Consider the following 55,763-nt stretch of genomic DNA (forward strand, 5'->3'; position numbering starts at 1 on the left):
TCCGCCGCCCGCGGCACTGGGGCGGTGACTGGCGTCGTCGTCGGCCGCACGTCCTGCTGCAGGGGCTGCGCCGGCGGAGGGCTCGTGGCCGCCAGGTTCTCCAGGTGTAGGCGTGCGGTTGCCAGGTTTCCCGGGGCCGGGTGTGTAGTCGCCAGGTTCCTGAGGTGTGGGTGTGTGGTCGCCGAATTCGCTGGGAGCGGGCGTGTGGTCATCAGGTTCCCTGAGGACGGGCGCGTGGTCGCCGGCTTCGGCCGCTCCGTGCGTGTCCGCCGCCCCATGACCGCCGTCACGGACTTCGTGGGTCCGCGGTGGCGGTGGGGAGGAGGTGCGGGAGTCGCGCCGGCGGTGGATCACGTGGTCAAGGCTACGGACATCGCCGTCCGTCCCGCGTCCCCCCGAGGTCTGATCCTGCCTCAACCCCAGGTACCGCTTACATGATTACGATCGCCCTGAGCGAACATCACCAAGAAAGGGAACATTAGGCGGCTCCAATGGATTGAGTCGGTATAACTCAACCCTTTGGAGTTCGCATGAGTGAGAGCTTGACCCTCCCGGTCCTGCCGCTGGACGACGAGGTGGTCCTGCCGGGCATGGTGGTCCCGCTGGACCTGTCCGACTCCGAGGTGCGCGCGGCGATCGACGCGGCCCGTGCATCCGGTGGCAACAAGCCGCGGGTGCTCCTCGTTCCCCGCATCGACGGCCGCTACGGCGCCACCGGTGTCCGCGCCGTGGTGGAGCAGGTCGGGCGGCTTCCCGGAGGCGAGCCCGCGGCGGTCGTCCGCGGCGTGGACCGCGTCCGCGTGGGCGCCGGCACGACCGGCCCCGGCGCCGCACTGTGGGTGGAGGCGCACACGATCGACGCCGTCCCGGCGAGCGAGCGCGCGCACGAGCTGGCCAAGGAGTACAAGGCCCTGGCCACCACGATCTTGCAGAAGCGCGGCGCCTGGCAGGTGGTCGACCAGGTCAACCAGATCGACGACCCGTCGGTGCTCGCCGACAGCTCCGGCTACACCCCTTGGCTGTCCACGGCGCAGAAGGTCGAGCTGCTGGAGGCGGCCGACCCCGCCGACCGGCTGGCCCGGCTGATCGAGTGGTCCCGCGACCACCTCGCCGAGCTGGACGTCGCCGAGACGATCCGCAAGGACGTCCAGGAGGGCATGGAGAAGCAGCAGCGGGAGTTCCTGCTGCGCCAGCAGCTCGCCGCCGTACGCAAGGAGCTCAAGGAGCTCAACGGCGACGCCGAGACCGAGGAGGAGGACTACCGCTCCCGCGTCGAGGCCGCCGACCTGCCCGACAAGGTACGCGAGGCCGCGCTCAAGGAGGTCGACAAGCTTGAGCGCACGCCCGACCAGTCGCCCGAGACCGGCTGGATCCGCACCTGGCTCGACACCGTCCTCGACATGCCGTGGAACGTCCGCACCGAGGACAACTACGACATCACCGGTGCGCGGGCCGTGCTCGACGCCGACCACACGGGGCTGAAGGAGGTCAAGGACCGCATCATCGAGCACCTGGCCGTGCGCAAGCGCCGCCAGGAGCGCGGCCTCGGCGTCGTCGGCGGCCGGCGCAGCGGCGCGGTGCTCGCGCTCGCGGGCCCTCCCGGGGTCGGCAAGACCTCGCTGGGCGAGTCCGTGGCCCGCGCGATGGGCCGCAAGTTCGTCCGGGTGGCGCTCGGCGGCGTCCGCGACGAGGCCGAGATTCGCGGCCACCGCCGCACGTACGTCGGCGCGCTGCCCGGCCGCGTGGTCCGTGCCATCCGCGAGGCCGGCTCGATGAACCCGGTCGTCCTGCTCGACGAGGTCGACAAGGTCGGCGCCGACTACCGCGGCGACCCGACGGCCGCGCTGCTGGAGGTGCTCGACCCGGCGCAGAACCACACCTTCCGCGACCACTACCTCGAGGTCGAGCTCGACCTGTCCGACGTGCTCTTCCTGGCGACGGCGAACGTCCTGGAGGCCATCCCGGGCCCGCTGCTCGACCGCATGGAGGTCGTCACGCTCGACGGCTACACCGAGGACGAGAAGGTCGCCATCGCCCGCGACCACCTGCTGCCCAGGCAGCGGGAGCTGGCCGGGCTGAGCGCCGAGGAGGTCGTCGTCGAGGAGGCCGCGCTGCGCAGGCTGGCCGCCGAGTACACCCGCGAGGCGGGCGTGCGCTCGCTGGAGCGGGCGGTCGGCCGGGTGCTGCGCAAGGTGGCCGCCAAGGACGAGCTGCCGGTCACCGTCGGCGAGTCCGACCTGGTCGAATACCTCGGCCGGCCGCGGTTCGTGCCGGAGTCCTCGCTGCCGGAGACCGCCCAGCGCACCTCGGTGCCGGGCGTCGCCACCGGCCTGGCCGTCACCGGGGCCGGGGGAGACGTCCTCTACGTGGAGGCGTCGCTGGCCGACCCGGAGACCGGCGAGACCGGGCTCACGCTCACCGGCCAGCTCGGTGACGTGATGAAGGAGTCGGCCAGGATCGCGCTGTCCTACCTGCGCTCGCACGGCGCGGAGCTGGAGCTGCCGGTCACCGCGCTGAAGGACCGGTCGGTGCACGTGCACTTCCCCGCGGGCGCCGTCCCTAAGGACGGTCCCTCGGCGGGCGTGACGCTGACGACCGCGCTGGCCTCGCTCCTGTCCGGCCGGCTGGTCCGCAGCGACGTGGCCATGACCGGTGAGATCTCGCTGACCGGGCGGGTCCTGCCGATCGGCGGCGTCAAGCAGAAGCTGCTGGCCGCGCACCGGGCGGGCATCACCACCGTCCTGATCCCGGCCCGTAACGAGCCGGACCTGGACGACGTGCCCGAGGAGGTCCGGAGCGAGCTGACCATTCACCCGGTCAGCGACGTGCGCGAGGTGCTGGAGCTCGCGCTGACGCCGGCCCAGGTCGGGACCACCGTCGCGGCCTGACCGGTCCCGCGTGGCCGCGCCTTGCGGGGCCACGCGTTGCGGGACCACGTCTTGCGGGACCACGCCCGCCGTCCCTCGCCGAGGGACGGCGGGCGTTCCTGTTTCAGCCCGCGCCGTGCGACTCGTCGGTGATCAGCAACGACTCCAGCTCGGACAGCAGTGCGACCACCCGCGCCGTGTCGGCGGGGTCGCGCAGGGCGGCCCCGACCACCTCGTCCACCGGGCTGGTCGCCCGCCGGAACAGCGCGTGCACGGTCCGGTCGGCCACCCGCACCTGCGTACGCCGGCCGTCGCCCGGGTCCGGCCTGGTCTCCAGGACGCCGCGCTCGCGCATGCGCGCCACGGACGCCGACACGTGGCTCTGCGCGAAGCCGGTGCGGGCCTGGATCTCGCGCACCGCGCTGTCCGGATGGCGGAGCACGTCCACGAAGACGGCCTCCTCGCCGGGGGTGAGCACCGGCTCGCCCGCCTCGCTCTCCGTGGCCTTGGCGAGCTCCACCAGCCGCCGTCCGAGTCTGCGCATCCTCGCGATGTTCATGGCCCGCATGTTACATCGCTACCGATGCATCTCCACCGATACGACCGACGTGACATGAATCACGCGAGTGGTCCGGAATATGCGCTTCTCGCCAGCCGTTTGCACGGGCGTGAACGAGGCATACGCGAACCACCAAGGCGCCCCCGGGGCGGCCCTGTGTTGTCGCATGCGCTTGGGACGAATGCCGGCCCGCTGACCCCGACCGCCCCCGCCCGCCCGTTCTCCTCCCGAAGGTCCTGATGATCGCCCCCGTGTTCGTGCTGCGCAGGCTGAGCCACCTGCCGTTCCCTCCGGGCACCCGCTGACGCCGGCCGGTTCCTCCGCCCGTTGTCGTCCATCTCCGCGGCCCCGGCCGCCCTCAGTCGTGGGGTAGTTCTTCCGTGATCCAGGCTTCCGGCCTGCGCAAGCAGTACGGCGACGTCGTCGCGCTCGACGGCGTCGACCTCACCGTGCGCGAAGGCGAGATCTTCGGCGTGCTCGGCCAGAGCGGCGCGGGCAAGAGCACGCTGCTGCGCTGCGTCAACCTGCTCGAACGCCCCGACGCGGGCACCGTCACCGTCACCGGTCAGGACCTGACCGCGCTGCGCGAGGCCGAGCTCAACCGGGCCCGCCGCCGCATCGGCATGATCCATCAGCACTTCGCGCTGCTGTCCTCGCGTACGGTCGCCGGCAACGTGGCGTTCCCCCTGGAGATCATGGGCGTGTCCAGGGCCGAGCGCGAGCGCCGCGTCGGCGAGCTGCTGGAGCTGGTCGGGCTGGAGGGCCGCGGCGGGCACCGCCCGCACCAGCTCTCCGGCGGGCAGAAGCAGCGCGTCGGCATCGCCCGCGCGCTCGCCGGCAACCCGTCGGTGCTGCTGTCGGACGAGGCCACCTCCGCGCTCGACCCGGCCACCACGCAGCAGATCCTCGCCCTGCTCAAGCGGCTCAACGCCGAGCTGGGCCTGACGATCCTGCTCATCACCCACGAGATGAACGTGGTCAAGAGCGTCTGCGACTCCGTCGCCATCATGTCCGGCGGGCGCGTCGAGGAGTCGGGGACCATCGCCGACCTCGTCCGCACCCCCGGATCCCGCCTGACCAGGGAGATCTTCCCGCTGCCCGAGCCGGCGCCCGCCGGTTCCGTGACGCTGACGTTCGCCGGCCAGGCGGGCCGGCCGGTGGTGTCGGAGGTCGTGCGCAAGTTCGACGTGGACCTCAACATCCTGGGCGGCTCGATCGAGGAGCTGGCCGGCGACTCGGTCGGGCGGCTGCGCGTCGCGCTGGACGGCCCGGAGGCCGGGGCCGCGCTCGCGTACCTGCGTGAGTCCGGACTGATCGTGGAGGAGGCCGCGTGACCTGGGAAGAGATGCTGCCGCTGCTGTGGCCGGCGACGGTGGAGACGGCCCAGATGGTGGGCTGGTCCACGCTGTTCACCGTGCTGTTCGGGCTGCCGATCGGCGTGGCGCTCGTCGTGCTCGACCGGGGCGGGCTGCGGCCGGCGCCCGCGCTGCGGGCGGTGCTCGGGTTCGTGGTCAACATCGGGCGGTCGCTGCCGTTCATCGTGCTGATGATCGCGATCATCCCGTTCACCCGGCTGGTCGTCGGCACCACCATCGGGACCGCCGCGTTCGTCGTGCCGCTCACCGTCGGGGCGGTGCCGTTCTTCGCCCGGCTGGTGGAGACCGCGCTGCGCGAGGTCGGGACGGACGTCGTCCAGGCCGCCCAGGCCATGGGCGCGAGCCGGGCCACCGTCGTGCGCAAGGTCCTGCTGCCCGAGGCCCTGCCCGGCCTGGTCGCCGGGCTGACGGTGACCGTCGTCGCGCTCATCGGCTACTCCGCCATGGCCGGCACGCTCGGCGGCGGCGGGCTCGGCGACCTCGCCGTCCGCTACGGCTACCAGCGCTTCGAGACGCTGCTGATGATCGTCACCGTCGTGCTGCTCATCGTCATCGTGCAACTCCTGCAGAGCCTGGGCGACTGGGTCGCCCGGCGTCTATCGCACAAGTAAGGAAGAAATCATGAACATCCGTCGTGTCCTGGGCGTCGTCGCCCTGTCGTTGTCGCTCGCCGCATGCGGTACGTCGCAGTCCGCGACGGACACCGCCTCGGAGGCCGGCGGCAAGACCGCCGAGTCCGCCGACACCGTGATCAAGGTGGGCGCGAGCCCCGTGCCGCACGCGGAGATCCTGAACTTCGTCAAGGAGAACCTGGCCCCCGCCGCCGGGCTCAAGCTGGAGATCGTGGAGTTCACGGACTACGTGCAGCCGAACGTGCAGCTCGACGAGGGGCAGCTCACCGCCAACTTCTTCCAGCACAAGCCGTACCTGGACGACTTCAACGCCTCCAAGGGCACCAAGCTGGCCTTCGCCACCCCCGTGCACCTGGAGCCGCTGGGCCTCTACTCCAAGAAGGTCACCGAGCTGTCCGCGCTGCCGAGCGGCGCCACGGTGGCCCTGCCCAACGACGCCACCAACCTCGGCCGCGCGCTCAAGCTGCTCGCCGACAACGGCGTGGTCACGCTGAAGGAGGGTGTCGGCACCGCGGCCACCGAGCGCGACGTCGCCGCCAACCCGAAGAACCTGACGTTCAAGGCGCTGGAGGCGGCGCAGCTCCCGCGTTCGCTGGACGACGTGGACGCCGCCGTGATCAACGGCAACTACGCCCTTGAGGCCGGGCTCAAGCCCGCCTCGCAGGCGCTCGCGCTGGAGAAGACCGAGGGCAACCCGTACGTCAACGGCCTCGTCGTGCAGGCCGGCCACGAGAAGGACGCCGGCATCGTCACCCTCGGCAAGCTGCTGCAGGACCCGAAGACCAAGGAGTTCATCCAGCAGAAGTACGAGGGCTCGGTCATCCCGGCCGAGTAGGTCCCCCCGGCTTGACCGGGAAGGATGACGGGCGGGCGGCGTCCGCGTGCTGGCGCGCCCGCCCGCCTACCGAATACTGTTCTAGTCATGCATCCGGGAGCCATCGCAGCAGTCACCCCCGACAAGCCCGCTGTGGTCATGGCGGGCTCCGGGCGGATCGTCACCTACCGCGAGCTGGACGAGGAGTCGAACCGGCTGGCGCACCTGTTCCGCGCCGCCGGGCTACGGCCGGGCGACCACATCGCGTTCATGCTCACCAACCACCCGCTCTTCCTGTCCGTCGCCTGGGCGGCGCACCGGTCGGGTCTGTACTACACGCCCATCAGCTCCCGGCTGCAGACCGACGAGCTCGCGTACATCGTGGACAACTGCGGCGCGCGGGTCTTCATCTCCAGCGCGGACCTGGCCGACGTGGCCGCCTCGATCGCCGACGCCACGCCCAAGGTCGAGCTGCGCCTGATGATCGACGGCGTCGCCGAGGGCTTTGAGTCGTACGAGGAGGCCGTCGCCGGGCAGCCGACGACGCCGGTCGAGGACGAGTGCACCGGCGCCGACATGCTCTACTCCTCCGGCACCACCGGCCGGCCCAAGGGCGTCAAGGTGCCCGCGCCGCACGGCCCCCTGGAGGAGCCCGGGATGCTGCTCCAGCTCATCTCGGCGCTGTTCGCGCCCTCCACCGACAGCGTCTACCTCTCGCCCGCGCCCCTCTACCACGCGGCCCCGCTGCGTTACTGCATGACGTTTCAGCGCCTCGGCGCGACGGTCGTGGTCATGGAACGCTTCGACCCCGAGCAGTACCTGGCGCTGGTGGAGCGCCACAAGGTCACGCACTCGCAGCTCGTGCCGACCATGTTCATCAAGATGCTGAAGCTGCCCGAGGAGACCCGGGCCAGGTACGACCTGTCCTCGCTCAAGTACGCCATCCACGCCGCCGCGCCCTGCCCCGTGCCCGTCAAGGAGCAGATGATGGACTGGTGGGGGCCGATCATCCACGAGTACTACGCGGGCACCGAGGGCAACGGCTTCCTCTACGTCGGCCCCGAGGACTGGCTCAAGCACAAGGGCACCGTCGGCCGCTCCCTGCTCGGCGTCGTGCACATCTGCGACGAGGACGGCGAGGACGTGCCCGCGGGCACGCACGGCACCATCTTCTTCGAGAACGGCGGCCGTTTCGAGTATCACGGCGACCCGGACAAGACCCGCTCCGCGCAGGACCCGAAGGGCCGCGGCTGGACCACGCTCGGCGACATCGGCTACCTCGACGAGGACGGCTTCCTCTACCTCACCGACCGCCGCTCGTACATGATCATCTCCGGCGGCGTGAACATCTACCCGCAGGAGGCCGAGAACGTGCTGTCGGTGCACCCCAAGGTCGCCGACGTGGCCGTCTTCGGCGTGCCGGACGAGGAGATGGGCGAGCAGGTCAAGGCCGTGGTCGAGCCGGTCTCCATGGACGAGGCGGGGCCGGAGCTGGAGGCTGAGCTGATCGCGTACTGCCGCGAGCGCCTGGCCCACTACAAGTGCCCGAAGTCGATCGACTTCCGCCAGGAGCTGCCGCGCCACCCCACGGGCAAGCTCTACAAGCGCCTGCTGCGCGACGAGTACTGGCCCGCCCGCTCCTGAACCCGCGCGGGGCGGCCCGTTTCCCCGGCCGCCCCGTCCTGTCAGGATGGGATCATGCCGGTACAGCAGATCGACCGCAGCAGACTGAAGGTCACGAGCCGCGCCCACATCGCCCGCTTACGCGCCGCACGCGCCCGCGAGCGCGAATGGCGTGAGGCACGACGGATGGTCCGCCTCTACCGGCAGGTATGGATCTGGGTGCTCTTCACCAGCATCGCCGTCACCCTGCTCGTGGGGGTTCTGCGCGGGATCGGCGTCCTGTCCCCCTGACGCCTGCACGCGCACCTCGCTCCATCGGCCTTCTCATGGAGTTCTGATCAGAGGCTTAACCAGGTCTTACGCGCGCCTTGGCACCCTTGAGTCAGAGAACCCTCGAGGAGATGACAGATGGACGCGAACGAGCCTCGCGAGCAGGGCACCGGCTGGAGCCAGTTCGGCGCCACCCCGCCGGCCGCCGGGGGCTTTCCCCGGCGGGACACGATCATCATGGAGCAGCCGCCCCCGCCGCCCCCCGCGCCCCCGAAGAAGCCCTTCTACGGCGGCAAGGCCGTCGCCGGGCTCGCGCTGGCGGCAGCCGCCATCGGCGGCGGGATCGTCGGCGGTGTCGTCGTCAACGCGTTCCAGCCCGACCCCGTCTCCGTCACCACCACCTCCAACCCCAGCGCGCCGAGCCCCGTCTTCAAGACCGCCTCGAGCGATCTGACCGTCGCCGAGGTGGCGGCCAAGGTGCAGCCCAGCGTGGTGATGATCCAGGGGCAGAGCGGTGAGGGATCCGGCGTGGTGCTGTCGGAGGACGGCCTCATCCTGACCAACAACCACGTCGTCGTCGGCGCCGGTCAGGGCGGCGGGCAGATGACGGTCAAGTTCAGCGACGGCAAGACGGCCAAGGCCAGTGTGGTCGGCACCGACCCGGCCACCGACCTCGCCGTCATCCGCGCCGAGGGCGCCTCCGGGCTGACCAAGGCCGCGCTCGGCGACAGCGACCAGCTCAAGGTCGGCGACGACGTGCTCGCCATCGGCAGCCCGCTCGGTCTCGACGGCTCCGTCACCCGGGGCATCGTCAGCGCCCTGGACCGCACTCTGACGGTCGGCGGCGAGCAGCGCCAGCAGCTGCCGCCCGGCTGGGGCCAGGAGCAGCAGCAGGGCCAGAGCGAGGAGCCGACCACGATCGGCGGCGCCATCCAGACCGACGCCTCGATCAACCCGGGCAACTCGGGCGGCGCGCTGGTCAACGCGGCCGGTGAGCTGATCGGCATCAACACCGCGATCGCCTCCGAGGCGGCCGGCGGCGGCGTCGGCTTCGCCATCCCGGTCAACACCGCCAAGCAGGTGGCCGACCAGCTCATCAGCTCCGGCAAGGTCACCCACGCCTTCCTCGGCGTGAGTGTGACGGACGCGACAGGCGACGTTCCCGGCGCCCTGATCAGGGAGATCACCGCCGGAAGCCCCGCGGAGAAGGCAGGTCTGCGGCAGGGCGACCTCATCACCAAAATCAACGACAAGGCGGTTGACGGGGGCGATACGGTTGTCGGACAGGTCAGAGGTTTCAAACCCGGTCAAGCGGTCAAGATCACATATATGAGGGACGGGCAGGCGCACGACGCCACCGTGACCCTCGTCGAGAAGAAATAACAAGGACCCCCTCTTGGACGGGTGTGCCGTCGAGATCGCTGCGGACTCGGCGGCACACCCCCCCAATTCAGGAGAAACGCCGGCCCTCGTCCCGCCGGTACGCCCACGCGGCGGCCACCGCCATGGCGACCGTCCAGACCGCCAGCATCACCAGCGGCACGGTGCCGGGAGTGGTCCCGGCGACCGCCCACCAGATCAGCTCGGCCGCGCCCCTGGTCGGCACGTACGGCGAGACGACCTGCACGAACGTCGGCAGGATCTGCGGCGGCAGCAGCAGCCCGCCCACGATCGCCATCGGGAAGAACAGCACCTGCGCCACCGCCATCGCGGCCTTCGACGACAGCAGCAGCCCGACGAGCAGCCCCATCAGCATGAACGGCACGCTCCCCGCGACCAGCGTGCCCAGCCCGAGCAGCAGCCGCGCCGGTGTGATCGTCGCCTCGGTGAACAGCGCGGCCACCACGATCACGGGGACCACCGACACCAGCATCACGGCGAGCGTCGAGAGCATCCGCCCGGCGAAGCGCGGGAACGGCCCGGCGGGCAGGGTGCGCAGGTAGGGGTTCCACGGCAGCTCGCGGTCCTGCGACACCGAGATGGCGAGCCCGATCAGCGCCGCGGACATCGAGCCGAAGAACATCAGCGAGCCCGTCGCGGTGGTCGCCGCCACCGGGTCCTGGCCGGCGAACGGCACCACGAACGCCACCATCGACACGGCCGGGAACAACGAGCTGGCCAGCAGCCCGATCGGCACCCTGATCTGCTCCAGCAGGAGATAGCGGGTGTGCGCGACGACCAGGTTAGACATGGGTGCTCTCCTTCTGGCCGGAGGTGGCGGTGAGGGCCAGGAAGGCCTCCTCCAGGGTGGTGGGCCGGATCTCCAGCCCCGAGAACGCGGCCCCGCTGCGCACCAGCTCGACCACCAGCCGGTCGGGGTCGGCGGTGAGCAGCTCGATCCGGCCGTCGCGCCGCTCGGAGCCGAGGACGCCGGGCAGCTCGGGCAGGTCCGGAGCGGTGAGCGACACCTTGCGGACGCCCACGAAGTCGCGTACCGCGGCCACCGTGTCATCGGCCAGCACCCGTCCGTGGCCGATGACCACGACCCGCTCGGCCAGGGCCTCGATCTCCTCCAGGTAGTGGCTGGTCACCAGCACCGTGCCGCCCTCCTGCTGGAAGGCCCTGATGCCGTCCCACAGCGTCCGCCTGGCCTCGATGTCGAGGCCGGTGGTGGGCTCGTCCAGGAAGACCAGGCGCGGGCGGCCGGCGAAGGCGAGCGCCACGGCCAGCCGCCGCCGCTGCCCGCCCGACAGGCCGCCGACCTGCCGCCGCGCCAGGTCGTCCAGGCCGAACCTGGCCAGCAGCTCGCCCCGCTCCACCGGGTCGGGGAAGTGCGCGGAGACGAAGTCGATGATCTCGCCCACCCTTAACGACTCGGGCAGGCCGGTCTCCTGCGGGGTCACGCCGACGGCCCGCCGCCGCGCCGGGTCCAGCGGCGAGCCGCCGAGCAGCTCGACCGTGCCCGAGGAGGGGCGGCGCAGGCCGACGAACAGGTTGATCAGGGTGGACTTGCCGGCGCCGTTCGGGCCGAGCAGGCCGACGAGCTCACCGGCCCTGATGTCCAGCGAGACGCGGTCGAGTGCCAGTACGTCGCCGTAGCGGCGGCCGGCCTCGACGGCCCTGGCGAGGACTGTCATGTGGTTCCTCCAGCGGGGTCGATCAGGGCGCGGATGGCCCTGGTGTAGTCCTCGAAGGCCAGCCGCCCGCGCCTCGTCAGCGCGACGTACGTGACCGGGGTGCGGCCTCTGTGGGTCTTGGTGATGCGGACGTACTCCGCCTCCTCCAGCTTCGTCAGGTGGACCGAGAGGTTGCCGGCGGTCATGCCGAGCAGGTCCTTGAGCGCGCCGAAGGTCATCTCGTCCCCGTCGCCGAGCACGTTGAGCGCGGCGACCACCCGCAGCCTCGCCTGCGCGTGGATGACCGGGTCGAGCTCGGGCGGCGGCTGGTCCGCCGTCATGAGCGGCGCCTCCACCACAGGCCCGCCACGATGAACCCGCCGCCGAGCAGCACCGCCGTCAGCAGCGCGTGCCAGCCGGCGCCGAGCAGGACGCCCAGCAGGTTGACGGCGGCGGTCCAGAGGCCGACGGAGAACATCTGGCGGCTGGACCACACGGCGCCGCCCACCATGTAGAGCACCGCCACGATCGTCAGCATCGAGCCGCCCCAGAGCAGCTGGCTCTCCGCCGGCGGCAGAAGGGGCGAGAGCCGGACGTCGAGCACGGCCGTCAGCGCGATCCCGGCGAACCACGCCCAGCCGTACATCGACCCCCGGTCCCTGGTCGTGCCGCGGACCTGCCGGTTGGCGCGGGTGATGCCGTAGGCGGCCACCGTGCCGGCCACGAGCTGGGCGGCGGTCAGCAGGGACACCGCCGCGCCCTGGCTGATCGGCGCGTAGGACCGGCCGTCGAGCCCGAGGTGCAGGAACAGGGCGGTGAACCCGACCAGCCAGGCGACCCCCCAGGGCAGGTAGAGCAGCAGCGGGTCGATGTAGATGTGCCGGGCCGCGGCGGCCTGCTGAGCCTCGATGACGCGCAGCGTCTCCTCGGGGGTGGGCGGCCGCTCGTCGTCATCAAGCACGTAAACTCCTCGGTCGGCCAAACTGGTTTGAATCATAAACCTGATTGCGCCGCCAACACAACGTCCGGCCGCTCGGGGCCGGCTATCTCCGGGTGAGGACCTCGGACTCCCACAGGTCGCGGTAGTAGCCGGGGACGGCCACCAGCTCGTCGTGCCGGCCGCGCTGGGTGACCCGGCCCTCCTCCAGCACCACGACCTCGTCCACCGACTCCAGGCCCTTGAGGCGGTGGGTGACCAGCAACGTCGTACGGTCCCTGGTGACGTCGAGCAGGTCGGCCATCAGCCGGTCGGCGGTCTCCTCGTCCAGGGCCTCGGCGGGCTCGTCCAGCAGGAGCACCGGCGGGTCGTACAGCAGGGCCCGCGCCAGGGCCAGACGCTGGAGCTGGCCGCCCGAGACGGTCCTGCCGTCCTCGCCCAGCTCGGCGTCCCAGCCGGTGCGCTCCACCCAGTCGCCGAGCCGGGCGTCGTCCACGGCCCGGCGCAGCCGCTCGTCGCCGGCGTCGGGGCCGGCCAGGCGCAGGTTGTCGCGCAACGTCGTACGGAAGATGTACGGGTCCTGGGTGAGCCCGGTCATGAGCTCCCGCACGTCGTCGCCGGCCAGGTCGCGGACGTCCGCGCCGTTGACCGTGATGCGCCCGGACTCCGGCTCCACCAGCCGCATCAGCGCCGCCAGCAGGGTGCTCTTGCCCGCGCCGCTCGGCCCGACGATCGCGACCCGCCGGCCGGGCGTGAGCCGCAGCGACACGCCGTCCAGCGCGGGCCGGGTCTCCTCGGGGGCGGGGGAGTGGCGGACGACCAGGTCCTCGACCTCGACGGTCAGCGGGGACTCCGGCCGCGGCGCGGGGGCGGCCGGGTCGGCGACGGCCGGGGCCGCGGCGCGCACCTCGCGCAGCCGGCGCAGCGCCGCCGTGATGCCCGCCATCCGCTCGCCCGCCGCCGCGAGCGGCAGCACCGGCTCGAACGACACCAGCGCGGTCAGCGCGAGCACCGCCGTGCCGACCGAGCCCACCTGCGCGCCCTGGGCGAGCAGCACCACGGCGGCGACGGTCAGGCCCTGCAGCAGGGTGCCCCCGGCGAGCGCGGCGGCGTGCACGCGGGCCTGACGGCGTTCGAGCGCGGCCAGCGCCTCGTCGGCGGCCTCCGCCCGGCGCAGGGCCGCCTCGTCGGCCCCGTACGCGGCCAGGTCCGCCGAGCCGTGCACCAGGTCCGCCACCCGGCCCGCCAGCTCGGCGCGGGCCGGCGCGATCCTCGCCGCCCAGCGGCGGGCGGCCGCCGCCGTGCCCGCGGGCAGCGCGAGCCCGGCCAGCGCCAGCCCGGCCACCAGCACCAGCGCCGCGAGAGGCAGGATGGTCAGCCCGACGATCACGGCCGCCAGCCCGGCCACGGCCGCCGCGGCGGCCGGCAGCAGGCAGCGCACCAGCAGGTCCTGCACCGCCTCGGTGTCGTCCACCATGCGGCTCAGCAGGTCGGCGCCGCCGTGACGGGGCCGCTGCGGCGGGATCAGCGCGCCGTAGAGGTCCTCGCGGGTGCCGGCCTGGGCGCGCAGGGCCACGTCGTGGCCGGTGAGGCGCTCGACGTAGCGGAAGACGCCCTTGCTCGTCGCGAACGCCCTGGTCGCCACGATCGCCACGCTCAGCGCGGCCAGCGGCGGCTGCTGGGCGGCCCTGGTGATCAGCCAGGCGGCCGCCGCGATCAGGCCGAGCCCGGCCAGATCCGCCGCCGCCCCGGCCAGCACGGCCCACACCAGCCGCTTGCCCATGACCCGCCTCATGCCTCGACCCCGCTCTCGCCCTGTACGACCGCCACGCGCTCACCCTGCCGCCCGGTGCCCGACTCGGTGCCCGGCCCGGCGTCCGCGGTGTCGGCGACGACGCGGCCCGCGTGCAGGCGGATGATGCGGTCGGCCAAGTCGATCATCGCCGGCCGATGGGCGACGATGACGGCCGTACGGCCCCGTGCCAGCTCGGCCGTGCCCGCCACCACCGCCGCCTCGCTGCGCCCGTCCAGGCGGGCCGTGGGCTCGTCCAGGAGCAGCACGGACGCCTCGGGCCGGCAGAAGGCACGGGCCAGCGCCACCCGTTGACGCTGCCCGGCCGACAGGTTCGCGCCCCGCTCGCCGAGCACGGTCGCGAAGCCCTGGGGGAGCGCGGCCACGAAGTCGGCGTGGGCTGCCTCGGCGGCGCGGCGTACGTCCTCGTCGGAGGCCCCGGGCGCGCCGAGGCGGATGTTGTCCGCGACCGACGTCGCGAACAGGTGTGGCCGCTGCGCCACGAACGCCAGCCGCGCCCGCCACGCCGCCGGGTCCAGCTCCCGCAGGTCGGCGCCGTCCACGAGCACCCGGCCCGCGGCCGGCTCCACGAACCCGAGCAGCAGGTGCAGCAGCGTGCTCTTGCCGCCGCCGCTCTCGCCCACCAGCGCCACCCGCTCCCCGGGCGCGATGGTGAGCGTGACGTCCTCCAGCGCGGCGGCCTCGCGTCCCGGATAGCGTACGGTGACGTTCTCCAGCCGGATCTCCGGCGGGCCCGCCGAGCGCGGCGCGGCCCGGCCGGCGACCTCACGCCGTGCGTCGTCCCCGGTCGTGTCCAGCACGGCGAAGGCCGCGTCGGCCGCCGCCACGCCCTCCATGGAGGCGTGGAAGCGCGTCCCCATGGCCCGCAGCGGCAGGTACGCCTCCGGCGCCAGCAGCAGCACCAGCAGCGCCGTCGTGAGGTCCAGAGAGCCGCCGAGCAGCCGCAGCCCGATCGGCACCGCCACCAGCGCCAGCGACAGCGACGCGCACAGCTCCAGCACCAGCGACGACAGGAACGCCACCCGCAGCGTGCGCATGGTCGCGCTCCGGTGGGCCTCGGCCACCTGCCGGATGACGCCGGCCTGGTAGCGGGCCCGGCCGAAGGCGCGCAGGGTGGGCAGGCCGCGTACGACGTCGAGGAAGTGCCCGCCGAGCCGCGACAGCGCGAGGTACTGACGTTCGGTGACCGCCTTGGTCGTCATGCCGACCAGCGCGCCGAAGATCGGGATGAGCGGCAGCGTGACGAGCACGATGACGGCGCTGGCGAGGTCGGCGGCGAACAGCCGGACCAGCACGGCGATCGGCACCACCCCGGCCACGGCGATCGACGGCAGGTAGCCGGTGAGGTAGGCGTCCAGGCCGTCGAGGCCGCGCCCGGTCAGCGTGACCAGCTCGCCCGAGCGGTGCGCGGCCAGCCCTCCGGGACCCAGCTCGCGCAGCCGGGCCAGCAGCCGGCGGCGCAGCGCCGACTTCACGCCGGTCGCGGTGCGCCCGGCGAAGACCCCCTGCGTCCAGGCGAGCAGCGCCCGCACCCCGACGACGGCGGCCACCGCCGCCAGCGCGGCGGCGGTGAAGCGGCCGGACAGCACGCCGGCCAGCAGCTCGGCCTGGACCAGCACGAGCAGCCCGGCCAGTACGGCCGCCACCAGCGTGACGGCCAGGTGGAGGCGTACCGCCCGCTCGGCCCGCATGAGCCGCAGAAGATCCTTGTGCACGTGTCCTCAGAAGAACGACGGGAGCCGGAAGGCGTCCTTCCCTGGGCGGAAAGTGCGCCATACCCATAGTTGCGCGCCCAGCATGATGGGTGCGAACGGCAGGACCATGAGACTGAGCACATTCAACGTAGCGGCCGACGCACTGTGCTCGACCAGGTACGGCATCGCCCCGGCCAGCACCCCGGCCGCGGGCAACGCCGCCACGATCCCCGACACGACCAGCGCCCGCCCCGGCCGGGCCGCGCCGAACTCGCCCGGCGTCCGCCAGGCCAGGAACGTCCACCCGTGCCAGGCGAACAGCAGCGTCACCACCATGCCCAGCATCAGCCCCAGCGGATGCATCGGCCCGGCGGCGAACCCGGTGGCCGCGGCGTACAGCGCCATGCCCCATCCGAACGACAGCCCCAGCGACCCGAAGGCGATCATCGCGTCCCAGAAACCGCGCCACCCCCGCCCGTCCGCGCGGCGGCGGAACCACAGGCCGGCGTCGCGCAGCACCCAGCTCAGCAGCATCGCCACCACGACCGGGTAGAGCGCGAACAGCACCTCGCCCTCCAGCGCCGGATAGACCCCGAACAGCGTCCCGGCCACGGCCACCAGCCACACCTCGTTGGCCAGCACGTACGGCGCCATCGCCGCCACCATGCGGTCGCGCCCCTCGCGGGTGCGCCCGAGCAGCGGCAGCAGCAGCCCGACCCCGAGGTCGAAGCCCTCCAGCGCGAAGTAGCCGACCAGCAGCACCGCGAAGAAGGCGAACCAGATCACTTCCATGTCAGTCCTCCCTAGAGGCTCAGCGCGGGGGTGCGGGTCTCGCCGGGCACGCCGGCGCCGAGGTCGGGCTCACGTGGCCCGCGCCGGATCGTCCGCGCGATGAGCACGTAGTCGACGACCGCGAGCAGCCCCAGCACGCCCGCGAACCCGATCAGCGAGGCGGTGACCATGCCCGCCGTGAGCCCGGGCGTCATGGCGTCGGCGACGGTCAACTTGCCCCAGATCATCCACGGCTGCCGCCCGACCTCCCTGGCCACCCACCCGGCGATGGACAGCACGAACGGCAGCGGCGTCATCGCGACGAGCAGCGGATACGTCCACCGCCAGCGCGGCAGGAAGCGGATCAGCGGCAGCATGACGAGCAGCACGACCAGCCCGAGCAGCTGCCCGACCTCCATCATGAGGGCCAGCCCGATCGCCGCTCCGACGTTGTCCCACTTGCCGTCCTGCACCCCGGCGAACTGCGCGTAGCCGAAGCCCATCGTGAACGTGATGCCGATCGCGGCCGTCACCACGCCGAGCCGCATCGAGCGGGTGAAGAACTCGACCTGCTCGGTGCGCCGCCGCAGCATGTACGCGCTCGCCCCGACCAGCACCATGCCGCCGGTGAACAGCCCGGCCGCCACGACGTGCGGGAAGGAGAACACCAGCGCCTTGTTGGTCAGCAGCGCCCCGAAGTCGACCAGCTCCAGCCGGCCGTCGCGGGCGACGGACCCGGCCGGGTTCTGCAGGAACGAGTTGGCCAGCATGATGAAGAACGCGCTCGCGTACGCGGTGAGCGTCACGAGCCAGATGCACGCCAGGTGCAGCCACCGCGGCAGCCGGCCCCAGCCGAAGATCCACAGCCCGAGGAACGTGGACTCCAGGAAGAAGGCCAGCAGCGTCTCCATGGCGAGCGGCGCGCCGAAGACGTCCCCGGCGTAGTGGGACAGCCCGCTCCACGCCAGGCCGAACTGGAACTCCATCACCAGCCCGGTCACGATGCCGAGCGCGTAGTTGATGACGTAGATCTGCCCCCAGAAGCGGGTCATCGCCTCGTGGAGCGGCCGGCCCGTCATCGCCCAGCGGGTGTGCATGAGCGCGACCAGCGGCGCCATCCCCAGCGTGAGCACGACGAACAGGAAGTGCAGCCCGCCGGTCACGGCGAACTGGGTGCGTGCCAGGTCGAGTACGTCCATTCCGGCTCCGGTCCGATCCGTAGTTGTGTCTGCCTACATATAGACACTCTACATATAGACGGCCTACATGTAGGCTGTCTATATGACGATCGGTTGCCTAAGATCTGAGACATGAATCCGGACGCGCTGCGCGGGCACATGGACGCACTCCTGCTCGCGGTGCTGGAGCGCGAGCCGCTGCACGGCTACGCCATCATCGAGGCGCTGCAGGAGCGCAGCGGCGGCGCGCTGAGCGTGCCGACCGGCACGGTCTACCCGGCGCTGCGCCGGCTGGAGCGCATCGGCCACCTGTCCAGCGAATGGGCGACCGTGGGCGGGCGCAAGCGGCGCACCTACCGGCTCACGGACTCGGGCAGGAGGCAGCTCGAAGGGGAGCGCTCGGCCTGGCGCGAGTTCGCCAGCGTCATCGGCGGCGTGCTGCGTCCCGAGACCCCGGCCTCAGGCTGACGGGCTCAGACTGGCGCGCTCGGACTGGCGGGCTCAGGCTGCCGGGCAGGGCGTCACGACGGGGCGGGTGAGGCGCAGGCAGCGGGACGCCCCATAGATCTGCAGCCCCCACAGCGCGGCGGTCACCAGGTTGGCCAGCAGCGTCGGCAGAGGGGAGAGCGTGTTGGTCTGGTCCGCGCCGTACGTCAGCAGCAGGCCCAGCCCGCTCGTGACCGGCAGCGAGACCCACACCGTCACCGCCAGCGACCTGGTGAGCAGGCGCGGCCGGCGGATCCACCGCGCGCCCCGGCCCAGGGCGAGCAGCACCAGCCCGCCGTACAGGCCGACGGCGAGCTGCGCGGCGTCGAGCAGCCGTGAGACCGCTACGTACCAGCCGGGCTTGGCCAGCCAGGCGGTCTCGGTCGCCGGGTAGAGCCGCCACAGCATCGACCACATGAGCACGGTGATCGGCACGCCCACGAACAGCAGGGTGCCGAGCCGCCGCCCGGCGGCGCAGGTCAGCTCCGCCTGGTAGCCCGGGGCGATCTCCTCGACCGGCCCGAACCCGGCCACCGCCACCCGCTCCGCCTCCGCCCGGTCCAGGCCCTCGGCCTCCAGCGCGTCGGCGGCGTCGGTGAGGCTGTCGCGCGCCTCGACGATCAGGTCCCGCCGGGGACCGGGCGGGCCGGCGAGCGCGCGGTTCAGCTCGGCCACGTAGTCGTCGATGCGCATGATCCCGATTGTACGGAGGGCCCCTGCCGCCGGTCACTCCGGGAATTCCCTGATATGCGGCTCCGTCGGGGCTTGTCATGTAGGAAAAATCCTACATATAGTGGCGGACATGCTGATTTCCGCGATCCAGACCGTCACCGTGCCCGTCGCCGACCAGGAGCGGGCGCTGGAGTTCTACGCCGGCGTCCTCGGCTTCGACGTGCGCGCCGACAACCCGTTCCCGATGGGCCGCTGGCTCACCGTCGCCCCCAAGGGCGGCGAGACCGCGCTCCTGCTCGCCTCCTGGTTCCCCGGCATGGCCCCGATCGGCGGCCTCGTCGTGGCCGCGCCCGACCTCGACGAGCTGGCCGCGCGGCTGCGCGAGCACGGCGTCGAGGCCGAGGGCCCGAGCGAGCAGCCCTGGGGACGGCAACTGCTGTTCCACGACCCGTTCGGCAACGGCTTCGTCGTCACTCAGGCATGAGCGCCGACCACGTCTTCGCCGCCCTCGCCAGCCCCGCCCGGCGCGAGCTGCTGCGCCTGCTGCTGGAGGAGGACGGCCAGCCCGCCGGGCGGCTGGCCGAGCGGTTCGCCATGAGCCGGCCCAGCGTGTCGGAGCACCTGAAGGTGCTCAGGGACGCCGGGCTGGTCGCCGAGACGCGGAAGGGCAGGGAACGGCTCTACCGGCTGGAGCCCGCGCCGCTGATGGAGATCCGTGACTGGCTCTCGCCGTACGAACGCTTCTGGCGCGAGAGGCTCGCCGCGCTGACCACCCTGCTCGACGAGATGGAGGACGACGATGCCGGCTCCCGCTGAGGACCGCACCGCGATCAGGCTCGACCAGTTCATCGCGCACCCGCCCGCCAAGGTGTGGCGGGCGCTGACCGAGCCCGACCTGATCGCCAAATGGCTCATGCCCGGCGACTTCCGGCCGGAGGTCGGGCACCGCTTCACCTTCCGTACGACGCCGAAGAAGTCCGTCGGCTTCGACGGCGTGGTGCACTGCGAGGTGCTGGAGCTGGAGCCGGAGCGGCTGCTGAAGCTGAGCTGGCGCGACGGCGGGAGCGCCGACTGGACCGTCACCTGGCGGCTGGAGCCCGAGGGCCGCGGCACCCGGTTGTTCCTCGACCACGAGGGCTTCGACCCCGAAGACGAGCTGCAGCAGATGTCGCGCCGCATCATGGGCGGCGGCTGGCGCTCGGCGGCCTACCGGCGCATCGCCGAGATCGTCGACGCGCTCTGACGGGGGTGGTCGGTCAGGGATGGACGGCGGAGGCGTGGCCGGCCGACGCCCACACCACGGCGACCAGGGCGACCGTCGCCAGGGCGGTCAACCAGCCCGCCGTCCGGCCGAGCCGCGGGCCGTAGCCGAACAGCAGCCACGACACCGGCAGCCGCCAGTGGTGGCCGGCCCGGCGGCGCATCTCCATCGCGGCGAAGGCGAAGTCGGCGGCCGTGGCGCGGTCGCTGGGCCGCAGCCCGGCGTAGAGCGCGGCCAGGGCCTCGGGGGAGAGGCCCTGCTCGCCGGACGCCTGCTCGCCGCCCCCGGCGCCGCCCGCGCCGCGCTCGTCGGCGAGGACGCTGCGCCGGGCGAACCAGCGCAGCACCGGCCAGCGCAGGCTCACCTGCACCCCGCGCGGCGTGAGCGCGAACGCGCAGTCCTTGACCCGCACCCCCGCGGGATGGACGATCCCGGCGAACCGGCAGGCCGACAGGTCCAGCCCGTGCAGCGTCAGGTCGGCCGCCTGGACCTGGCGCAGCGAGCTCACCCCCGACCGGCCCCGGCCGCTCACCACGGCCGGGCCGCGCAGCACCGCGCCCTCCAGGTCGGCGGAGGAGTCGGTCAGCTTGACCGCGGTCGCGCCGGCCACCTCCACGCCGCGCAGGTCCACGCCGCAGCGCGTCACCGTGACGTCGAGGGTCGCGTCGGCGCGGGCGCGGGCCAGCGACAGCCGCCCGGTGGCCGACAGGTACGCGTCCGCCGCGAAGTGCGCCGCCTCGAACCCGGCGTTGCCGCTCACCTTGCGGAAGGACAGGGTGCGGCCGAAGCGCGCGCCGCGGAAGGCGCCCCCGTCGCCGAGGCGGGCGCCGTCGAAGGTGGCGTAGCCGTCGAACCTGGCCCGCTCGCACGACAGCCCGTGCCCGAAGTCGGCCTGGCTGAAGAGGGCGTCGCGCGACATGACGGCCCGGTCGAGCGAGACGTGCCCGCGTACCGCGACGCCGTGGAAGGACAGCTCCCGCGCGAAACGGGCGCCGGCCAGCGACACGTTGCCCTCGAAGCGGGCGCCGAAGAACGAGGCCAGCCGGTCGAAGCGGGCGTCGTCGAGCGAGACGTCGCCGCAGAAGGTGACGCCCGACAGGCGTACGTCGCCGGTGAACCTGACCCGCTCCATCCGCGCCCGCCCGAGCCGGCCGCCGGTCGCCTCCAGCACCCTGCTGAGCAGGTCGCCGGTGAGCGTCGTGCCGCGCAGGTCGAGCAGACGGCCGGGGGCCACGCGGGCGAGCGTCTCCGCGACCTCATCCGGCGACAGGTGGGCGAGGCAGAGGCCGGACGGCCTGGTGGCGACTCCGGTGCAGGCAGCCGAATACGCGCAGGTGACCCAGTCCATGCACTGCTCATACCCGCGTACGCCGACCGTCAAGGATCGGTGTTTAAATGTTCTATCCGCATTTATGCGGATATATGCAGTCGAAAACCCACTCCTGTACGCCCCCACGCCCGGCCGGCCCCTGGCCGGAGCTGGAATGCCGCGGACGGGGTATGGGTTCTACCTCACGACAATGACGACGATCAGCGAGGAGCCACTTGTGGCGACCATCGAAGTAACCGAGAAGAACTTCAACGACATCGCCGACAAGGGCATCGTGCTGCTGGACTTCTGGGCGACCTGGTGCCCGCCGTGCAGGCAGTTCGGGCCGATCTTCGAGAAGGCCTCGGAGCAGCACGCCGACATCACCTTCGGCAAGATCGACACCGACGCGGAGCAGGCGCTCGCGCAGGGCTTCGACATCACCTCGATCCCGACGCTCATGGCCATCCGCGACGGGATCGTGGTCTTCGCGCAGGCCGGCGCCATCCCGGCCCCCGCGCTGGAGGACCTCATCCGGCAGGTCAGGGCGCTCGACATGGACGCCATCAGGCAGGAGCTCAGCGAGGAGCTGAAGCAGGCCGAACAGAACTAGCAGCCGGCCCAAGAAAAAGCCCCGCCACAGGCGGGGCTTTTCTCGTACGGTGTCACGCCTTGCGGCCGACGCCCACGTAGCCGAAGTCGACGCCGTTGCCCGGCGCCAGCGGATCGTCGGGACGCCACCCCGCCGGGAACGTCAGCCCCGGCTCGGCCAGCTCGTAGCCGTCGAAGAAGCGCAGGACGCCCTCGCGGTCGCGCAGGTTGAGCGCGGCGGTGGCCCTACGGTAGATCTCCAGCGCCTGCTCGGTGGTGTCCGGCGTGGTGTCCACGGCGTGGCTGATCACGAGGTAGCTGCCGGGGGCGCTCACCTCGCGCAGCTTGGCCACCACGTCGTAGGCGATCTCGTCCGGGATGAAGTGCAGCAGCGCCAGCGCCAGGAACGCCACCGGCTGCTTGAAGTCGATCAGCCCGGCCAGCTTGTCCAGCAGCGCGTCGGCCTCGCGCACGTCGGCCTGGAGGAAGTCGACGTTCTCCTTCCTGGCCAGCAGCGCCCGCCCGTGCACGCACACCACGGAGTCGTAGTCGACGTAGACGACGCGGGCCTCCGGAGCGATCTCGTGGGTGTTGCCCTGGGTCGGCAGGCCGGCGCCCAGGTCCACGATCTGCCGCACACCGTTGTCCACGAGGTAGCGCACCGCGCGGCGCAGGAACTCGCGGTTGGCGCGGGCCCCCTCCTTGGTGTGGGGGAAGGTCTTCAGGATCTGCTCCGCCGCCGCCCGGTCGGCCGCGAAATTGTCCTTGCCGTCGAGGTAGTAGTCATACATCCGCGCGACGTTGGGGACGTTGGGGTCCACCCCTTCCGGGGCACCACTGTCCACGATTGGCTCCAAGTTTTCGCCCTCTTTCGTGGCGATCATAGCGGCGGAACCTCACGTATAACGTGAATTCCGTTCGGTATCAGGAGCCACTGAGACGCAGATCACCATGACGGAGCAGCCGCCGGGGCGAGTGAGCGTGCGTCAGCCGCGGTAGAGCTCGGCGACGCGGAAGGCCAGGTCAAGGGACTGGCTGCGGTTGAGACGGGGGTCGCAGGCCGTCTCGTAGCGGGTGGCGAGGTCGGTCTCGACGATGCCGTGGCCGCCGCCCACGCACTCGGTCACGTCGTCGCCGGTGAACTCGATGTGGATGCCGCCCGGGTGCGTGCCGAGCGAGCGGTGCACCTCGAAGAAGCCGGCCACCTCGTCGAGGACGTCGTCCAGGCGGCGCGTCTTGTGCCCGCTGGGCGCCTCGAAGGTGTTGCCGTGCATCGGGTCGCAGATCCACGCCACCTGCGCGCCGGCCGCCGTGACCTCCTTGACCAGCGCGGGCAGGTGCTCGCGGATCTTGGTGGCGCCCATGCGGGTGATGAACGTGAGCCGCCCCGCCTCGTTGGCCGGGTTGAGCCGCTCGACCAGGTCAAGAGCCTCCTGCGGCGCGGTGGTCGGGCCGAGCTTCACGCCGATGGGGTTGCGGATGCGGGCGAAGAAGTCGACGTGCGCCCCGTCGAGCTGGCGGGTGCGCTCGCCGATCCAGACCATGTGGGCCGACACGTCGTACGGCAGGCCGGTCCGCGAGTCGATGCGGGTGAGCGCCCGGTCGTAGTCGAGGATCAGCGCCTCGTGCGAGGAGTAGAACTCGACGGTGTGGAACTCCTCGGGATCGGCGCCGCAGGCCCGCATGAACGCGAGCGCCTGGTCGATCTCCCTGGCCAGCTGCTCGTAGCGGCGGCCGGCCGGCGAGCCGGACACGAAGTCCTGGTTCCAGGCGTGCACCTGCCGCAGGTCGGCGTAGCCGCCCTTGGTGAAGGCGCGCGCCAGGTTGAGCGTCACGGCCGAGGAGTGGTAGGCCTTGAGCAGCCGCCACGGATCCGGCGTGCGCGACTCGGCGGTGAACTCGAACCCGTTGACCATGTCGCCCCGGTAGGCGGGCAGCTCGACGCCGTCGCGCACCTCGGTGGGCTTGGAGCGCGGCTTGGCGAACTGACCGGCCACCCGGCCGATCTTGACGACCGGCACCTTTCCCGCGTAGGTCAGCACGATCGCCATCTGCAGCAACGTCTTGAGCTTGTTGCGGACGTTGTCGGCGGTCGCGCCGGAGAAGGTCTCGGCGCAGTCGCCGCCCTGCAGGACGAACGCCTCACCGCGGGCCACGGCGGCCAGCTGGTCCTTCAGCTGGTCGCACTCGCCGGCGAACACCAAGGGGGGCAGGCCGCCGAGCTCGGCGACGACCTTGTCGAGCTCGCTGCGATCGGGCCAGTCGGGCTGCTGGGCCGCGGGGAGGGCTCGCCAGGAATCGAGATCCAGTAGATTGCTGCTCACGAGATACGAGGGTATGCCAAGGAGCCCCTACCTACCGACCTCGTTGTCCACGTTTTGGCCATTACCGGTGCGTAGCCTCTCCACGGACCTCCTCCGTCTCCACGTGCTCGGGCCGGATCCCCACGCCGACCAGGCGCGGAAGCAGCCGGTTGAGCAGCGGCACCCGCGTCAGATCGCGCGGCAGCACGCCGGGGTCGAAGCTGCCGCGCAGGGCCCGGCGGACGAGCAGGTTCTGGGCCACGCGCTGGGCCGTCTGGGTGATCACGGTGGGCGGCGTGCGCCGCCGCTGGATCCGGTGCAGCAGCGACTCGGGGACCGGCGTGCCCGACCGCAGCGGGGCGGCGAGTGCGTTGGCGGCGGCCACCGCGTCCTGCACGGCCAGGTTGATGCCCACGCCGAACACCGGCGACATCGCGTGCGCGGCGTCGCCGATGCACAGGAAGCCGGGCCGGTGCCAGCGGCGCAGCCGGTTGATCGCCACGGTGAGCACGCTCACGTCGTCGTAGCTCCCGAGCTCCGCGACGCGGTCGGCGAGGAACGGCAGCAGCCGCGCGACGGGCCGGCGCAGCGCCTCGATGCCCTGGCCGACCAGCCGGTCGTGGCCGCCCTTCGGGATGAGGTAGGCGAGCTGCCAGTAGCTCACCCGGTTGATGCCCACCATCATGTGGCCGCGCGAGACGCGCAGGAACGTGTCCGCCGGGTCGCCCTCCCGCCAGGGCAGCCGGAACCACAGCACGTCCATCGGCGCGCCCAGCTCGCGCGGCACCAGGCCCGCCCGCTCGCGCAGCGCCGAGCGCCGGCCGTCGGCCGCGACGGTCAGGTCCGCCCGCAGCTCGTGCTCGCCGGACGCGTCGCGGTAGCGCACCCCGCGCACCGCGCCGCGCTCGCGGATCAGGTCGTACGCCTCCGCCCCCATCAGCAGCCGGAAGCCGGGGTAGCGGCGGGCGGCCGAGGTGAGGATCGTGAGGAAGTCCCATTGGGGGACGAACGCGATGTAGTCGTACGGGCGGGGCAGCCGGCGCAGCGACGCCATGCGGACCTCGCCGGCGTCGGTGACCAGGCCGACGTCGCGCACTTCCTGGTGGGGCAGTTTCAGCAGCTCGTCCACCAGGCCCAGCTCGTCGAGCACCTGAAGGGTCGAGGGGTGGATGGTGTCCCCGCGGAAGTCACGGAGGAAGTCGGCGTGCTTCTCCAGGAGCGTGACCTCCACGCCCGCTCTGGCCAGCAGCAGGGCGAGCATCGCGCCCGCCGGGCCGCCGCCCGCGATCACACAAGTCATAATTCATCACCTGATGAGATTGTCTCACGTCCACGGAAAGAAGCAAGGGCCTGAGCCATCCGGCGTGCCCGAGCGGCCGAAGTACATGCGTGAGCCGCCTCTCACCCCGGAAGTGATCATGGACGACGACCTCCACGCCCTCTCCGGCGCCTACGCCGTGGACGCGCTGCCGTACGCGGAGTGGACGCTGTTCGAGGAGCACCTGCGCGGGTGCGCCGGCTGCGGGACGGAGGTGCGGCGACTGCGCGAGACGGCCGCCCGGCTGGCCGGCGCCGTGGCGGTGAACCCGCCGCCCGGACTGCGCCCACGCCTGCTCGCCGCCGCCCGCCGCCCCTCCCCGCGCCCCATGCTTCCCCTGCTCGGCGCCGCCCCTGCGCGGGGTGACGGTCTCGCGCCACCCCCTGTCGCACGGACTTGGGCGGGAGAAGAGCGGCGGCGAAAGCGGGGACAGGGATGGGGGCGGGAGCAGGGGCCCGGGCAGGGGCGGGGGTGGCCGGCGAGGATGCTGGCCGGGCTGGCCGCCGTGTGCGCGGCGGCCGCCGTCGGGCTCGGCGCGGTGGCCGTGGACGCACGCCGCGACTCCGGCGGCCTGGCCGCCGAGAGCCGTCGGCTCGCCGAGGCCAACCAGCGGCTGTCGGACGCCAACCAACGGCTCGCGGGTGTCAACCGGCAGGTCGCGGAGGCCAATCAGCGGCTCGCCGGCGTCAACCGGCAGGTCGCCGTGCTGCTGGCCGCGTCCGACGCCCGGACCGTGCGCCGCCCCGTCGCCTCCGGCGGGACCGCGACGGTGGTGGTGTCACGCTCGGCGGGCCGTCTGCTGTTCACCTCGTCCGGGCTGCCGCCGCTGCCGGAGTCGCGCGGGTACGAGCTGTGGCTGATGGGTCCGGGCGGGCCGCGCCCCGCCGGGTTGCTGGGTCGCGCCGAGGGCGGCGTCACCGCTCCCGTCCTGTTGACGCCGCTGCGCGGCGACGAGCGGGTGGCACTCACGGTCGAACCGGCACGCGGCTCACCCCGCCCGACCACCGACCCGATCCTCCTCGCCGGCCTTCCCGCAGCCTGACCGGAGAAAGTCGAAAAAGGGGGATCTGGGCAAAAGATGGTCTTGTGGGAGATAGTGCAGGGCATGCGTAAATTAGCGGCCCTGATCACGGCCGCAGCCCTGCTGCACGTCCCCGTCGCCGCCACCCCCGCCGCAGCCGCCGACGCGGCCGCCGCCCCCGGCGCCGCCACCGTCGTTCCCGTGCAGGTCACCGGCCCGCCGGCCAAACGGTTCAACCTCGTCGTCATGGGCGACGGCTACACCGAGGCCGAGCAGGCGAAGTTCCGTGCCGACGTGGACCGGCACCTCAACGTCATGTGGTCGATCGAGCCGTTCAAGTCCTACCGGAACTACGTCAACGTCTACCGCATCGACATCGTCTCCGGCGAGTCCGGCGTGAGCTGCGACCCCGGCCTGGACGCCCCCCGCCGCACCACCCCCCTGAGCATGGGCTTCTGGGGCCGCTGCAACCCGGGCAGCGTGCAGCGCCTCATCACCATGGACAACGCCGCCGCCACCCGCTACGCCGACATGGTGACCGGCACGACGTCCGGCAACCGGCAGATCCTCGCCCTGGCCAACAGCGGCACGTACGGCGGCGCCGGCGGCTCCTACGCCACCGCCTCCGGCAGCAACAGCATGTCGGCCCTGATCAGCCCGCACGAGCTGGGCCACTCGCTCGGCGGCCTCCAGGACGAGTACGACTACTACCAGCGCGGCGTCCCCGGCGGCGCCTACACCGGCGGCGAGCCGGGCAGCGCCCACCACACCCTGCTCACCGAGCAGCAGATGCGCGAGCAGCGCAGGAAGTGGTGGCGCTGGCTGGGCGAGCCGAGCGAGTCCGGCGGCACGATCGGCCGCCACGAGGGCGGCCTCTACTACACCAGCGGCGTGTGGCGGCCGAGCGAGCACTCGATGATGAAGACCCTCGGCTACTACTACGACCAGGTCGGCCGCGAGGTCATGACGCAGCGCATCACCGCCAAGACCGCCGTGATCCAGGACGCGACGCCCACGGCCGCGCCCGTCGGCGCGGACCGCGTCCTCTGGGTGGAGCCGATGCGCCCGGTCAGCCACTCCCTGACGACGACCTGGAGCGTGGACGGCCGGACGCTGCCCGGCGACCGTGACGCTCTCGACCTGCGCACCCTCGGCCTCGCGCCGGGCACGCACACGGTCACGGCCACCGTCGCCGACCCGACCGGCTTCGTCCGCGACCCGGCGATCAAGGCGGCGCTCACCGGCACCCGCACCTGGACGGTGGACACCGCGCTCACCACGCCGCCCGACGGGGTCGCGGTCGAGGTCGTCTCCTCGACGCCCACGGACCGGCCGGTCGGCCGCGCCGACCTCGTCCACGTCGAGACCACCCACCCGGCCGCCGAGATCCCCCGGATCGACTGGCGGCTCGACGGCGGGCAGGTCGACGGCGGCACCGACCTCGACCTCGGCGCGCTCGGCCTGACGCCCGGCGCGCACACGCTCACCGCCACAGTGGGCGGCCGGACGCTCACCTGGGAGGTCGACGCCGCGCCGCCGGCCACCGCGTACGAGCTGTCGCGCCCCCTGGCCCGCGCCGGCGACACCTACGTCTACAACGGCCCGTTCACCATGCGCCTGACCGGCGACGACGACCGCGACGGCTACGTCGTCTCGGAGTCGCGGGTGGACGGCGACGGCTGGTTCAACTACTTCGGCTGGCCCACCTCCTCCGAGCTGCCGTGGACCTTCACCGAGCAGGGCACCGTCATCGACTCGCTGGTGTACGGCAAGCTGCCGCGCGGCCGGCACACCGTCGAGTACCGCTCGATCGACGCGGCCGGCAACATCGGCGAGGCCGGGAAGTTCACCGTCACCACGATCGCCCCGCCGCCCGCCTGCACCCGTACGGTCACCGGCGAGCACCGGGGCCCGCTGGTCGTCGCCGACGGCGTCACCTGCCTCGACGAGGCCAGGGTCACCGGACCCGTCACGGTACGGGCGGGCGCCGGACTGGTCGCCACCGGCGGCCGGATCACCGGCGCGCTGGCCGCCGCGAACCCGGCCGCCGTCCACCTGCTCGGCACCGGCGTCCAGGGCGCGGTGACCGTCTCCGGCGCGAAGGAGCTGGTGATCGTGGGGGCCGACCTGCGGGGGGCCGCGCAGCTCACCGGCAGCACGGCGCCGATCCTGTCGGGGACCACGGTGAAGGGCGCGCTCGCCTGCTCGGGCAACACCGCCGTCCCCGCCGACCTCGGCGTGCCGAACGAGCTGTCCGGCGCCGGGGCGGGGCAGTGCTCGAAGCTAGCCCACGGTGTCCAGGGAGGCGCGTACGAGGCGGTCCAGCACCTCGGCGAGTGAGGAGAAGGCCGCGTCGCGGAGCCCGGCGTACTCCTCCTCGGGGTACTGCCGGGGTCCGTTCTCCACCAGCAGGATCAGCGACAGGTAGGCCCGGTAGAGGTCGAGCCTGGTCAGCGCGGAGGGCGTGAGCTCCAGCGGCGTCACCTCGCGGTAGCCCGCCAGCAGCGGATCGTCCTCCCGCAGCTCGCCGAAGATCGTCGGCGTGACGAACTCGGCGAGCGGATCGCCCCAGAACGCCCGCTCGTGGTCGATGAGCGCCTGGATCCGCGGCGTGCCCCGCAGGTCCAGGAAGACGTTGCCCACCCAGACGTCGAAGTGCACCAGGCGGGGGGTCGTCACCTCGTCGAGCGCGGGCGCGGCGGCCTCGAACACGGCCAGGATCTCCCCGGCCGGGCGCGGCAGCGGCGTCGGATAGCGCTCGGTGTCGCGCACCAGCGCCCGCACCATCGCGAGGAACGCCTCCCGCCAGGTCGCGCCGGTGATGCCGGCGTGCGGATAGCCGAACACCTCGCCGGTCACCCCGTTGAGCCTGGCGAGGTGGCGGCCCAGCTCGCGGCGCAGGTCGTCGCCGCAGCCCGGCGGCAGCGCGTCCTTGCAGGCGTTCCAGGAGACCCCGTCGAGCGCGGCCAGCATGAGATAGTCGCCGCCCAGCACCGGGTCGTCGAACCCGGCGCGCAGCAGCCCGGCCACCGGCACGCCCGCCGCGGCGGCCAGCCCGATGGCGGCCGCCTCCATGCGCAGCAGGTCGCGCTCGTAGCTGAGCTGATCCAGCTCGGGCGGCGGCGCCAGCTTCAGCACCACCTCGCGCCCGTCGTCGAGCGACAGCCGCCACACGGCGTTGGCGAACCCGTCGGTCAGCTCGGCGGACGCCGTGACCCCCGCGCCGAGGGCCCGCCGGGCCAGCGCGTCGAGCTCGGCCGCCGACAAGCGGCGTTTGGTCCTGCTGTCCACGCAGGGCTCCTCTCAGGCCGACTCCCGCCGGACGAGGTGGGTGTCGAGGATGACGACGGGCTGCCGCAGCTCCTCGCCGTTGATGCGGGCGACCAGGAGCCGCGCCATCTGCCGGCCCATGGCCTCCGTCGGCTGGTGGACGGTGGTGAGCGGCGGATCGGCGTGCAGCGCGGCCTTGGAGTCGTCGAAGCCGATCACCGCGACGTCCCGCGGAATGCGGCGGCCCTCGGCCTTGAGCACCCGCATCGCGCCGAGCGCCATCGGGTCGGAGGCGGCGAAGACCGCGTCGAGCTCGGGGTGGCGCTCCAGCAGCTCGATCATCGCGGCCGAGCCGCTCTGCTCGGAGAAGTCGCCGAAGGCCACGATCTCCGGCAGGCCGGAGGGCAGCAGCGCGTCGCGGTAGCCGGCCAGACGGTCGACGCCCACGCCCATGTCCTGGGGGCCGGCGATGGCCGCGATCGCGCCGCGGCCGAGGCTCAGCAGGTGTTTGACCGCCTGCCGGGCCCCGGCCCTGTTGTCCATGTCGACGTAGCTGTAGGGGTCGAGGCCGACGGGGCGGCCGCCGAGAACGGTCGGCACGCCCATCGCCTCCAGCCGCCCCGGCAGGGGGTCGGCGCCGTGCAGCGACAGGAGCAGCACGCCGTCGACGTGCTGCCCCGTCAGGTAGTGCTCCAGCCGCGCGTGCTCCTCCGGGGTGCGCGCCATCGCGAGGATGAGCTGCAACCCGGTCTCCGCCAGCGCCGAGCCGATGCCGCGGATGGTGCCGGCGAAGTAGGGCTCGTCGAACACCCGGAGCTGTGACTCCGACACCACCAGCGCCACCGTGTCCGTGCGGCGCGTCACCAGGGCGCGCGCCGCACGGTTGGGCACGTAGCCCAGCTCGCGGATCGCCAGCTCCACGGCCTCGCGGGCCTTGGCGCTGACATTGGGCGAGCCGTTGATGACTCTCGACACCGTGCCCCGGCCCACACCCGCGCGGGCCGCGACGGCCTCAAGAGTCGGTCGGTTCATGGGTCCTATTCTGCCGGATGATCTCCGCGTACCAGAGCGCGCTGTCCTTCATCAGCCGCTCCTGGGTGTCGAAGTCCACGTGCACCAGGCCGAACCGCTTGCCGTAGCCCCATGCCCACTCGAAGTTGTCCATCAGCGACCAGGCGAAATACCCCTCCAGGGGCACGCCGGCCTCAATGGCTGCCTTGCACGCGCCGAGGTGCGCCTCCACGTACGCCTGCCGCTGCCCGTCGTGCACGCGGCCGTCCTCGATGACGTCGTCGAACGCGGCGCCGTTCTCGGAGACCACCATCGGGATCGGCGGGTAGTCGCGCGCGACGCGGGTGAGGACCTCGACGAGGCCGCCCTCGTCGATCTCCCAGCCCATCGCCGTCACGGGGCGGCCCCCGTTGGCGAAGGACACGTGCTCGCTGCCGACCCACGGGGAACCCGCGTCCGTGGGGGCCGCCGCCGCCGACTGCCGGCCGCCTGGTGCTCCCGAGACCGTGAAGCGGCTGTAGTAGTTGACGAGCAGCACGTCGAGGGGCGCGTTGATGGTCTTCAGGTCGCCGTCCTGGATGAAGTCCGTGTCGCCGGGCAGGTCGGCGAGCACGTCCTCCGGGTAGCGGCCGAGCAGCATCGCGTCCAGGAAGAAGCGGTTCTGCAGGCCGTCGATGCGCCGGGCCGCGTCCAGGTCCGCGGCGCTGTCGGTCTCCGGGGTGATCGCGTACAGGTTGACGCAGCCGCCGACCCGGCGCGCGCCCATGGCCTGGACGGCCAGCCCGTGCGCCAGGTTGAGGTGGTGCGCGCCCCTGATCGCGTTCTCCGGCTCGCGCCTGCCGGGGGCGTGCTCCCCGGAGGCGTAGCCGAGGAACGCGGCGCACCATGGCTCGTTGACCGTGCTGAACGTGTGGACGTGGTCCTTCATCGCCTCGTGGACGGTCGCCGCGTAGTCGGCGAAGCAGTAGGCGATGTCCCGGTTGGGCCAGCCGCCCTTGTCCTCCAGCTCCTGCGGCAGGTCCCAGTGGTAGAGGGTGAGCCACGGGTCGATGCCGTGCGTGCGCAGCTCGTCCGTCAGGCGCTTGTAGAAGTCCAGGCCCTTCTGGTTGACCTTGCCCGAGCCGGTCGGCTGGATGCGCGGCCAGGAGACCGAGAACCGGTAGGCGGTCAGGCCCAGATCCGCCATGATCGCGACGTCGTCGCGGAAGCGGTGATAGTGGTCGATGGCCGTGTCCGCGTTGTGCCCGTTCAGGATCTTGCCGGGCGTCCTGGTGAAGGTGTCCCAGATCGAGGTGCCCCGCCCGTCCTCGGCGACGGCCCCCTCGATCTGGTACGCCGAGGTCGCCGCGCCGAAGGTGAAACCCGTGGGGAAGCGGAGCCCGGAACGCGTCTGTTCCTCTTGTGTCGTCACGCCTTGACCGCACCTTCCATGAGTCCGCCCACGATCTGACGGCCGAATGCGATGAATACAGCGACTAGCGGGATGATGGACAACGCCGTGCCCGCGAAGATCAACGTGTAGTTCGTGGAGAACCTCGCATTGAGCGAGGTGATCGCGATCTGCACGGTCGGGTTGTCCGGGGTGAGCACGATCAGCGGCCACATGAAGTCGTTCCACATGAGCATGAACGTGTTGATGCCGAGCACCGCCATGCCCGGCCGCACGGCCGGCAGCACGACGTTCCACCAGATGCGCAGCGTCGCCGCGCCGTCCACGCGGGCCGCCTCGACCAGCTCCATCGGCACGGCCTGGCGGGTGTACTGCGTCATCAGGAACACGCCGAACCCGTTCAGCAGGTACGGCAGGATGACCGCCTTGAGGGTGCCCGTCCACTCCAGGCTCACCATGAGCCGGTAGAGCGGCACGACGCCCATCTGCTGCAGCGGCACCGCCATCGTGAGCAGCACCAGCACCAGCAGCACGTTGCGGCCCTTGAACTGCAGGTTCGCGAACGAGAATCCGGCCAGCGTGGAGATGATGACGACCGAGACCGTCACCGTGGCGGCGACGATGAACGAGTTCGTCAGGCCCAGCAGGAACTTCGCGTCCTCGTTGTTGAGCACCGCGACGATGTTCTCGCCGAGGTTGCCGCCCGGCAGGAACGGCGGCGGCACGGACACCGCGTCGGAGTTCGTGCGCGAGGCGATGACCACCATCCAGTACAGCGGGAACGCCGACAGGAACACCGCCAGCGCCAGCATGACCCGGGTGAATACGGTCGGAGACCAGTTGGTCATTTCGTGCCTCCGATCCTGCGCACGAACAGGAAGTTGATCGCGGCACCGATGAGGATGAGCAGGAACAGCAGCCAGGCGGCCGCGGCGGCGTAGCCGTAGTCGAACTCCCGGAAGCCCTCCTTGACGATGAACATCGCCACCGTCTGGAACTGGCCCTGCGAGCCGCCGTCCACGTTGCCGCCGTAGAAGGTGGTCGGCTCGGAGAACAGCGTCAGGCCGCCGATCGTGGAGTTCAGCACCACGAAGATCATGGTCGGGCGCAGCATCGGCAGCGTGATCTGCCAGAACTGGCGGCGGCGGGAGGCGCCGTCGATCGCGGCGGCCTCGTACAGGTCGCGCGGGATCGTCTGCATGCCGGCCAGGAAGATGATCGCGTTGTAGCCGGTCCAGCGCCAGTCGACCATGGTCGCGATGGCGATCCAGGACGGGATGCGCTCGGCCCGCCAGTTGAACGGCTCCACGCCGAACCAGCTCAGGATCCAGTTGACCAGGCCCCAGTCGCGGGCGAAGAGCTGGCTGAACACGACCGCGACCGCGACCACCGAGGTGACCAGCGGGAGCAGCACGCTCATCCGGATCGCCAGGCGGAAGCGGAAGCGCTTGTTGAGCGCGTTGGCCAGGAACAGCGCGAGCAGCATCTGCGGCACGGTGGCGAGGACGAACATGCCGACCGTGTTGGTCACCGCGCGCCAGAAGTCCTCGTCGCCGAGGAGCGCGGTGTAGTTGCCCAGGCCGATCCACTCGGTGGTGCCGGCCAGATCGTAGTCGTAGAGCGAGTAGTAGAGCGTGAAGGCCAACGGGAAGAGCCCGAAGGCGGCGAACAGCAGGAAGTAAGGAGACACCAGGGCGTACGGCATGCCCTTGACGTCGAATCGCGACGCCCAGCGGCGGCCGGGCGGGCGGACACGGCGGTGGTTGCTCCGTGACGCCCGCGGGAGGGTGTCGAGGCTCATAACAGACCTTTCGGCGGCAGAGTGCCCGGCCCGCTCGTGGCGGGCCGGGCGGAAGGATCAGCCCGCGGCCTTGACCGCGTCGTCGACCAGCTGCTGCCAGGCCTTGTCGTAGGCGACCGAGCCGTCGTCCATGCCCTGGATGACCGACTCGATGGCGTTCTTCACCTGCGCGTGCTTCACGCCGAGGAAGACCGGCTGGAGGGAGGAGGCGGACTTGGCGAAGATCTCACCGATGGGGGCGTCGTTGAAGAACTCGTTCTTCGCGCCCTGGACGGCCGGGTCCTGCTGGGCCTTGGTGTTGCTCGGCATGTTGCCGAAGTCGGTGAAGATGCTCGCCTCGGTCTCCGCCTGGGTCAGGTAGTCGGCCACCATGGCCGCTTCCTTCGGGTGCTTGGACTGCTTGGGCACGGCCAGCCAGGAGCCGCCCCAGTTGCCGCCGCCGCCGGGCACCGAGGCCACGTCCCACTTGCCCTTGGCGTCGTCGCCGGCGTTGCCGCTGACCACGCCGAGCATCCAGGACGGGCAGCCGACCGTGGCGAAGGCGCCCTTCTGGGTGCCCGTGGCCCACTCGTCGGTGAAGTTGCGCAGCTTGGCGGTCAGGCCCTGCTGGCTCATCTTCGAGGCGAAGTCGAAGGCGTTCTTCACCGCCGGGTTCTTGTCGACGATGAGGTTGTTCTGCTGGTCGAAGTAGGTGACGTTGCCGTTCTTGGCGGCATCCTGGTACAGGTACACCTGGTAGAGGGTGTTGGTGCCGTCAGCCCACTTGGTGTCCTTGACCTTGCTCTGGAACTGCTGGCCGACCTTCATGAAGTCGTCCCACGTCGGCCACAGGGCGCTCACCTTGTCGCGCTCGCTCGGCAGGCCGGCCTTCTTGAACAGGTCGGCGCGGTAGCAGAGGCTCATGCCGCCGATGTCGGTGCCGAGGCCGAACAGCTTGCCGTCGGCGGCGACGCCGTTCTCCCACTTCCAGGCGGGGAAGTCGGCCTTACGGGAATCCAGGCCGAACTCCTTCAAGTCGGCCCACCACTCGGGGTGCGCCTTGGCGAGGCCCATGCCGCCCTCGTCGATGCCGACCACGTCGCCCGCGCCCGTGCCGGACGTGAGCCACTGGATCATCTGCGGCCAGTACTGCTGCTCGAACTGGTCCGTCAGGTGCTCTTCCTTGATCTGGATGTCCTTGTGCTCGGCGTTCCACTTCTCGATGGCCTTCTTGTAGCCGAAGTTGGTGCCGCTGCCGAAGGTCTGAACCCGGATCGTGACCGGCTCGGCCGCTCCGGACGAGGCGGGAGCGCTGGACTGCGAAGTGCCGCCGCCGGAACTGCAGGACGCGACCGTCAGCGCCGCCGCGGCCAGCACCGAGGCCGCGGCCAGACCGCCGCGACGCTTGCTGATCATCATGGTGGACCCCTTCTCGGGTGAATGTTGGGGGAGTGCACCGCGGCACGCGCTCCGCCGCGGTGGGAGTCTTTGGGAGCGCTCCCACAAAGGGTGCACTTGCCCGCTGTTCACGTCAATCCACCGAAACGCAACCGTTACCGATGGGGTGATTTGTGACCGTGAAAGCGGATTAAAGGGGATGAAGCGTGCAAAGGGAGGATTGGGAGCGCTCCCATCACATCAGACACGTTTTGTGTCGGATGAAGGGCATGTCGCCCGTATCTGGGGGGCTTGCCGCTGGTCATCGCGCCCAGTCAGCGGGGTTCCAACTGGGTCGCAAAGAAGATCCAAGTGAGCTGCATCCGCATGATGGTGGACTCGGTCACCCGACCCCCGGAGGAGGTGATCAATACCGTTACGCCCGGATGAGCGGGTGCGGTGACGCCGCTCGGGGTCCTGAGAGCGGGCCGTGACCGCGGCCGCTTGAAACCGCTCACACGGGAACGCCCGGCCGGCCGGATCGGGACGCCGGGCGTTCCGCGGGGCGGCCTATGAGTGGCGGCTCGTGGCTATGGCGCGTGGTCCGGGCGGGAGGCGCGGTGCAGCCGCAGGCCGAGGACCGACGACGCCACCAGCACCAGTCCCGCGATCATCAACGCGAGCGAGCCGCCGACCGCGCCGTCCGTCCAGTCCCACACCGCCTCGGGCACGACCAGGGTGAACCCGGCGACGCCCGCCACGAGCAGCACCCAGGCCCGTTCCCACCGGTACAGCACGAGGCAGGCCACCGCGACGGCGAACGTCGTCACGTACGACCAGGCCAGGCTGTCGCCGGTCCCGGCGCCGTGCTGCGCGCCGAACAGCGCCACGACCGCGCCGAGTCCCAGCCCGAGCCGCCGCTGCCCGATCACCCCGGCCATCACCAGGGCCGTCCACGCGACGCCCGTGCCGACCAGCGTCAGGCCCACCGCCATGGAGCCGTAGCCGGCCAGCTCGCCGGCGACGGCCTCGGCGGTCAGCGCCGCGAACCCGGCGGCCGCCACCGCGCAGGGGCCGCCCGGCAGTGCCACGTACCCGGCGGCGGCCAGGACCAGCCCCGTCACGGCGGCGGCCGTGAGCTGACGTCCGGTGACGACGGCGGCGAGCTCGGCGGCGGCCAGGGCCCCGGTCACGGCCGCCAGCGCCAGCGCCACACCCCCGAACCGCCGCCGCACGGGCCCGGCCCGCCCGGCCCCCTCCAACCAGGCCCGCCAGCGCTCCCCGGCACCCCAGTGGACGAGGGACGGGGACTCACCCGGCCTCCCGCCCGACGACGGGCGAGAGCGCGCCGCCCCTCGCGGGCCGGTCCCGCGCGGGCCGGTCCCGCGCGCGGCGGTCTCGTGCGTTGCGGTCTCGTGCGTTGCGGTCTCGTGCGGGGCGGTCTCGTGCGGGGCGGGGGAGGAGCGGAGGCGGGGGCCGAGGTCGGCCAGGAGGAGGCCGGCGGTCAGGAGGGCGGCGGTCGCGGCCAGGAGGATGAGGACGCGGGCCGTCGTGGACAGGACCGGCCACGACGTCCCCGCCAGCGACACCGCGCCCACCAGCAGCAACGCGCCGCCGACGTATCCGGCGACCTCCGCCCACCGCGCCCGCGCCGGCCGCTCCGCCTCGTCGAGCGCCTGGTGCACGGCCAACGCCTGCGCGGCCGTCAGCGTGCCCTCACGTACGAGCCGCCGCAGCACCTCGTCCCGGCTCTGAGTCACCTCGCGGCCCTCCTTCCCCCGTCCCATCGCCGGACAGGCACCTGCCGAAACCCGTCCGGACCACGCCACGCCGGCCCGCATCCCCGAACCTGCCGGGGCCCCGGACGTCCCGCGGAAAGGAGCCGGTCGTTCCTGTGACTAGGGGCCCGTACGGGGCATCTGACCTGGGAGAAGGAGTGGGACGAGGAGGTCTGTGATGAGGGCGAGTGTGGGAGATCGGCTGGTGGTCGAAGGCACGTACGGGGGCGAACTCCGCAAGGAAGGCGTCATCGTACGGGTCGAGCATGACGACGGCTCGCCGCCGTACATCGTGCGGTGGCTGGAGGACGGGCACGAGACCCTGGTGTTCCCCGGCCCCGACGCCCGGGTCGTCGCCGGAGCCCGGTGACCGCGGTGCCGCCGGCTGCGGGGCGTGGCTCGCCGCGCGGATGATCCGGATGCCCAGGTCGCGGCACGTCCCGGTGCCGCCCGGCGGCGGCCGTACCGCGTGGGCGGGCGATCCCGCCCGCGCGGCCGGGCCGCGACGGCACGGGAGCGGGGGAGGCGCGCGATGACCGGGCCCGTCCTGGTCGCCGTGGACGGCTCCGCCCCGGCCGCCGCCGCCGTGGAGTGGGCCGCCGCAGACGCCCAGCTGAGAGGGCTGGCGCTGCGGCTCGTGCACGTGTGCGAGCGGCGGCCCCCGGGGCAGGACGGCCTGGAGCCCTGCGAGGAGACGCTGGACGTGGCGCGGGACCGGGCGCTCGCCCTGACCCGCGACGTCGAGGTCGAGGCCGCCCTGCTGACCGGCGACGTGGTCGAGGCGCTGCTCGCGGAGTCGGTGACGGCGGACAGCGTGGTGCTGGGCAGCCGGGGGCTCGGCGGGTTCGCCGGGATGCTGCTCGGCTCGGTCGGCATGGGGGTGGCGGGGCACGCCCCCGGGCCCGTCGTGATCGTACGGGAGACGTCCGTGGTGCGGCACGGCCGGGTGGTCGTGGGCGACGACGGCTCGGAGCAGGCGGCAGCGGCCGTCGCGTACGCGATCGAGCAGGCGAGGGCCCGTGACGTCACCCTGCACGTGGTCTGCGCCTGGCAGTCGCCGGTGTACTCGCCGTACGCGGCCGCGTACGACACGCTGGCGCAGGAGGGCTACGAGTACCTGACGCGGGCCGCGGCCGAGCGGGCGGCGGCGTGGCGGGAGAGCGCCCCCGACGTCCGGATCACCGACGCGCAGGTGCACGGCCACCCGGTGCACGCCCTGATCGAGGCGGGCCGGGCGGCGGACCTCGTGGTCGTGGGCTCGCGCGGGCGGGGCGGCTTCGCCTCGGCCCTGCTCGGGTCCGTCGGCCACGCGGTCCTGCACCGCCTGACCTGCCCGGTCGCGGTGGTCAGGCCGCGCCCCGGCGGCGGGTGACGGATCGGCGCGCCGGGTCAGTTCTCCACCACGACGAGGTCGCCCGCGGACCGCCGCGGCGCGCGGTCACGCGTCCCCGGCCAGCTCGACGACCACCTCGGGCGGCCGGCGCAGCGAGTTGTGCACGGTGCAGCGCGAGATCACGGCCAGGAACGCGGGCCGCCGCTCGGCGGGCAGGCCGGGCGCGGCCACGCGCAGCCGTACGGCGGCGACCCGGGCGGGCCGGTCGGCGGCCAGGCCGAAGTCCGCGCTCACCCGCAGCCCCTCCCGCGAGGCGCCGTGGCGGGACAGGAAGCGGCCGGCGTAGTAGGCCACGCAGGAGGCGAGGGAGGCGACGAACAGCTCGGTCGGGGTCGCGCCGGCGTCGTCGCCGCCCGCCTGCTCCGGCTGGCCGGCGACCAGCGTGTGGCCCCGTACGGTGATGAGGTAGGACTCGCCGCCGGCGTGCGCGACCTCGACCCGCTCGGGCAGGTCGGACGGCGGTACGGGGGCCTGGAGCGGGATCGTCGCGTGGCGGGTGTCCATGGTGATCTCCTTCGTTCGCCAGGGAGCACGGTGGCCACCCTCCACCTTGGCCTCCGGGAGGGAGAAGGGGGAGGGCCCAAACCCCTCACCGTCGCCCTCCCCGGTCAGGGCGGGTCGAGTGCGGCGAGTGCGGCGTCGATCGTGGGCAGCAGGTCCAGGCCGGCGGCGCCGGCCGTGCCGAGCAGCGGCAGGCCGCCCGTGACCACCAGGCGCCCGCCGGCCGCGGCGGCGTCGCGGGTGGCCGAACGCAGGACCTCAAGGCCGGCCGCGTCCAGGCCGGTCAGCCCGGCGAGGTCCACGACGAGCGCGGGGACCGCCAGCGTGGCGAGCGTCTTCGCGAGGTACATCCGCAGGATCTCCACCGGCGCGCCGGACAACGGCCCGCCGAGCTCGATCAGCAGGACCTCGCCGCGGCTGCGGATCCGCAGGGAGAAGTCGCCGGCGGCGGAAGGGCCCGTCGGGTCTGCGGGCGCGGTCGGGGTCATCGTTCGCTGGCTCTCCAAGGCGCTACGGAAGCATCACCGGCCGGACTTCCCGGCACACCGCCGACGACACTACCGGTTGCGGAAGGAGAACATCACAGCAGGTAACGGAGCCACAGGTAAGGAGCGACCAGGCCGACGGTGACCGCCGTGACGACGAGGCCGTACTTCGTGAACTGCCAGAAGCTGATCGGGGTGCCGTTGCGGGCGGCGATGCCGAGCACGACCACGTTGGCCGCCGCGCCGACGGCGGTGGCGTTGCCGCCCAGGTCGGCGCCGAAGGCCAGCGCCCACCACAGCGTCTGGTCGCCGCCGTTCGCGTCGACGAGCCGCTCGACGATGGGGCTCATGGTGGCGACGTACGGGATGTTGTCCACGATCGCCGACAGCACGCCGGACACGCCGAGCAGCCCCAGGGTGGTCAGCTCCGGCCGCCCGGCCGTCGCCTCCACGGCGGCCTTCGACAGCTCGCCGATGACCCCGGTCTCCACCAGCGAGCCCACCATGACGAACAGCCCGGCGAAGAACACCAGCGTGGGCCACTCCACCTCGGCGATGGCCTGCTCGGTGGTCACCTTCGTCACCGCGACCAGCACCCCGGCGCCGAGCAGCGCGACGACCGACGGCTCGTAGTGCAGCACCGGGTGCAGCACGAACGCCGCCATGACCAGCACCAGCACGCTCAGCGACTGCCACAGCAGCGTCCGGTCGCCGAGCGCCTCCCGCTCGTCCAGCGCCATGATCTCCGCGGCCCGCTCGGGGTCGTGCCGGAAGCGCCGCCCGAACATGAGCCAGCACAGCCCGACGAACACCGCCATCAGCACGACCACCATCGGCGCCATGTGCACGAGGAAGTCGTTGAAGGTCAGCCCGCCCCGGCTGGCGATGATGATGTTCGGCGGATCGCCGATCAGGGTGGCCGCGCCGCCGATGTTGGAGGCCATGGCCTCGGCGATGAGGAACGGCGCGGCGGGCAGCGCCAGCCGCTCGCACACCAGGAGCGTGACCGGCGCGATGAGCAGCACCGTGGTCACGTTGTCGAGCAGCGCCGAGGCCGACGCGGTGATGATCACCAGCAGCGCCATGAGCCGGAACGGCCGTCCGCGGGCCCGCTTGGCCGCCCAGATCGCCAGGAACTCGAAGACGCCGGTCTCCTTCAGCACCCCGACGATGATCATCATGCCGAGGAGCAGGAAGATGACGTTCCAGTCGACGCCGGTACGCTCGGAGAAGAACGCCGCCTCGGCGCCCGTGGCGTGGATCAGCAGCATGATCGCCGCCCCGCCGAGCGCGGCCGCGACCCGGTGGACCTTCTCGGTGGCGATCAGCGCGTACGCGGCCAGGAAGACCGCCACGCTCGCCCAGGAGAGCGCGGTCACGCGGGAAACCGGTCAGTGAGGCGCACTGGCACATCCTCTGCTCACGACGGATGAACGACTCGCCGACCAGACTTCCCGGCACACCTCTTCACAACGTATCAAGAACGCTCCCGTGTGGAATCATGGGGCGCGGGGGAGCGGATCATGACCTTCGGCGTGCGCCAGTTCGAGCTGGCGCTGATGCATCGCATGCGCGACCTCGCCGCCGCCCGCGTCGAGGACGCGCTCAAGGCCATGGGCGCCACCCGCGCCGAGCTGCGGCAGGCGCACACCCGGTGGACCGCCATGGCGCACTCGGCCCGGGCACCCAAGGGGCGGCGGGCGTTCCTGGCCGCGCTCGGGTCGCCCGCGTACGAGGGCGAGCGGCGCGTGGGCAGCCTGACCTGCGACGTGGCCCGCTGGGCGCTGCCGTCCTGGCCGGGACTGCGGTTCGAGGTCCTGTCCGGGCCGGGCGGTGAGGTGTGGAACCAGTGGTTCGTCCGGCCGGGCGGCGGGCGGGCGGTTCCGTTCGCCGAGCTGACGCCGTGGAGCTGCGTCGTCGCCGACGTCGGGGCCGGCTTTCCCGACGCCTTGCACCTCGAGGGCGCGGCCCCCCACCACTGGACGGTCGGCTTCGCCCACGAGGGCGCCCACTACCGCGCCCGCTTCGTCTACGGCCTCCACCAGCGCCTCGATCGGGCCGACGACGACTACTGACGCCCACGCCGAACCGGATGGGACGGCCGGACCGGGCGGCCAGACCGCGCCTCGCCAAGCCGGGCTGAGCGGTCAGACCGCGCCTACCCAGGCCGGGCGGCTAGACCGCGCCTACCCAGGCCGGGCCGGGCGGCCAGACCGCGCCTCGCCACGCATGGCCAAGTCGTGTCCGGCCGGGCGGCCAGGCCGGGTCAGGGGGCCGCGGGAGCCTGTGCGGCCGTGGACGTCCGCTCCACCAGCGCCGGCTGGAAGATCACCCGCCGGTGCTGATGACCGGGCACCCGGCCGGACTCCTCCAGCAACATCTGCGTGGCCGTGTCGCCGATCTGCTCGCGCGGCTGCCGGATCGACGACAGCGGCACGGCGGCCGCCGCCGCGAAGTCGATGTCGTCGTAGCCGAGGATCGCCACGTCGTCCGGCACCCGCAGCCCGCGCTGCGTCAGCTCCTGCAACACCCCCAGCGCGACCAGGTCGTTGCCGCAGAACACCGCGGTCGGCCGCGCCCCTGGTGACAGCTCGGCGATCTCCCGGCCCGCCGTGCGGCCGGTCGCGACGTTGAGGTCGGGCAGCCGGATGACGGTCAGCCGCTCCCGCTCGCCCAGCACGGCGGCCAGCCCGTCGTGCCGGTCCTCCACCTGCCGGACGCTGAACGGCCCGCCGGCGTAGGCGATGTGCCGGTGCCCGCGCTCCAGCAGGTGCCGCCCGGCCAGCCGGCCGCCGAGCACGTCGTCCACCGCCACCGCGCACCCGTGGCTGAACCGGGAGGAGTTGTCGAACACGACGACCGGGATGCCCCGCGACACCAGCTGCTCCAGCCGCTCCCGCTGCCCCCGGTCGTTGACCGGCGTGATGAGCACGCCGAGCGGCCGCTGCTCCGCCAGCTCCTCGATCAGCCGCTCCTCCCGGTCGGCGTCCTTGCTGCTGTTGAACACCATCACGGTCAGCCTGTCGCGCTGCGCGGCGCTCTCGACGCCGCTGAGCACGTCGATGAAGAACGGGTTGGCCAGGTCGAGCGCCACGACGGCGATCGTCCTGCTGCGCCCGGCCCGCAGCTGCCGGGCCGAGCCGTTGCGGACGTAGCCGAGCCGCGTGATCGCGGCCTGCACGCGCTCGCGGGTCTCGGGAGCGACCATGTCGGGACGGTTGAGCACGTTGCTCACGGTGCCGACGGAGACCCCGGCGAGGCGGGCGACCTCTTTGATGCTCGACATCGTTCCTCAGTGTCAGTCGCCACCGCGTCCAGCGGCGTGGCCCCCTAGCTTATGCGATCATCAGCCCCGCTGAAACGATTCATCCCCTCGCTCACCGTACCGTGACCTCCCGTCGCAGCCGCAGGTCCCGCGACGACGAGCCGACCTGCACGGCCCGCCTCCCGGCGGCGAGCACCCAGCCCTGGCCGCCCCAGTGCCGCAGCGCCCGGCCGGGCACCGTCACCGTGACCCGCCGCCGCTCGCCGGGGGCGAGCCGGACCCGGGCGAAGGCCGCGAGCACGCGCGGCGGCATCGGCACGGGCGGGTCGGCGGGCGGCGTCACGTACACCTGCGCCACCTCCACGCCCTCCCGCCGTCCCACGTTCGCCAGCGTGAACGTCACGCGCAGCCCGTCCCCGGACGGCCGCACCGACAGCCCCGCGTACGCGAACCGCGTGTACGACAACCCGTGCCCGAACGGGAACAGCGGCTCGATCCCGTACGCGTCGTAGTGCCGGTACCCGACGAAGACGCCCTCGTCGTAGACCGCCGTGCCGGCCACGCCGGGGTAACGCTCGGGCGCGGCGGCCGGCGCGTCCGCGGCCCGCGCCGGGAACGTCACCGGCAGCTTCCCGCCGGGGCAGGCCGCGCCGAGCAGCAGCGCGGCGGTGGCGTCCGCGCCCTCCTGCCCCGGGTACCACATCTGCAGCACCGCCGGCACGTCCGCCAGCCACGGCATGAGCACCGGGTGCCCGGTGTTCAGCACGACGGCGGTCCGCGGGTTGGCCGCCGCCACCGCCGCGATCAGCGCGTCCTGCTCCTTCGGCAGCGCCAGGCCCGTCCGGTCGGCCCCCTCCGTGCCCTCGTCGAAGGCGAACACCACCGCCGCCCGCGCGCCGCGTGCCAGGGCCGCCGCGGCCTCCCGCGCCTCCTGCCGCCGGGCCGGCGTGACCCAGGCCAGCCGGACCTCCAGCGGCTTTCCAGCGACCCCGGTGGCGGAGATCCGCAGCGGCGTGGGCCGCCCGCCCTCCAGCCTGACGACCGCCCCGGCGTTGGTGAGGCCGTCCGCGGTCGCGATCAGGCTGCTGTTGCCGCCGAGCAGCGCCTCGACCGCGCCGATCCTGGTCCCGTCCACGGTGAGCGTGATCGAGCCGCCGGACGACGGCGGGGCGCCGGCGCCCTGGACGCGCAGGTCGTAGTCGCCGGTCGCGGGGGCGGTGATCGTGCCCTTCCAGGTCCAGGACGATCCCGCGGGCAGGGCCGCTGCGCCGGTGTGGTCCACCCGCGTCACGGTCTCCGGGTCGCCGCCCCGGCGGGTGCGGGTCAGCGACAGGGCGCTCGCGGGGACCGGGACGCCGTCCAGGTCCACGCCGGTGGCGAACCGCACCCGCGCGGCCCCGCCCGCCCGGCGGCGCAGGGCGGCGAACGGGCTCTCCGTCCCCGAGCGCAGCACCCGGGCGCTGCCGCCCCCGCCGGCCAGCGGGACGGCGGCGGTGGGGCCGATGAGGGCCAGGTCCGCCAGGTCGGCGCGGCGGAGCGGCAGGAGGCCGCGCTCGTTGCGCAACAGCACCGCCCCCGCCAACGCGACCTCCCGCGCCACCACCGCCCCGGCCGCGGCGTCGAACACCGGCCGCGCGGGGTCCCCAGCCGCCGGCCCGCCCGTCAGCCCGCCCGTCAGCGCACCCGTCCCCCCGCCCGTCAGCCCGCCCGTCAGCGCGTCCACCCGGCCGCTCGTCAGCCCGTCCGGTACCCCGCCCAGCAGCCCGCCCAGCACCCCGCCAGGCACCCCGCCCGTCACCTCGTTCTGCGGCGCGGTCAGCAGGTCGAAGCGGTCGAGCTGGAGCAGGATCCTGCGCACCGACCGGTCCACGACGGAGCCGGCGAGCCGCCCCGAGGCCACCGCCGCGGCCAGGCCCGAGAAGTGGGCCCCCGAGGGCATCTCCATGTCCAGCCCGGCCTCGACCGAGGGGACGCCGCTGCGCGTGCCGCCCCAGTCGGACATCACCCAGCCCGTGAAGCGCCACTCGTCCCGCAGGATCTCGGTGAGCAGGTGCCGGTTCTCGGCGCAGTACCGGCCGTTGACGCGCGGGTACGCGGCCATGACCGCCCCCGCTCCGGCCGCCACCGCGGCCTCGAACGCCGGCAGGTAGACCTCGCGCAGCGTCCGCTCGTCCACGCGCACGTCGACGTTCTGGCGTTCGTTCTCGAAGTTGTTGGCCGCGTAGTGCTTGACCGTGGCGATCGCGCCCTCGCCCTGGATGCCGCGCACCTCGGCGGCGGCCAGCGCGGCGGCGAGCACCGGGTCCTCGCCCAGGGTCTCGAAGTTCCGGCCCGCCTGGGGGACGCGGACGATGTTCACCATCGGCGCCAGGATCACGTCCATGCCGAAGGCCCGGCACTCGCGGCCGAGGACCGCGCCGTACCGGCGGGCCAGGCCGGGGTCGAACGTGGCGGCGAGCGCGACCGGCGCGGGCAGCGCCGTGGCCCGCCCGCCGGCCTGCACGGCGCCGCGCACGCCGGCGGGGCCGTCGGCCAGGCGCAGCTCGGGGATGCCGAGCCGGGGCACGCCGGGCACGTACCCGGCCGCTCCCTTGGCCGCGGGGTCGGCGGCCCCGTGCAGCAGCGCGATCTTCTCCTGGAGCGTCAGCTCACGCAGGAGAGCGTCCACCCGGGACGGCCGGACGTCCGCGCGTACGGGCCCGGCCCGGAGGGCCCCGGCGCACGCGGCGGCGGCCCCCACCCCGGCGAGCAGGCGGGCCATCTCCCGGCGCGTCACGAACAGGGACGGACCGGATGCGGGGGCTTCGGGCATGGGGCAGCTCCTTCGCGGGTGGGCTGAACCCCGAAACCTAGAGCCGCGACGGGGGCCGGGGCCCAGCGTTCGCCGTTGAACGGAGGATCTCCCGGCCCGACTTTTACCTTCCGCGCCCGCCGCTACGCCGCGACCCCGGCCTCCTTGGCGGCCCGGTCGATGGCGGCCAGCTCGTCGTCGGTGAAGTCGAGGTTGTCCACGGCCGCCACGTTGGCCTCCAGCTGCTCGGGGCTCGACGCCCCGACCAGGACCGAAGTGACGCGCGGGTCACGCAGCGCCCACGCCAGCGCGAGCTGCGCCACCGTCTGCCCCCGCCCGGCGGCGATCCCGGCCAGCGCCCGTACGAACGCCAGGACCTCGGGCGTCACCCGGTCGGCCGTGAGGAAGCGGCCCTCGGCCGCCCGCGAGTCGGCCGGGATGCCGTCGAGGTAGCGGTCGGTGAGCAGCCCCTGCGCCAGCGGCGAGTACACCACGCAGCCCGCGCCCTCGGCCTCCAGCACCCCGAGCAGCCGGTCCTCGATGCCCCGGTTGAGCAGCGAGTACGGCGGCTGGTGCACCAGCAGCGGGGTGCCGAGCCCGCGCAGCAGCCGGGCGATCTCGGCGGTGCGCTCGGGCGAGAAGTTGGACACCCCGGCGTAGAGCACGCGGCCGGTGCGCACCATGTGGTCGAGCGTGGCGGCCTGCTCCTCCAGCGGCGTGTCCTCGTCGTCGCGGTGCAGGTAGAAGATGTCGACGTGATCGAGGCCGAGCCGGGCGAGCGAGCGGTCCAGGGTGGCGAGCAGGTGCTTGCGGGAGTTGCCCTTGCCGTACGGACCGTCCCACATGGGGTTGCTGCCCTTGGTGGTGACGACCACCTCGTCCCGCAGGGACGCGGGGAAGATGCGGCCGAACGCGGCCTCGGCGGCGCCGATCGGCGGCCCGTAGCGGTCGGCGATGTCGAAGTGGGTGATGCCGAGGTCGAGGGCCTTGTGCAGGATCGCTCGCTGGCTCTCGACGGGCTTGCCCTCGCCGAAGTTGTGCCACAGGCCCAGCGAGACGGCGGGGAGCAGGAGTCCGCTGCGGCCGCACCTGCGGTACGGCTGGCGTTCGTAGTCCAAGGTGACCTTCCGCGTGATCGCTATGAATCGTTTCACGGCCACGTTATCGTGCCGCCCCGCGAAGGACTGAGCGCCGGGTCAGGCCCGCAGGTGCAGGGTCGCCGGGTCCACCGCGTGCCGCAGCGGCCGGCCCGCCGCCACGGCGGCCACCTCCGCGACCGCGCCGGCCGCCAGCCGGTGCAGCTCGGTGCCCACCGACCCGGCAACGTGCGGCGTGAGCAGCACCCCCGGCAGGTCGAACAGCGCGTCGTCCGGCTCGATCACGTCGAGCACCGCGTGGATCCGGCCCCGGGCCACCGCCTTCACCAGCGCGTCCTGGTCCACCAGCGACGGCCGGGCGGTGTTGATCAGCGTCGCCCCCGGCCGCATCAGGGCCAGCTCGGCGGCCCCCACGAGGTGCCGGGTCTCGGGGAGCGCGGGCGCGTGGATGGTCACGACGTCGCTGCGCGCCATCAGCTCGGGCAGCCCGACCAGCTCGGCGTCCAGCCCCTCGGCATCGGCGAGGGTCGGGTCGTACAGCAGGGCGCGCAGGTCGAAGGGGCGCAGCAGCTCCAGCACGCGCCGCCCGACCGCCGAGGCGCCGATCACGCCCACCGTACGGCCCGCGTTGCCGCCCGCCGACCAGATCGCCTCCAGGCCGGGCGGGCGACGGCTCTCGGTGTAGGCGCGGGAGAGCTGCCAGACCTGCTTGTTGGCCAGCAGGATCATCGCCAGGGTGTACTCCGCGACCGGCACGGCGTTGGCCGCCACCTGCGAGCTGACCTGGATCCCGCGGGCGAACACCGCCGGCCCGGCCAGCCCCTTCACCGTCCCCGCGGTGTGCACCACGTACCGCAGGCGCGGCGCGTTCTCCAGGGCGCGGGCGTCCAGCGGGGGAGCGCCCCAGCCGGTGATCAGCATCTCGGCCCGCGCCAGCGCCGGCCCCTCGTACCGGGTGAGGACGAGCGTGGGATCGAGCTCGACGTGCCGCCGCAGCTCGGCCAGCAGCTCGGGGGTGAAGAAACGGCCGACCTGCGAGGGCGGGTCGAAGACGAGGATCGCGCGCATGGGGGTCACGCTCTTGATCGTCTCAGGTGAGCTGGACGCCGATGAGGCAGGTGTCGTCGTCGGTGTCGGAGCCGCAGTGGATGAGCAGGTCGTCCAGGCGGTCGTCCAGGGAGGCGGCGCCACGGGTGGCGATGGCGAGCAGGCGGTCCTGCGCGTGGCGCAGGTTGCGGTCGCGCCGCTCGATGAGGCCGTCGGTGTAGAGCAGCAGCGTGTCGTCCGCGCGCAGCTGCACCCGCCCCTCCTCGTACGCGGCGTCGGGGAACGCCCCCAGCAGCGGCCCCTTGATCATCGGCAGCTCGCGGCCGTCCGGCTCCCGCAGCAGGATCGGCGGCAGGTGACCGGCCCTGGCCCAGGTCAGGACCCGGGTGGCCGGGTCGTACAGGCCGCACACCGCCGTCGCGGTCATGGGGTCGGCGAGGTGGCAGGCGACCAGGTTGAGCCACGACATGAGCCGGGCGGGCCCGGCGCCCGTGGCGGCCAGGCCGCGCAGCGCGTTGCGCAGCACCACCATGCCGGTGGCCGCCTCCATCCCGTGCCCGGCCACGTCACCGACCGACAGCAGGATCTGCCGGGACGGCAGCGTGACCACGTCGTACCAGTCGCCCCCGACCAGGTGGTCCTTCTGCGCGGGCCGGTAGCGCACGGCGATGCGCAGCCCGTCGGAGCGCGTCGTGCCGTGCGACGGCGGCATGATCGCGTGCTGGAGCCGCAGCGCCAGCAGGTTGCGCTCGGCGGACTCCTGCTCGCTGTGGGCGAGCTGGTCCCGGGTGACGGCCAGCGCCACCTCCGTCCAGTGCTGCGAGGAGATGTCCTGGTACGCCCCCCGCACCGCCATGAGCCGCCCGCCCGGACCGAAGACCGGCTCGGCGACCACCCGCAGGTGCCTGGCCATGCCGTCCGCGCGCCGCAGCCGGAACGCGGCGGCGGCGAAGCGCCGATGGTGCAGCACGGTGCGCAGGAAACGGCCGACGGTGACCCCGTCGTCGGGGTGGGCGTGCTCGCGCAGCCGCTCCAGCGGCACCGGCGGCTCGCCCGGCGACAGGCCGTACAGCGCGTAGAGCTGGGCGGTCCAGGTGATCTCGCCGGTGGCGGCGTTCTCCTCGAACCCGGCGATGCGGCCGAGCCGCTGGGCGTGCTCCAGCAGCCCGGCCAGGCGGGCGTCCTCGTCGTGGTCGCGCCACACCAGCAGCACGTTCTCGCCGTGCCGGGTGAGGCTCACGTCGGCCACGCCCGTCATGCTCAGCGCCAGCGGCATGCGCTCGGACCGGAACGGCTCGCCGGTCGCGTGCACCCGCTCGACGTGCCCGAACAGCCCGCCCGCCGCCTGCGGGAACGCCTCGAGCAGCAGCCCGCCGGCCTTGAACGGGTACGCCTCCAGCGCCGGCGCCCCGCGCAGCCGCCGGCTGACGTGCCGTACCTCGAAGTCGGCCAGGCCGCCGCGGGCGTCCATGCTCGCCCGCAGCACCAGCGCGGGATCGGGCAGCGCGTCGGCCAGACCGGCCAGCTCCGGCAGGTCGGAGGCCGGCCCTCCGTGCGGCGCGGTCAGCGTGTGGGCGCACAGCTCGGCCAGCGCCTCGATCTGCCGCTCGGCCCGGGACGCGTCCGCCGCCTCCGGCGCGTACGGCCAGCAGACCTCCAGCACGCCGACGACCCGCCCGCCCCTGGTCATCGGCATGGTCACCCGGCCGCCGGGGTCGGCGCGGCGGCGGCCGATCGACGGCAGGTCGCCGGAGTGCCAGAGCGTCCGCCGCCCGGCCAGCGACCGCCCGGCCATGGTGTCGACGCCGGGCGGCACGTGCCGCCAGCTCCCGGCCTCCTCCGGGGCGAAACCCGCCTGCCCCGCCAGCGACAGCGACCCGTCCGGCCCGGCCGCCCACACGGCCACGGCCGTCGCGCCGAGCGGCGGCAGCGCGTGCTCCAGCAGGGAGCGGGCCACGGCCTGGGTGTCGCCGGCGTCGAGGACGGCGCTCTCGGCGGCGCGCAGCGGCACCGCGGCCTCCGGCTGGGCCTGCGCGGTCACGCTGACGCGGTCGTACGCGGCCGCGTTGACCACGTCGGCGGCCACCTCGACCGGCGACAGGCCGCTCCGGCCCGCCAGCGTGGTGAGTTGCTCGGCCGCCTGCGCGGGGCCGCAGCGCAGCCGCCCGACCAGCACGCCTTTGGCCAGCTCGACCAGGGCGCGCTCGTCGGCGGCGCGGCGCGCGCCGGCCAGCTCGCGCCGCAGCCGTTCGACGGTCGCGGCGAGCCTGCCGAGGTCGGCGGCGGCCTCGCCCGCTGGGGCTGTCGGGTCGTCCACGCGTTCCGCCCTCCTCACGAGTCCGCCGACGACCGGCCGGCGCCGGACGCGCGCGCCGAGGTGACGCGGCAGCCGCCCGGGGCCGGTGGTTCCGGTGACGCAGAGACTAACCCGCCGCGGACGCCCCGTCCGCCGGTCGCGCGTCGCGATCCGCGTGGCACCGGCGCCCTACGGGGTCAGACGGAGCGGTCGGCCCGGCCGAGCGCCGCCGTCACGGCCTCCTCGACCGTGGCGTGCATCGGCACGTGGGACAGCACGCCGGTGATCTCGAACAGGCGGGCCGGCAGCGGCTGCACGGCGGCCAGGTGCACGGCCCCGCCCTCGCGACGGCAGCGGACATCGCACATCAGCAGGACGTGCAGGCCGGAGCTGTCCATGAACGGCACCCGGGACAGGTCGAACACGAGCGGGGCGTCCGTCAGGTCCTTGACGTAGTCGTCGAGCTGCGCGCGGTTGGTGGCGTCCAGCTCGCCGCACACCGTGATCACGGTGACCCCCGGCCGGCGTTCGTGGGCCAGCGTCAACATGGGCATTCAGCTCGTCACCGGTCTCGCCGGCGGTTCGGGACCATCAATGAAGGATAGTGGGCGGGAGCCGTCCGCGGCATCCTCATCGGAGGAGCCGTCGTCAGTGGCCGTGCCCGTGACCGACGAACGCCCCCGAGGGCCGGCCGGGCGGCACCAGCCGGAGCGAGACGAGCGCCGCCGCCCCGGCCGTCACGGCGCACACGGTCAGTCCGGAGACGAAGCCGCCGATCCCCGCCGCACCGGGCGCGAGGCTCGGCGCGACGACGGCCGAGGCCACCGCCACGCCGATCGAGCCGCCCAGCTCGTGAAAGGTGTTGATGACGCCGGAGGCCACGCCGTTCTCGCCGGGCGGCACGTTGGCCATGGTGGTCGTGGTGGCGGTCACGAACAGGGGCCCGATCCCGAGCGCGGCCAGCGTGAACCCGGGCAGCAGCGTGGCGTACGGGCTGGTCTCCGGCGAGATCATGGTCATCCACGCCGCCCCGGCCGCCGTCAGCGCGAACGCCGCCACCGCCACCGGCCGCCCGCCGAGCCGGGGGACGAGATGCCCGCCGGCCTGCGCGCCGATCGTGATCGCCAGCGCCACGGGCAGGAAGAGCAGGCCGGTCTCCAGGGCGCCGAAGCCCCGCGCGTGCTGGAGGTACAGCGAGCCGATGAAGAACAGGCCGAGCATGAGGCCGGTGGCCGTCAGCATGAGGAACATCCCGGAGATCACGGGCCGCCTGGCCAGGGTCGCGGCCCGCATGAGCGGGGCCCGCGCGGTCCGCTGGACCGCCGCGAACAGCGCGTAGAGCAGCACGGCCGCGGCCAGCGGCAGCAGCGTGGCGGCCGCGCCCCAGCCGGCCTCGCCCGCGGTGACGACCCCGTAGACGAGCAGGCCGGTCGCCGCCGTGACGAGCAGCGCGCCCGGCACGTCCACCCGCCCCGCCCGCCCCGGCACGGCGGGCGTCACGGCGGGCAGGGCGGCCAGCACCAGCAGGCCGACCGGCACGTTCACGACGAACACCCAGGCCCAGCCGGGCCCGGCGGTGAGCAGCCCGCCGAGGAGCACGCCGAGGGCGGCGCCGCTGCCGCCGACGGCCGCCCAGACGCCGAGCGCCCGCCCGCGTCGCTCGCCGTGGAAGACGGTGGTGATGACGGCCAGTGCGGCGGGGGAGAGCAGCGCCGCGCCGACGCCCTGCAGCGCCCGGCCCGCGATCAGCGTCGCGCCGCTCCCTGACAGCCCGCACAGCAGCGAGGCGGCGGTGAACAGGGCGAGCCCGGCCAGCAGCGTCCGGCGGGCGCCGAGCACGTCGGCGAGCCGTCCGCCGAGGACCATGAGCCCGCCGAAGCACAGCGTGTACGCGGTCACCACCCACGTCAGGGCCTCGCGGCCGAGCGCCAGGTCCGCGCCGATGGATGGCAGCGCGACCTGCACGACCGTGATGTCCACGATGAGCATGAACTGGGCCAGGCAGAGCAGCACCAGCACGCCCCACCCGCCCGGCGCGCGGACTCCGCCGCGCGAGACGTCGATCTCCATGCGTTCCAACCCCTAAACTCGAACAGTGGTGTTCAAGTTAGCACGCACAACCGTACCCGGGTACGGTTCCCTGGAGATCGCCCCTGAGGGCGCGCGGGCGTCAGGCGGGGGAGGCCAGGAGGGACAGCATCGTGGTGATCAGCACCCGCTCGACGTCCTCCGCCGGCAGCCGTCCCGACTCCCGCTCCTGCGCGGCGCTGTGAATGATCGAGAAGAACGTCGTCACCAGCCACGGCAGCGGCAGGTCCGTACGGAAGTCGCCCTCCCGGCGGCCTCGCTCGATCAGCCGCTCCACCCGCCGCAGCGGACGCTCGTGGTGCTCACGGATGCGTTCGGTGGCCATGATCCGGTCGGCGGCCACGAACAGGCGGCGGTGCCGGTCGAGGACCTCCCATGACGAGTGCAGCAGCGCGGCCATCGCCTCCGGCGCCGGGCGCTCGTCGAGCCCGGGGTCGTCCAGCACAGCGTCGGCCAGGCCGACCGCGTGCTCCAGCACCGCGTCCACCAGCGCCTCGCGGGACGGGAAGTGCCCGTAGAGCGTGACCCGGCCCACCCCGGCCGCCTTGGCGATGTCGGCGACGCTCGCCGCCGGGTCGGCGCTGAGCAGGCGGGTGGCGGCCTCCAGGATGGCGGCGATGTTGCGCTCGGCGTCGGCCCGCCGGGCGGGTACGGGCTGTCGGGGCGCGGTCCTCACCATGCGCACCACCCTACGACGCCGGCCGCGGCCGACCGGGCGACACGCTCGCATGTCAGAGGGCGTGGCCGAGCAGGTCCCGCAGGGTGACCGCGCCCACCAGCCGCCCATCGGCGTCCACGACCGCCACGAGCGGGCTGTGCGTACGGGCCATCAGCGCGGCCAGCTCAAGCACCGTCGCCTTCCGGTCGGCGACCGGCAGCTCGCGGGGCTGCTCGGGCAGGCACTCGCGGACCGTACGCTCGCCCAGCCGGCGCAGGAACAGGTCGGCGTGGGCCTCGTCCACCACCCGCGCCAGCGCCGGGTCGTCCCGGCAGTAGGGCGGCACCGCCAGGCGCAGCACTTCGGTGCCGGGCAGGATGCTGATCGGCCGGCCGTCGGCGTCGGCTAGGATGAGGCCCGGCAGGTCGCCGTCGGCCAGCAGCCTGGCCGCCTCCAGCGCCGGGGTGTCCGGGGTGACCGTCGGGAAGTCGACGGCGAGCTCGTGTGCGCGCATCGGTGTCCTCCTCCCGAAGCCTAGCGGGCGCGCCCGTCAGGGCAGCTCGGCGAAGCGCTCGACCTCCTCCGTACGCCCCGACACGAGGATGACGTCGCCGTAGGACAGCTCGGTCTCGGCGGTCGCGTACGTGAACGCCTCGCCCGGCGTCTTGACCGCGACGATCGTGACGCCGCGCTTGCGCCGCAGGTTGGACTCGCCGAGCGGCACGCCCACGTACTCCTTCGGCGGTTTGATCTTGGCGAGCGCGAAGTCACCGTCGACCTGCATGAAGTCCAGCATCCGGCCGCTGACCAGGTGAGCGACCCGCTCGCCCATGTCGTGCTCCGGGAAGACGACGTGGTGGGCGCCGATCCGGTCGAGGATGCGGCCGTGCTGGGAGCTGACGGCCTTGGCCCAGATGTCGTTGATCTCCAGCTCGACCAGCAGCGACGTGGTGAGGATGCTGGCCTCTATGTCGCTGCCGACCGCCACCACCGCCCGGTAGAAGTCGGGGACGCCGAGCTGGCGCAGCGCCTCCATGTCGGTGGCGTCGGCGGTGGCGATCTGGGTGAGCTGCCCGGCCAGCGCCTGCGTGATCTTGGGCCGGTGGTCGATGGCCAGGACCTCGGTGCCGCGCCGGGTCAGCCCCAGCGCCAGCGCGGTGCCGAACCGGCCCAGCCCGATGACCACGACGGGGTTGCTCTTGTAGTCAGCCAACGATGACTCGCTCCTCCGGTAGCTCGTAACGGCGGGTGCGCCGGTTGAGTGCCAGCGCGGACCCCAGGGTGAGCGGCCCGATCCGGCCGATGAACATCAGCACGGCGAGCAGCACGTGGCCGGGGGTGCCGAGGCTCGCGGTGATGCCGGTGGACAGCCCGGTCGTGCCGAAGGCCGAGATGACCTCGAACAGTACCTGGTCGAGCTTGTAGGGGGTGAGCGCGAGCAGCACGTACGTCGAGACCGCCACCAGCGCCACCCCCAGCACCGTGATCGTGACGACCTGGCGCTGCGTGGTCTCCGGCAGCCGCCGCCGGCCGATGTTGACCCGGCTCTCGCCCCGCATCTCGGTCCAGACGATGAAGGCCAGCATGCCGAACGTGGTGACCTTGATGCCGCCCGCGGTGCCGGCGCTGCCGCCGCCGATGAACATCAGCAGGTCGGTCGCCAGCCAGCTCGACGGGTACATCTGCGCGATGTCCAGCACGTTGAACCCGGCCGAACGCGGCATGACGGCGGTGAAGAAGGCGGCCATCAGCTTGTGCCCGTCGTCGAGCCCGCCGAGCGTGGCCGGGTTGCGCCACTCGGTGGCCAGGAAGACGAGGGTGCCGGACACCAGCAGGATCACGCTGGTGCCGACGGTGATCCTGGTCAGCACCGTCCACTTGCTCGGCTGCCGCCAGAGGCGGGCCAGCTCGAACACCACCGGGAACCCCAGCCCGCCGACGATGGCCGCGATCGCGATCGTCAGGCAGATCCACGGGTCGGTGACGAAGCGCATGAGGCTGTCCGGCCACAGCGCGAACCCGGCGCTGTTGAACGCCGTGACCGCGTGGAAGACGCCCAGGTAGAGCGCGCGGCCGAACGACTCGCCGTAACCGAGCACGAACCGGCCGGTGAGCACGGCGGCGGCCACCGCCTCGCAGACGAGGCTGAAAGCCACCACCTTCAGCACGAGCCGGCGCACGTCGCTCATGCTGAGCGTCTTGGTCTCCGTCTGGGCGGCGATCCGGGCGCGCAGCCCGAGGCGGCCCGACACGAGCAGGGTGAAGACCGTGGCCATCGTCATGATGCCGAGGCCGCCCACCTGGGCCAGCCCGGCGATGACCACCTCGCCGAAGACCGACCAGTGCGCCTCGGTGTCCACCAGCACCAGCCCGGTCACACAGACCGCGGAGGCGGCCGTGAACAGTGCGTTCAACCATCCCGCCGACACGTCCCCGGCGGTGGCGGCGGGCAGCGACAGCAGCAGCGCCCCGAGCCCGATCGCCACGGCGAAACCGGCGGCCACGACCTGGGCCGGGTGCTGGAATCTCGCTAAAAGCGTCGAGGTCGCGCGCATCATCGATCGCCGCCATCACTCCAGCGCATCGCGCAACACCCTCCGGGACACGTTCGGTCGCCGATCCAAAGCCGACCAGACTTCCCGGCTCACCGCGCCCCACCATACCCCTCGCGTGCGCGGCAGCGGTCCCGGACGGGCGCGAACGCCCGGGAGACCCCGATCACTTGAGCGGGTCGTGCCCCCAGTTCATCAGCGAGTACCGCCACCGCGTCTCCCTGACGTCGCCGGAAGGGCGCTGGGCGAGGTGCCGGTGCACGTACCCGATGACCTTCCTCATGTGGGCGTAGTCGTCGTCGCCCCACTCCGACCTGCGGCGGTGCAGCAGCGCGACGATGCGGCGGCCGGACTCGTGGCCGGTCGACTCGCCCGCGCCGTCCTCCTTCTGCCCGACCGACCTCGACTCCTCGGTGGTCAGCCAGTGCTCCAG

53 protein-coding genes (1 of these 53 running past the window's edge) are annotated in these 55,763 nt (G+C 72.9%); 17 read left to right on the top strand and 36 right to left on the bottom strand.

Going from position 1 to position 55,763, the window contains the following annotated elements; all coding sequences use genetic code 11:
• Positions 1-530 precede the first annotated feature (530 nt).
• Positions 531-2,888 (top strand): endopeptidase La, encoded by a 2,358-nt coding sequence (gene lon / locus ACBR40_RS41805; protein WP_371252321.1) that lies wholly within the window; start codon positions 531-533, stop codon positions 2,886-2,888.
• A 103-nt stretch (positions 2,889-2,991) separates the two neighbouring features.
• On the opposite strand, the gene ACBR40_RS41810 is transcribed toward lon, so the two are convergent.
• On the bottom strand, positions 2,992-3,426 hold the full coding sequence (locus ACBR40_RS41810) for a helix-turn-helix domain-containing protein (RefSeq protein ID WP_364456556.1): 435 nt from the start codon (positions 3,424-3,426) through the stop codon (positions 2,992-2,994).
• Positions 3,427-3,806: 380 nt separating this feature from the next.
• Here ACBR40_RS41810 and ACBR40_RS41815 point away from each other — a divergent pair, with 380 nt between their 5' ends.
• From ACBR40_RS41815 to ACBR40_RS41840, 6 genes are all read left to right on the top strand, one after another.
• Complete coding sequence (locus ACBR40_RS41815; RefSeq protein WP_371252322.1) at positions 3,807-4,760, top strand: methionine ABC transporter ATP-binding protein; 954 nt, start codon at positions 3,807-3,809, stop codon at positions 4,758-4,760.
• Entirely contained in the window at positions 4,757-5,413 is a 657-nt protein-coding gene (locus ACBR40_RS41820; RefSeq protein ID WP_177240815.1) for a methionine ABC transporter permease, read from the top strand. Before ACBR40_RS41815 ends, ACBR40_RS41820 begins: the two co-directional genes overlap by 4 nt.
• Positions 5,414-5,423: 10 nt before the next feature.
• On the top strand, positions 5,424-6,269 hold the full coding sequence (locus ACBR40_RS41825; RefSeq protein ID WP_344205837.1) for a MetQ/NlpA family ABC transporter substrate-binding protein: 846 nt from the start codon (positions 5,424-5,426) through the stop codon (positions 6,267-6,269).
• Positions 6,270-6,356: 87 nt separating this feature from the next.
• On the top strand, positions 6,357-7,892 hold the full coding sequence (locus ACBR40_RS41830) for an acyl-CoA synthetase (protein ID WP_344205839.1): 1,536 nt from the start codon (positions 6,357-6,359) through the stop codon (positions 7,890-7,892).
• Positions 7,893-7,946: 54 nt separating this feature from the next.
• The gene (locus ACBR40_RS41835) at positions 7,947-8,162 is read left to right on the top strand and encodes a hypothetical protein (RefSeq protein WP_344205840.1); all 216 of its coding nucleotides are present in this window, start codon (positions 7,947-7,949) and stop codon (positions 8,160-8,162) included.
• A 117-nt stretch (positions 8,163-8,279) separates the two neighbouring features.
• Positions 8,280-9,524, top strand: coding sequence for a S1C family serine protease (locus ACBR40_RS41840; protein ID WP_371252323.1), 1,245 nt, complete (start codon positions 8,280-8,282; stop codon positions 9,522-9,524).
• Between the two features lie 67 nt (positions 9,525-9,591).
• Here the strand turns inward: ACBR40_RS41840 and ACBR40_RS41845 are convergent, their stop codons facing one another.
• From ACBR40_RS41845 to ACBR40_RS41880, 8 genes are all read right to left on the bottom strand, one after another.
• The gene (locus ACBR40_RS41845; protein WP_371252324.1) at positions 9,592-10,332 is read right to left on the bottom strand and encodes an ABC transporter permease; all 741 of its coding nucleotides are present in this window, start codon (positions 10,330-10,332) and stop codon (positions 9,592-9,594) included.
• Positions 10,325-11,218 (bottom strand): ABC transporter ATP-binding protein, encoded by an 894-nt coding sequence (locus ACBR40_RS41850; protein ID WP_371252326.1) that lies wholly within the window; start codon positions 11,216-11,218, stop codon positions 10,325-10,327. The genes ACBR40_RS41845 and ACBR40_RS41850 overlap by 8 nt, the downstream gene beginning before the upstream one ends.
• On the bottom strand, positions 11,215-11,538 hold the full coding sequence (locus ACBR40_RS41855; protein ID WP_344205846.1) for a transcriptional regulator: 324 nt from the start codon (positions 11,536-11,538) through the stop codon (positions 11,215-11,217). The genes ACBR40_RS41850 and ACBR40_RS41855 overlap by 4 nt, the downstream gene beginning before the upstream one ends.
• Entirely contained in the window at positions 11,535-12,158 is a 624-nt protein-coding gene (locus ACBR40_RS41860; RefSeq protein ID WP_344205848.1) for a hypothetical protein, read from the bottom strand. The genes ACBR40_RS41855 and ACBR40_RS41860 overlap by 4 nt, the downstream gene beginning before the upstream one ends.
• A gap of 82 nt (positions 12,159-12,240) precedes the next feature.
• Entirely contained in the window at positions 12,241-13,929 is a 1,689-nt protein-coding gene (cydC, locus tag ACBR40_RS41865; RefSeq protein WP_371252328.1) for a thiol reductant ABC exporter subunit CydC, read from the bottom strand.
• Entirely contained in the window at positions 13,926-15,662 is a 1,737-nt protein-coding gene (gene cydD / locus ACBR40_RS41870; RefSeq protein ID WP_371252329.1) for a thiol reductant ABC exporter subunit CydD, read from the bottom strand. Before cydD ends, cydC begins: the two co-directional genes overlap by 4 nt.
• A gap of 6 nt (positions 15,663-15,668) precedes the next feature.
• Positions 15,669-16,433, bottom strand: coding sequence for a cytochrome d ubiquinol oxidase subunit II (locus tag ACBR40_RS41875; RefSeq protein ID WP_371252330.1), 765 nt, complete (start codon positions 16,431-16,433; stop codon positions 15,669-15,671).
• Between the two features lie 11 nt (positions 16,434-16,444).
• A complete protein-coding gene (locus tag ACBR40_RS41880; protein WP_371252331.1) occupies positions 16,445-17,611 on the bottom strand; it encodes a cytochrome ubiquinol oxidase subunit I in 1,167 nt (388 codons plus the stop codon).
• Positions 17,612-17,722: 111 nt separating this feature from the next.
• Here ACBR40_RS41880 and ACBR40_RS41885 point away from each other — a divergent pair, with 111 nt between their 5' ends.
• Positions 17,723-18,058, top strand: a complete 336-nt coding sequence (locus tag ACBR40_RS41885; RefSeq protein WP_344205856.1) for a helix-turn-helix transcriptional regulator — start codon at positions 17,723-17,725, stop codon at positions 18,056-18,058.
• Positions 18,059-18,091: 33 nt separating this feature from the next.
• On the opposite strand, the gene ACBR40_RS41890 is transcribed toward ACBR40_RS41885, so the two are convergent.
• On the bottom strand, positions 18,092-18,769 hold the full coding sequence (locus ACBR40_RS41890) for a permease prefix domain 1-containing protein (RefSeq protein WP_371252332.1): 678 nt from the start codon (positions 18,767-18,769) through the stop codon (positions 18,092-18,094).
• Positions 18,770-18,878: 109 nt separating this feature from the next.
• On the opposite strand from ACBR40_RS41890, the gene ACBR40_RS41895 reads away from it, so the two are divergent.
• From ACBR40_RS41895 to ACBR40_RS41905, 3 genes are read left to right on the top strand one after another with little or no spacing between them, the layout of a single operon-like run.
• Complete coding sequence (locus tag ACBR40_RS41895; RefSeq protein ID WP_371252333.1) at positions 18,879-19,232, top strand: VOC family protein; 354 nt, start codon at positions 18,879-18,881, stop codon at positions 19,230-19,232.
• Positions 19,229-19,564, top strand: coding sequence for a metalloregulator ArsR/SmtB family transcription factor (locus tag ACBR40_RS41900; RefSeq protein ID WP_344205860.1), 336 nt, complete (start codon positions 19,229-19,231; stop codon positions 19,562-19,564). Before ACBR40_RS41895 ends, ACBR40_RS41900 begins: the two co-directional genes overlap by 4 nt.
• Positions 19,548-19,991, top strand: a complete 444-nt coding sequence (locus ACBR40_RS41905) for an SRPBCC domain-containing protein (RefSeq protein ID WP_364456526.1) — start codon at positions 19,548-19,550, stop codon at positions 19,989-19,991. The genes ACBR40_RS41900 and ACBR40_RS41905 overlap by 17 nt, the downstream gene beginning before the upstream one ends.
• A 13-nt stretch (positions 19,992-20,004) precedes the next feature.
• Here ACBR40_RS41905 and ACBR40_RS41910 read toward each other — a convergent pair whose 3' ends face one another.
• Positions 20,005-21,357 carry a pentapeptide repeat-containing protein gene (locus tag ACBR40_RS41910; RefSeq protein ID WP_371252334.1) on the bottom strand — a complete coding sequence of 451 codons (1,353 nt, stop codon included), beginning with the start codon at positions 21,355-21,357 and terminating at the stop codon, positions 20,005-20,007.
• Positions 21,358-21,556: 199 nt separating this feature from the next.
• Between ACBR40_RS41910 and trxA the strand changes: the two genes are divergently transcribed.
• Positions 21,557-21,931: a thioredoxin gene (gene trxA, locus ACBR40_RS41915; RefSeq protein WP_020540078.1), complete on the top strand. Its 375-nt coding sequence runs from the start codon at positions 21,557-21,559 to the stop codon at positions 21,929-21,931.
• 52 nt (positions 21,932-21,983) lie between these two features.
• Here trxA and ACBR40_RS41920 read toward each other — a convergent pair whose 3' ends face one another.
• The 3 genes from ACBR40_RS41920 to ACBR40_RS41930 form a co-directional block, all read right to left on the bottom strand.
• On the bottom strand, positions 21,984-22,754 hold the full coding sequence (locus ACBR40_RS41920; RefSeq protein WP_344205866.1) for an SAM-dependent methyltransferase: 771 nt from the start codon (positions 22,752-22,754) through the stop codon (positions 21,984-21,986).
• A gap of 141 nt (positions 22,755-22,895) precedes the next feature.
• Positions 22,896-24,233: a class II 3-deoxy-7-phosphoheptulonate synthase gene (locus ACBR40_RS41925; RefSeq protein ID WP_371252335.1), complete on the bottom strand. Its 1,338-nt coding sequence runs from the start codon at positions 24,231-24,233 to the stop codon at positions 22,896-22,898.
• A gap of 61 nt (positions 24,234-24,294) precedes the next feature.
• A complete protein-coding gene (locus ACBR40_RS41930) occupies positions 24,295-25,512 on the bottom strand; it encodes an FAD-dependent oxidoreductase (protein ID WP_344205868.1) in 1,218 nt (405 codons plus the stop codon).
• 118 nt (positions 25,513-25,630) lie between these two features.
• Here ACBR40_RS41930 and ACBR40_RS41935 point away from each other — a divergent pair, with 118 nt between their 5' ends.
• Both ACBR40_RS41935 and ACBR40_RS41940 read left to right on the top strand, forming a co-directional pair.
• A complete protein-coding gene (locus tag ACBR40_RS41935) occupies positions 25,631-26,572 on the top strand; it encodes an anti-sigma factor (RefSeq protein ID WP_344205869.1) in 942 nt (313 codons plus the stop codon).
• A gap of 63 nt (positions 26,573-26,635) precedes the next feature.
• Positions 26,636-28,891, top strand: coding sequence for a M64 family metallopeptidase (locus ACBR40_RS41940; protein ID WP_371252336.1), 2,256 nt, complete (start codon positions 26,636-26,638; stop codon positions 28,889-28,891).
• Here ACBR40_RS41940 and ACBR40_RS41945 read toward each other — a convergent pair.
• From ACBR40_RS41945 to ACBR40_RS41975, 7 genes are all read right to left on the bottom strand, one after another.
• A complete protein-coding gene (locus ACBR40_RS41945; protein WP_371252337.1) occupies positions 28,835-29,842 on the bottom strand; it encodes a phosphotransferase family protein in 1,008 nt (335 codons plus the stop codon). The genes ACBR40_RS41940 and ACBR40_RS41945 overlap by 57 nt on opposite strands.
• Positions 29,843-29,854: 12 nt before the next feature.
• Positions 29,855-30,853 carry a LacI family DNA-binding transcriptional regulator gene (locus tag ACBR40_RS41950; protein ID WP_091084348.1) on the bottom strand — a complete coding sequence of 333 codons (999 nt, stop codon included), beginning with the start codon at positions 30,851-30,853 and terminating at the stop codon, positions 29,855-29,857.
• A complete protein-coding gene (locus ACBR40_RS41955; protein ID WP_344205875.1) occupies positions 30,834-32,243 on the bottom strand; it encodes a GH1 family beta-glucosidase in 1,410 nt (469 codons plus the stop codon). The genes ACBR40_RS41950 and ACBR40_RS41955 overlap by 20 nt, the downstream gene beginning before the upstream one ends.
• Positions 32,240-33,070 carry a carbohydrate ABC transporter permease gene (locus ACBR40_RS41960; protein ID WP_344205877.1) on the bottom strand — a complete coding sequence of 277 codons (831 nt, stop codon included), beginning with the start codon at positions 33,068-33,070 and terminating at the stop codon, positions 32,240-32,242. Before ACBR40_RS41960 ends, ACBR40_RS41955 begins: the two co-directional genes overlap by 4 nt.
• A complete protein-coding gene (locus ACBR40_RS41965) occupies positions 33,067-34,023 on the bottom strand; it encodes a sugar ABC transporter permease (RefSeq protein ID WP_344205878.1) in 957 nt (318 codons plus the stop codon). The genes ACBR40_RS41960 and ACBR40_RS41965 overlap by 4 nt, the downstream gene beginning before the upstream one ends.
• Before the next feature lie 57 nt (positions 34,024-34,080).
• On the bottom strand, positions 34,081-35,421 hold the full coding sequence (locus ACBR40_RS41970) for an extracellular solute-binding protein (RefSeq protein ID WP_344205880.1): 1,341 nt from the start codon (positions 35,419-35,421) through the stop codon (positions 34,081-34,083).
• 548 nt (positions 35,422-35,969) lie between these two features.
• Positions 35,970-37,139 carry a DUF2157 domain-containing protein gene (locus ACBR40_RS41975; protein ID WP_371252338.1) on the bottom strand — a complete coding sequence of 390 codons (1,170 nt, stop codon included), beginning with the start codon at positions 37,137-37,139 and terminating at the stop codon, positions 35,970-35,972.
• 196 nt (positions 37,140-37,335) lie between these two features.
• Between ACBR40_RS41975 and ACBR40_RS41980 the strand changes: the two genes are divergently transcribed.
• Together ACBR40_RS41980 and ACBR40_RS41985 are read left to right on the top strand one after the other, a co-directional pair.
• Positions 37,336-37,527: a DUF1918 domain-containing protein gene (locus ACBR40_RS41980; protein ID WP_344205883.1), complete on the top strand. Its 192-nt coding sequence runs from the start codon at positions 37,336-37,338 to the stop codon at positions 37,525-37,527.
• A 162-nt stretch (positions 37,528-37,689) separates the two neighbouring features.
• Positions 37,690-38,529, top strand: a complete 840-nt coding sequence (locus ACBR40_RS41985; RefSeq protein WP_344205884.1) for a universal stress protein — start codon at positions 37,690-37,692, stop codon at positions 38,527-38,529.
• A gap of 66 nt (positions 38,530-38,595) precedes the next feature.
• Here ACBR40_RS41985 and ACBR40_RS41990 read toward each other — a convergent pair whose 3' ends face one another.
• The 3 genes from ACBR40_RS41990 to ACBR40_RS42000 form a co-directional block, all read right to left on the bottom strand.
• Positions 38,596-39,054, bottom strand: coding sequence for an OsmC family protein (locus ACBR40_RS41990; protein WP_344205886.1), 459 nt, complete (start codon positions 39,052-39,054; stop codon positions 38,596-38,598).
• A gap of 104 nt (positions 39,055-39,158) precedes the next feature.
• The gene (locus tag ACBR40_RS41995) at positions 39,159-39,539 is read right to left on the bottom strand and encodes an STAS domain-containing protein (RefSeq protein ID WP_344205889.1); all 381 of its coding nucleotides are present in this window, start codon (positions 39,537-39,539) and stop codon (positions 39,159-39,161) included.
• A gap of 92 nt (positions 39,540-39,631) precedes the next feature.
• Positions 39,632-40,915 (bottom strand): ArsB/NhaD family transporter, encoded by a 1,284-nt coding sequence (locus tag ACBR40_RS42000; protein WP_371252339.1) that lies wholly within the window; start codon positions 40,913-40,915, stop codon positions 39,632-39,634.
• Between the two features lie 144 nt (positions 40,916-41,059).
• Here ACBR40_RS42000 and ACBR40_RS42005 point away from each other — a divergent pair, with 144 nt between their 5' ends.
• Complete coding sequence (locus ACBR40_RS42005) at positions 41,060-41,611, top strand: hypothetical protein (protein WP_371252340.1); 552 nt, start codon at positions 41,060-41,062, stop codon at positions 41,609-41,611.
• A 191-nt stretch (positions 41,612-41,802) separates the two neighbouring features.
• On the opposite strand, the gene ACBR40_RS42010 is transcribed toward ACBR40_RS42005, so the two are convergent.
• From ACBR40_RS42010 to ACBR40_RS42065, 12 genes are all read right to left on the bottom strand, one after another.
• Positions 41,803-42,822, bottom strand: coding sequence for a LacI family DNA-binding transcriptional regulator (locus tag ACBR40_RS42010; protein WP_371252341.1), 1,020 nt, complete (start codon positions 42,820-42,822; stop codon positions 41,803-41,805).
• 91 nt (positions 42,823-42,913) lie between these two features.
• Positions 42,914-45,613 (bottom strand): glycoside hydrolase family 3 C-terminal domain-containing protein, encoded by a 2,700-nt coding sequence (locus tag ACBR40_RS42015; RefSeq protein WP_371252342.1) that lies wholly within the window; start codon positions 45,611-45,613, stop codon positions 42,914-42,916.
• Between the two features lie 122 nt (positions 45,614-45,735).
• The gene (locus ACBR40_RS42020) at positions 45,736-46,746 is read right to left on the bottom strand and encodes an aldo/keto reductase (protein WP_371252344.1); all 1,011 of its coding nucleotides are present in this window, start codon (positions 46,744-46,746) and stop codon (positions 45,736-45,738) included.
• Between the two features lie 42 nt (positions 46,747-46,788).
• A complete protein-coding gene (locus ACBR40_RS42025) occupies positions 46,789-47,757 on the bottom strand; it encodes a hydroxyacid dehydrogenase (protein ID WP_371252387.1) in 969 nt (322 codons plus the stop codon).
• A 22-nt stretch (positions 47,758-47,779) separates the two neighbouring features.
• Complete coding sequence (locus ACBR40_RS42030; RefSeq protein ID WP_371252345.1) at positions 47,780-50,053, bottom strand: SpoIIE family protein phosphatase; 2,274 nt, start codon at positions 50,051-50,053, stop codon at positions 47,780-47,782.
• A 176-nt stretch (positions 50,054-50,229) separates the two neighbouring features.
• A complete protein-coding gene (locus ACBR40_RS42035) occupies positions 50,230-50,586 on the bottom strand; it encodes an STAS domain-containing protein (protein WP_371252346.1) in 357 nt (118 codons plus the stop codon).
• Between the two features lie 94 nt (positions 50,587-50,680).
• Positions 50,681-52,102: an MFS transporter gene (locus tag ACBR40_RS42040; RefSeq protein ID WP_371252347.1), complete on the bottom strand. Its 1,422-nt coding sequence runs from the start codon at positions 52,100-52,102 to the stop codon at positions 50,681-50,683.
• Positions 52,103-52,202: 100 nt separating this feature from the next.
• Positions 52,203-52,799, bottom strand: a complete 597-nt coding sequence (locus ACBR40_RS42045; RefSeq protein WP_371252348.1) for a TetR/AcrR family transcriptional regulator — start codon at positions 52,797-52,799, stop codon at positions 52,203-52,205.
• A 52-nt stretch (positions 52,800-52,851) separates the two neighbouring features.
• Positions 52,852-53,292 (bottom strand): CBS domain-containing protein, encoded by a 441-nt coding sequence (locus tag ACBR40_RS42050; RefSeq protein WP_344205900.1) that lies wholly within the window; start codon positions 53,290-53,292, stop codon positions 52,852-52,854.
• Between the two features lie 36 nt (positions 53,293-53,328).
• A complete protein-coding gene (locus ACBR40_RS42055; RefSeq protein ID WP_329579054.1) occupies positions 53,329-53,991 on the bottom strand; it encodes a TrkA family potassium uptake protein in 663 nt (220 codons plus the stop codon).
• A complete protein-coding gene (locus tag ACBR40_RS42060) occupies positions 53,984-55,336 on the bottom strand; it encodes a TrkH family potassium uptake protein (protein WP_371252350.1) in 1,353 nt (450 codons plus the stop codon). Before ACBR40_RS42060 ends, ACBR40_RS42055 begins: the two co-directional genes overlap by 8 nt.
• Positions 55,337-55,496: 160 nt before the next feature.
• A protein-coding gene (locus ACBR40_RS42065) for a DUF3140 domain-containing protein (protein WP_344205905.1) crosses the window boundary here: on the bottom strand, positions 55,497-55,763 show its 3' portion. Its footprint extends 66 nt past the window's final position; only the last 267 of its 333 coding nucleotides appear in the window; its start codon lies off the right edge, out of view; the stop codon is at positions 55,497-55,499.

This window comes from Nonomuraea sp. AD125B (assembly GCF_041402765.1).
Classification (GTDB): Bacteria; Actinomycetota; Actinomycetes; order Streptosporangiales; family Streptosporangiaceae; genus Nonomuraea; species Nonomuraea bangladeshensis.

What these genes read in the sequence shown, in the direction of transcription:
- ACBR40_RS42015 (WP_371252342.1), bottom strand. Translation starts at nt 45,613, where the DNA reads ATGCCCGAAGCCCCCGCATCCGGTCCGTCCCTGTTCGTGACGCGCCGG.
- ACBR40_RS41830 (WP_344205839.1), top strand. Translation starts at nt 6,357, where the DNA reads ATGCATCCGGGAGCCATCGCAGCAGTCACCCCCGACAAGCCCGCTGTG.
- ACBR40_RS41970 (WP_344205880.1), bottom strand. Translation starts at nt 35,421, where the DNA reads ATGATGATCAGCAAGCGTCGCGGCGGTCTGGCCGCGGCCTCGGTGCTG.
- ACBR40_RS41990 (WP_344205886.1), bottom strand. Translation starts at nt 39,054, where the DNA reads ATGGACACCCGCCACGCGACGATCCCGCTCCAGGCCCCCGTACCGCCG.
- ACBR40_RS41895 (WP_371252333.1), top strand. Translation starts at nt 18,879, where the DNA reads ATGCTGATTTCCGCGATCCAGACCGTCACCGTGCCCGTCGCCGACCAG.
- cydC (WP_371252328.1), bottom strand. Translation starts at nt 13,929, where the DNA reads ATGAGGCGGGTCATGGGCAAGCGGCTGGTGTGGGCCGTGCTGGCCGGG.
- ACBR40_RS42035 (WP_371252346.1), bottom strand. Translation starts at nt 50,586, where the DNA reads ATGCCCATGTTGACGCTGGCCCACGAACGCCGGCCGGGGGTCACCGTG.
- ACBR40_RS41885 (WP_344205856.1), top strand. Translation starts at nt 17,723, where the DNA reads ATGAATCCGGACGCGCTGCGCGGGCACATGGACGCACTCCTGCTCGCG.
- ACBR40_RS42005 (WP_371252340.1), top strand. Translation starts at nt 41,060, where the DNA reads ATGACCTTCGGCGTGCGCCAGTTCGAGCTGGCGCTGATGCATCGCATG.
- ACBR40_RS41905 (WP_364456526.1), top strand. Translation starts at nt 19,548, where the DNA reads ATGCCGGCTCCCGCTGAGGACCGCACCGCGATCAGGCTCGACCAGTTC.
- ACBR40_RS42050 (WP_344205900.1), bottom strand. Translation starts at nt 53,292, where the DNA reads ATGCGCGCACACGAGCTCGCCGTCGACTTCCCGACGGTCACCCCGGAC.
- ACBR40_RS41845 (WP_371252324.1), bottom strand. Translation starts at nt 10,332, where the DNA reads ATGTCTAACCTGGTCGTCGCGCACACCCGCTATCTCCTGCTGGAGCAG.
- ACBR40_RS41935 (WP_344205869.1), top strand. Translation starts at nt 25,631, where the DNA reads ATGGACGACGACCTCCACGCCCTCTCCGGCGCCTACGCCGTGGACGCG.
- ACBR40_RS41900 (WP_344205860.1), top strand. Translation starts at nt 19,229, where the DNA reads ATGAGCGCCGACCACGTCTTCGCCGCCCTCGCCAGCCCCGCCCGGCGC.
- ACBR40_RS42060 (WP_371252350.1), bottom strand. Translation starts at nt 55,336, where the DNA reads ATGATGCGCGCGACCTCGACGCTTTTAGCGAGATTCCAGCACCCGGCC.
- ACBR40_RS41960 (WP_344205877.1), bottom strand. Translation starts at nt 33,070, where the DNA reads ATGACCAACTGGTCTCCGACCGTATTCACCCGGGTCATGCTGGCGCTG.
- ACBR40_RS41840 (WP_371252323.1), top strand. Translation starts at nt 8,280, where the DNA reads ATGGACGCGAACGAGCCTCGCGAGCAGGGCACCGGCTGGAGCCAGTTC.
- ACBR40_RS41910 (WP_371252334.1), bottom strand. Translation starts at nt 21,357, where the DNA reads ATGGACTGGGTCACCTGCGCGTATTCGGCTGCCTGCACCGGAGTCGCC.
- ACBR40_RS41825 (WP_344205837.1), top strand. Translation starts at nt 5,424, where the DNA reads ATGAACATCCGTCGTGTCCTGGGCGTCGTCGCCCTGTCGTTGTCGCTC.
- ACBR40_RS41995 (WP_344205889.1), bottom strand. Translation starts at nt 39,539, where the DNA reads ATGACCCCGACCGCGCCCGCAGACCCGACGGGCCCTTCCGCCGCCGGC.
- ACBR40_RS41930 (WP_344205868.1), bottom strand. Translation starts at nt 25,512, where the DNA reads ATGACTTGTGTGATCGCGGGCGGCGGCCCGGCGGGCGCGATGCTCGCC.
- ACBR40_RS41890 (WP_371252332.1), bottom strand. Translation starts at nt 18,769, where the DNA reads ATGCGCATCGACGACTACGTGGCCGAGCTGAACCGCGCGCTCGCCGGC.
- ACBR40_RS41875 (WP_371252330.1), bottom strand. Translation starts at nt 16,433, where the DNA reads ATGGAAGTGATCTGGTTCGCCTTCTTCGCGGTGCTGCTGGTCGGCTAC.
- ACBR40_RS42045 (WP_371252348.1), bottom strand. Translation starts at nt 52,799, where the DNA reads ATGGTGAGGACCGCGCCCCGACAGCCCGTACCCGCCCGGCGGGCCGAC.
- ACBR40_RS41810 (WP_364456556.1), bottom strand. Translation starts at nt 3,426, where the DNA reads ATGAACATCGCGAGGATGCGCAGACTCGGACGGCGGCTGGTGGAGCTC.
- ACBR40_RS41880 (WP_371252331.1), bottom strand. Translation starts at nt 17,611, where the DNA reads ATGGACGTACTCGACCTGGCACGCACCCAGTTCGCCGTGACCGGCGGG.
- ACBR40_RS41985 (WP_344205884.1), top strand. Translation starts at nt 37,690, where the DNA reads ATGACCGGGCCCGTCCTGGTCGCCGTGGACGGCTCCGCCCCGGCCGCC.
- ACBR40_RS41850 (WP_371252326.1), bottom strand. Translation starts at nt 11,218, where the DNA reads ATGACAGTCCTCGCCAGGGCCGTCGAGGCCGGCCGCCGCTACGGCGAC.
- lon (WP_371252321.1), top strand. Translation starts at nt 531, where the DNA reads ATGAGTGAGAGCTTGACCCTCCCGGTCCTGCCGCTGGACGACGAGGTG.
- ACBR40_RS41835 (WP_344205840.1), top strand. Translation starts at nt 7,947, where the DNA reads ATGCCGGTACAGCAGATCGACCGCAGCAGACTGAAGGTCACGAGCCGC.
- ACBR40_RS41940 (WP_371252336.1), top strand. Translation starts at nt 26,636, where the DNA reads ATGCGTAAATTAGCGGCCCTGATCACGGCCGCAGCCCTGCTGCACGTC.
- ACBR40_RS41980 (WP_344205883.1), top strand. Translation starts at nt 37,336, where the DNA reads ATGAGGGCGAGTGTGGGAGATCGGCTGGTGGTCGAAGGCACGTACGGG.
- ACBR40_RS41950 (WP_091084348.1), bottom strand. Translation starts at nt 30,853, where the DNA reads ATGAACCGACCGACTCTTGAGGCCGTCGCGGCCCGCGCGGGTGTGGGC.
- ACBR40_RS42040 (WP_371252347.1), bottom strand. Translation starts at nt 52,102, where the DNA reads ATGGAGATCGACGTCTCGCGCGGCGGAGTCCGCGCGCCGGGCGGGTGG.
- ACBR40_RS41855 (WP_344205846.1), bottom strand. Translation starts at nt 11,538, where the DNA reads ATGACGGCGGACCAGCCGCCGCCCGAGCTCGACCCGGTCATCCACGCG.
- ACBR40_RS41965 (WP_344205878.1), bottom strand. Translation starts at nt 34,023, where the DNA reads ATGAGCCTCGACACCCTCCCGCGGGCGTCACGGAGCAACCACCGCCGT.
- ACBR40_RS42010 (WP_371252341.1), bottom strand. Translation starts at nt 42,822, where the DNA reads ATGTCGAGCATCAAAGAGGTCGCCCGCCTCGCCGGGGTCTCCGTCGGC.
- ACBR40_RS42025 (WP_371252387.1), bottom strand. Translation starts at nt 47,757, where the DNA reads ATGCGCGCGATCCTCGTCTTCGACCCGCCCTCGCAGGTCGGCCGTTTC.